Origin of the sequence: Frankia sp. EI5c (genome assembly GCF_001636565.1) — a bacterium.
Taxonomy (GTDB): domain Bacteria; phylum Actinomycetota; class Actinomycetes; order Frankiales; family Frankiaceae; genus Parafrankia.
Map to the genome: position 1 here is coordinate 57,672 of NZ_LRTK01000003.1, position 54,943 is coordinate 112,614.

Here is a 54,943-nt window from a genome sequence, read left to right on the forward strand (position 1 = left end):
ACGAACTGCTGGCCGCCGTCGGCCGGAGCGGGAGCGACGAGGCGCCCGCCGGCGTAGGTGCCGGCGGCGGTGTCCACCCGCGCCACGCCCGGCACCTCCGACAGCCGCGCCGCGTAGCCGCCGAGCTGGGTGACGACGCCGGGCTCCCGGGCGTCGACGCCGGGCACCACGACCGGGATCTGGCAGGGCAGGCAGACGGTGAAATCGTCGCGCATCGCGTCGTTCACCACATGCGAGTCGGCGGTTTTCGGCAGCACGGTGTCGTCGGCGAGCGCGACCCGCAGGCCGCCCAGCGGCAGCGCCATCACCACCATCAGCGCGACGGCGGCCCCGCCGAAGAGGACGGGGTGGGCCATGACCCGGCGGGCGAGTGACTGCCACACCGTTCCCGGCCGGCGCCGGGGGCGGCCCGAGCCGCCCCCGGCGGCCGCCCTGCCGGCAGCGGGGCGCCGGCGGCCGCGCTCGACCCGCTCACCCAGCAGCATGATCGCCGCCGGTAGCACCAGCAGCGCCGCCAGCTCCGAGGTGACGACGACCGCGATGCCGGCGTAGGCGTAGGACTTCAGGTAGGGCAGCGGGAACAGCAGCGCGCCGGTCAGCGACAGCGCCACCGTCAGGCCGGAGAAGAGCACGGTGCGCCCGGCGGTGCGCAGGCTGGTGTGCAGCGCGACCGGCCGGTCCACCCCGTTCTCCCGCTCCTCGCGGAAACGCCGGAGGATGAAAAGGCAGTAGTCGACGGCGAGCGCGAAACCCAGTGCCGTGGTCAGGTTGAGTGAGAAGACCGAGATGTGGGTCAGCTCGGAAAGCAGCCGCAGCAGCGCGAGGCTGGCGATGACCGCGCTGCCCCCGACCACCACGGGCAGCAGCGCCGCGACGGTGCCGCCGAAGGCGTAGAACAGCACCGCGAGCACCAGCGGGGCGGTGACCAGCTCGGCCCGCTCAAGATCGTCCCGGCTCTGCTCGGTGACGTCGCGCATGACCGCCGGTGCCCCGCCGAAGCGCACCACGACGCCCGGCCCGTCGTGGGCGTACCGGGCGTGCAGATCCTCCAGGTGCCGCGCGATGGCGTCCTCGGAGCCGGTGAGCCGGAACAGGAGCAGGCCGCTGTGCCCGTCCTGGGAGCGGAGCAGGGCTGTCTGCGGCTCCCGCGACCAGTAGGAGACGACGCCGCTGACCCCCGGCTCGCGCCGGAGCTGGTTGGTGAGGTGCTCACCCAGCCGGGTCGCGGTGGGACCGTCGATGGTTCCCGGCGCGGTGACCATGACGGCGACGTTCGGCGGCGCGCCCGGGAACTCCGCGTCCAGCAGCGCCTCGGCGCGGGTGGCGGAGTCGCCGGTGGCGTAGAAGCCGCCGGTGTCCAGCCGGTCGAACACTCCACCGGCCCACGGCAGCAGGGCCACGACGATCAGTGCGGTGGCCGCCAGCACCCGTCCCGGGCGGGTGACCGCCATCCGGGCGAGCAGCGCGAACAGCCCGCCGCGGCCGCCGGTCGGCGCGCTGGGAGGACCGCCGTGGCCGCCGGGACCGCCGTGCCGGCCGGAGTTCCCCGAGCTGCCGGTGTTCCCGGCATCGCCCGCGTTTCCCGCGTTTCCTGAATTCCCCGCGTTGCCGGTGCTGCCGGCACCCGCGTTGCCGGATCCGCCGGCGTGGCTGCCGGAGCTGCCCGGCTGGGCCGGGACCCGTCCGGCGTGTTCGGGAATGCGTTCCACCCGGGTCGGGTCTCGGCGGGCGTCGCCGGCCGGTGGGCGGTGCCTGGACAGCGTGCGCGGTCCACGGGCCGCCGGCGCCGGCACGGCGACCGGTGGCGACAGCGTGACCGGTGGCGACAGCGTGACCGGTGGCGAGAGTGCGACCGGTGGCGAGAGTGCGACCGGTGGCGAGAGTGCGACCGGTGGTGAGAGTGCGACCGGTGGCGGCAGCGCGCGCGGAGTCAGCGGCGGCGGTGACGTCGCCGCCGCCCCGCCCACGGCTCCCGCCCGAGCGGGTGACCGGTGGCTGTCGGGGCGCCCCGTCGAGCCCCTGAACCGCCGCGTGACATCGACGGGAATTGGCATGTGTTCAACGTAGAAGTGGAAAAGATCGGGTGATACCCCCATAGAGGGGTACCAAAGCCGCGAATACCTCTTTAATGTTCACGCCGATGACGCCAGTACCGCGATGACGTCGTCCGTCACACCAGTCGGTATCCGGAGGAGGGGGAGTTCGTCGTGGGAGACAAGTTCGAACGGCACAACAACGGCGGATCGCCGTCCCAGCAGGGGAGGTGTCCCCGACCGCGGTACGGGGCGCGTCCGCACGGGAGTGCTCCGGGCGCGCCGGAGGGCCGTCCGGAGGGGTCCGAGGGGGGCAAGCGGCCTCAGGGAGGCGACGCCACGGCCGGGCACGGTGGTGGCGAGCCGCGGCGCGGCCCGGGAACAGCGCCGCCACCAGGGCAGGAGCAGGTCGGCGGGGCCGACTCGGGCGGTGCGCCCAGCCCGGCGGCAACCGGCCCGCTGGCGCTGCCGGCACCGGGCACGGCGGCGACGAGCCCCGGGCGGGCTCCCGGCGGGCGGGCGTTCTGCCCGCGCCCCACGCATCCTCGGCCGACCCGCGGCCGGTGAGTTTCGTCCCGGCGCGCGCCCGACCTGGGGCCCGCGCATCAGGGGCGGCGGCAACCGTTTGTTTCCGGCGGGTGCGGGCGGAAGGTTCGCCCGCACCCGCCCGTTTTTTTCACCGGCCGGGCTGATTTCCGGGCTGGCCAGGAATAGGCGCCGCCGACGTCGCCGGACCAGGCCGTCGCCGGTCCGGCGACGTCGGTCACGGCAGCAGGCTGGAACGGCGTGCGACGTTCACCGCCGCGGTGCGGTTGTGCACACCGAGCTTGTTCATGATGCTGCGCAGATAGGCCTTCACCGTCTCGGGGCTGACCGCGAGGCGCCGGGCCGTCTCCGCGTTCGACATGCCTTCCGCGACGAGGCGCAGGACGTCGAGCTCGCGGGGGGACAGGCCGAAGGGCTGGGCCCGCGTCGGTGGCGCGGTGTCGGGGAACAGGTCCTCCAGCAGGTCCCGCACGGCGATGAGCCGTTCCCGCAGCGCGGTGTCACTGGTCTGGTAGGTCAGCTCCTCCAGCTCGGAGTCCACCCGGCACAGCACCCGCAGCCGGGAGGCAGCCGGCGTGGGTGCGCCCGCCTCCGCCCGGGAGGCCAGCGTGCGCTCGGCCAGCAGGGCCTCGAAGCGCCGAGCGACGCCGAGCGCCGTCTCCACCGCCGCCGGCGGGACGGGGTTGTCAGCCCGCACGCCGCAGTACAGCACCGCGTGCACGACGCCGCTGGCCCGTACGGGTACGGCGACGACCGAGGAGATGTCCTCACCGAGGACGGCCCAGTCCCGCTGATCCTCGGTGTATCGCGGCCGGGTGGCCGCGTCGATCACGACGGGCCGGCCGAGGGCCACCACCCGTCCGCCCACGCCGTGGCCCGGCGGCAGGGACATTCCGCGCAACGCGTTGGTGCGGTTCCCGTCCAACGCGCTGATGGTCAGGTAGCGCGAGCGGGGATCGACCGATCCGCCGTAGGCCAGATCGGCGCCGGTACGGGCGCGCAGCCGGGTGACGGCCCGAGGCAGCATCGCCTCGACCGAGCAGCCATCGGTAGTGCCCGATGTCATCGTCTTCCTCTCGTCCGGGGGTCTCGCGGACTAAGAACGAAACAAAGCGAAAAAACGGCGAAAGGACGGTGCCCGGTCCGCCTCTTTTCCTCGCCGGAGCCGGCGGGGGACAAGACGGGCCGGGAAACCGCTGCCAGGCCGTGGGGGAGTCCGCGCAGCCGGGTCGGCGCGGCCCTTTACAGCAGACAAAATCTCCTTGCCGGGAATTGAGACTAGCAAGAGGATCTTCAGACCGGCAATCCGCGCATTGTGCACCGTGGTGCCGAACGCGGGCAGTGAGGGTTCTGATCGGGCAGAGGTGTATGGGGGTGGCCCAGTCGCGCGGGACGCCCACCCGGACGGCTCACCGCCGCGCCCCGGGGGTCCGGCCGGGCCCCCGGGGCGGCCGGCTCGGCCGTCGCCGCCGGCCCGCGGCCCGCGCCGCATTCCGAGTGGATCTATGGTGCGGCGTTCGTCGTCTGTTGACGTGGATCCACGCAGGCCGTCGACCAGCACCGCTTGCTGTGCATTTCACCCGGCTTGTTGGGTATCTGGTGATGTTTCGGTGGGAATGTCCGCCGGGCGGGTTGGGTAAATACCAGCCCGCGGCCGGGTCTGTGGGCCCGGGCCGCCGTCGCCGCCGTCACCCCTGGTCGTGGGTGAACGCCGGTGGGCGATGGTCGTCACGGCCGCGGGCGGGTGTTCGGGCACGCGTACCGCGGCCGCCCGGCCCGCTCCCGTCTCCGTTCGGTTACCAGGCCGTGCCGGACCGCGTCCGAGGTTGCGCCACAACCTACGCGGGAGGGCTGGGCCCAAAGTGCCGGTTGCATACGGGCCCGAACGGGGGCGAACACCTCGGTGCTATGCCCGTTTTGCCATTGCCACCCGTCGCACCTCGCCACCCGTCGCACCTCGCCACCGGTGGCGCCTTGCTACCCGTCGCTCCTCGCCATGCGGGCGCGCGATCGCCATTCGGTCGCTTTTGCCCGCTGGCCGCCCTGCCCGCCGATCGTTTTCCCCTTGGTCGCCGCAGAGCTGCCGGCCGGCCGGTCGGAGCCGGCTGGTCGGAGCCGGCTGGTCAGAGCTGGTCGACGGCGGTCACCCGGACGACCGCCGTTCCCGCCTCGTCGGAGGCGGCGAGATCCACCTCGGCGCTGAATCCCCAGTCGTGGTCGCCGGCCGGGTCGTCGAAGATCTGCCGCACCGTCCAGCGGTCGGCGGCGACATTGACGATCAACAGGCCCGGGCCGCGGGCGTCCGGCCCCGTCCGGATCTCGCCGTGCAGCGCGAAATAGGGCTCCAGCGCCTCCTGCCAGGCCACCGCGTCGAACCCGGCCTCGGCGTCGAGCGCACCGAGCAGGTCGTAGCGGCGCAGCGCGGCCAGCTCCACCCGGCGGAACAGCGCGTTGCGCACCAGTACTCGGAACGCGCGGGTGTTGGCGGTGACCGCCGTGGTGCGTTCCACCAGCGCCCCCGCGGTGGCCGAGCTGTCCGCCGCGCTCGCCGGGTCGCGCAGCGCCTCCCATTCGTCGAGCAGGCTGGAGTCGACCTGGCGCACCAGCTCACCGAGCCATTCGGTGAGGTCGGTGAGCTCCTCGGTGCGCGCGTCCTCCGGCACCGTCTGGCGCAGCGCCTTGAAGGCGTCCGCCAGGTAGCGCAGCAGCAACCCCTCCGAGCGGGCCAGCCCGTAGAAGTCGACGTACTCGGCGAAGGTCATCGCCCGTTCGAAGATGTCGCGGGCGACCGACTTGGGCGACAGCTCGTAGTCGTCGACCCACGGGTGGCCGCGCCGGTAGGTGGCCAGCGCGGCGTGCAGCAGCTCGTCGAGCGGCTTGGGCCAGGTCACCTCCTCCAGCAGCTCCATCCGCCGGTCGTACTCGATGCCCTCGGCCTTCATCGCCGCCACCGCCTCGCCGCGGGCCCGGAACTGCTGCGCCGAGAGCACCTGGCGGGGGTTGTCCAGTGTCGCCTCCAGCAGGCTCAGGACGTCCAGCGCGTAGCTGGGGGAGTCCCGGTCGAGCAGGTCGATGGCGGCCAGCGCGAACGGGGACAGCGGCTGGTTGAGCGCGAAGTCGAGCTGCAGGTCGACGGTCAGGCGCACCGAGCGGCCGGTCTCGTCCGGGGTGTCGAGCTTCTCGACCACCCCGGCGGCCAGCAGCGCGCGGTAGATCCCGATCGCCCGGTGGATGTGCCGGCGCTGCGCCGCGCGCGGCTCGTGGTTGTCGGTGAGCAGATGGCGCATGGCGGTGAACGCGTCACCGGGCCGGTTGATGACGTTGAGCAGCATCGAGTGGCTGACGGCGAACTGGGAGACCAGCGGCTCCGGCTCGGCGGCCACGAGCCGCTCGAAGGTGGGCACACCCCAGGAGACGAAGCCCTCCGGTGGTTTGCGGCGCACCACCTTGCGCCGCTTCTTCGGGTCGTCGCCGGCCTTCGCCAGCGCCTTCTCGTTCTCCACCACATGCTCGGGCGCCTGCACGACGACGTTGCCCACCGTGTCGAAGCCGGCCCGCCCGGCCCGCCCGGCGATCTGGTGGAACTCCCGGGCGGTCAGGATCCGGGTGCGGGTCCCGTCGTACTTCGACAGCGCGGTGAACACCACGGTGCGGATCGGCACGTTGATGCCGACACCGAGCGTGTCGGTACCGCAGATGACCTTGAGCAGGCCGGCCTGCGCGAGCAGCTCGACCAGCCGGCGGTACTTCGGCAGCATGCCGGCGTGGTGCACCCCGATCCCGTGCCGGACGAGGCGCGACAGCGTCCGGCCGAAGCCGGAGGCGAACCGGAAGCCGCCGATCATCTGCGCGATCGCGTCCTTCTCGGCGCGGGTGGACACGTTGATGCTCATCAGCGACTGCGCGCGCTCCAGCGCGGACGCCTGGGTGAAGTGCACGACGTACACCGGGGCCTGCCGGGTCTCCAGCAGCTCCTCGATGGTCTCGTGCAGCGGGGTGACGACATAGCGGTGGAACAGCGGGACGGGACGCTCCGCCGAGCGCACGACCGCCGTGGGCCGGCCGGTACGCCGGGTCAGGTCCTCCTCGAAGCGGGTGACGTCGCCCAGCGTCGCCGACATGAGCAGGAACTGGGTGTGCGGCAGCTCGATGAGCGGCACCTGCCACGCCCAGCCGCGGTCGGCGTCGGCGTAGTAGTGGAACTCGTCCATGACGACCTGGCCCACATCCGCCGCGGCACCGTCACGCAGCGCGATGTTCGCCAGGATCTCGGCCGTGCAGCAGATGATCGGCGCGGTCTCGTTGACGGAGGCGTCGCCGGTCATCATCCCGACGTTGGCGGGGCCGAACACCGCGCACAGCGCGAAGAACTTCTCCGACACCAGCGCCTTGATCGGCGCGGTGTAGAAGGTGCGCCGGCCCCAGCCCAGCGCCGCGAAGTGCGCCCCGGTGGCGACCAGGCTCTTCCCGCTGCCGGTCGGCGTCGCCAGGATGACGTTCGACCCGCTGACCACCTCGATGAGCGCCTCGGCCTGCGCCGGGTAGAGCGTGAGGCCCTGGTCGGTCACCCAGCCGCCGAATGCGTCGAACAGCGTGTCCGCGTCCGCGTCGTCGGAGCCCGCGGGCAGCCGCGCGGTCAGTGTCGGCCCGCCGGCCGCGGCTGGTGTGCCGGCGGGCGGCGCGGCACCGCCCGGGCTGGCGCCGGGGCTGGCGCTGGTCGAGTCGCCGGGCAGGGCGCTGGTCGGCTGGGCGTCGCTGGTCGGCTGGATGCGGGACGGGGGGCTGGGCTGCGTCATGGTGTGGTCGATCGTGCCCCACGGACGCGGGCGGTGCGGCGCGGGGGCGCACCTCGCGGGTCGGGGAGGGTGGCGTGACGGAGTCGTCACGGCCGTCACAGTCCGCTTCGGCTGCCACCGGTGAGCAGGAGAGATGTGGCTGTGTGTGCCGTGTGTTGATCCTCTGGTGATGCACTCGCCNCACCTACCGGTGTCCGGCGACGGCCCGTGATGTCCGGTCTGCGGCTAGCGTCGGCGAGGTGGATGAGCTCCCTCTGCTCGTCGGGTCGGGTGACATCGCCCGGGCGTTGGGCGTGACCCGGCAGGCTGTTGATCACCGACTGCGCAGTGATCCGGCGGCACCCGCGGCCGCGGGGGTCGTGAACCGGACGTCCGCCTGGAACGGGACCCGGATCTGGTGGCGGGAGGATGTCGACCGGTGGCTGAACCTGGAGCCTGACCGGTGGCATCGGCTGCTCGCCTCGACCGTGCGGGGCGGGTGATCGGCGGTGAGCTGACCGTCCGCCAGCCGGCCCGGCTTCCCGGCACAAGATAGTCAACGCCGTTGACGCCCACCCGTGACGCCAGATGATCTTGAATTCTCCCCTCCGTCCCGGGACGCGACGCCACCGCCGCGTCCCGGGACGGACCAACCCAGCGGGCGGACCGGCCCGAGAGACCCCAGCCGACGGACCGGCCGCGCAGGCGGCTAGCGCTCTGGCCCCACCGGGCCGCGCGGGCGCAGCCGGGTGAGCATCACCGGGAGCGCCGCGACGTGCACCACCCCGAGCTGGTTCGTCGGCCGGGTGAGCGCCACATACAGGTCCCCGGCGCCGCGCGGGGACTCGGCCAGGATGCGCTCGGGCTCCACCACGATGACGGCGTCGAACTCCAGCCCCTTGGCCTCCCGCACCGTCAGGACCACCACCGGCTCGTCCGGACCGCCGGCCGCTGGCCCCGCCACCGCCGCCAGCCGTTCCCGCCGCGAGGTCGGCACGATCACCGCCAGGCGCCCACCGCCGCAGGCGGCGCGTTCCTCGACCACCAGCCGGGCCAGCCGGGTCTCCAGCTCGCTGTCGGTGACCATGAGTCGCCAGGGGGTGTGCCCCGACCTGCGGACCGACCGCGGCGCGCGCAGCCCCCGCCCCTGCACGGCCAGCACGTCCCCGGCGACCGCCATGATCTCCGCGGCCGTGCGGTAGTTCACGGTCAGCCGTTCCAGCGCGAAGCGCCGCCCGACGTACGGGGCGAGCACCTGTTCCCAGGACGACGTCCCGGACGCGTCACCGGTCTGTGCCACGTCACCGACGATCGTCATCGAGCGGCTCGGGCAGCGGCGCATCACCATCCGCCAGGCCATGGGGGACAGCTCCTGCGCCTCGTCCACGATGACATGGCCGAACGTCCAGCCGCGGTCGGCGGCGGCCCGCTCGGCGGTGCTGCGGGTGTCGACCTCGGCGTGGCGCTCGCCGAACCGGTCGGCGTCCAGCAGGTCCGAGGCCATCAGCACCTCGCCGTCGGGGTCCTCGGTGTCACCCCGGGAGAGGATGTCGAGCACGCCACCGGCGTACTCGACGCGCTGCCGCCGCTCCAGGTGCGCGGACACGGCGGCGTCGATCGCCAGCCGGGGATCGTCCCCGAGCAGTTCGGCGGCCTCGTCGAGCAGCGGGGCGTCCGCCGGGGTCCAGCCGCCCGGTGACTCGCGGTGCAGGGCGGCGCGTTCGGTGTCGGTCAGTCCCGGCGCGGCGCGCCGCAGCGCGTCGGGGTCGGCGAACAGGTCCGTCAGCAGACCCTGCGGGGTGAGCAGTGGCCACAGCCCGTTGATCGCCTCGGCCAGCCGGGGATCCTCGCTCAGGTCGCGGCGCAGGTCCGCGAGGTCGGCGGCGTCGAGCACCGGCCGGTCCGCCGCCGCGGCCGCCGCCGTGAGGGCCGCGTTCGCCCAGTCGGCGCCGGTGGCCTCGCTGTCGTCCAGGTGGTCGCGGGCTGCGTCGGTGTCCGGCCAGAGCATGAAGTCGTCGACGAAGTCCGGGATGTCGACCTCGTCGATCGACGTCTCGTAGCGGTCGGCGATCTGACGGGTCAGTGCCGCGATGACCTCCCGGACGAACACCGGCCGGGCCAGGTTGTGCGGGCGCCCTGTGAGCCGGGCGGCGGCCCGGGCGGGGACGACGATCGTCTCGTCGAGCCGGGCCACCCCGTCCGCGACGGTGATCTCCAGCGGGGTCTCGGGGAGCCGCTGCCGGTCCCGCACGGCCACCGCCAGGATGTCCGCCATCCCAGCCCGGCCCTTGACCTCCGCCGCGAGCGTGCTCTCGGCGCGCCGGCCGAGCACCCCGGGGAACAGGTCGCCGATCGTCGACAGCAGCACCCCGGTCTCGCCGAGGGACGGCAGCACATGCTCGATGTAGCGCAGGAACGCCGGGTTCGGCCCGAGGATCAGCACGCCGCGGCGGGCGAGCTGCTCCCGGCGGGAGTACAGCAGGTAGGCCGCACGGTGCAGCGCGACCGTGGTCTTGCCGGTTCCCGGCCCACCGTCGACGACCAGGACCCCGTCCTGCTCGGAGCGGATGATGCGGTCCTGCTCGGACTGGATGGTCGCCACGATGTCACGCATCCGGCTGGTGCGCTGCGCGCCGAGGGCGGCGCGCAGCGCCACCGCACCCACCAGGGTGCCGTCGGAGTCCTCCAGCGCCGGCTCGCCGAGTCCATCGAGGGTGAGCAGGCCCAGAATCCCGTCGCCGAGCGTTCCGGTGTCGAGGATCTCGTCGTCGAGGTGGGTGACCCGGCGCCCGACGGTGCGGATGTGCCGCCGGCGGGCGACCCCCAGCGGGCTGACGCCGGTGGCGAGGTAGAACGGCCGCGCGGCCGGCGCGCGCCAGTCGATCAGCAGCGGCTGGTAGTCGGCGTCATGGTCGAGCAGACCCAGCCGGCCGATGTAGCGCCGCTCGCCGTCGGCCATCTCGAGGCAGCCGAACAGCAGGCGGTCCCGGACGGCGTCGAAGCGGGCGACCTGGTCGGCGTGGCGGGCGGCGACGGCGTCCCGGTCCGCGCGGGCCCCGGGCTCCGGGTCGTCCCGCAGAAGGGCCTCCGCCAGCCCGGCCGCGGCGGCGGCCCGCAGCCCGTCGAGCCGCTCGTGCAGCATGGTCAGGTACCGCTGCTCCCGGGCCCGCTCGTCGTCGACCGGTTGGCCCTCCATGGGCTCGGGGCCCACCGGCTCGTTTCCGGCCGACTGGTCTTCCCGGGGCCGCTCCTGGTGGGGGCCGCGCGCATCCGCCGCTGCGGTGGGCACCGCTTCCTTTGACAAACCCGGCCCTCTCCCGTTACAATCCAGCGTGGCGCCTGCTGCCTTCACGCGCGCCATCAATGCGGGTCTCAGCTTAGCTCAGCGGCGTTCGACAGCTCCGCGTCGTTCTTCGTAGCTCGTGTCTCTGGGCGCGACCGATCCTTGAGCGCGCCGCCTGCGGGGACGACGCCAGCAGGCCCTGGGCGACCGACAGCCAGGTCATCGCCGGGATGAACAACAACAGAACCGCCGCCGCCAGCCACCGCCCCACCGACGTGGTGGGGCGGCCCCCGGTGGCCAGGGCGACCCCCACCACCAGCGTGGTCGAGACGCAGTTGCGCGCGACGCCGGCCCCCACGGCTCAGTGGACGAGGTGACGTAGCGCAGCCCGGGCCACGGGAACGTAGCCGCGGACCACCGGGGCGGGTGCGGTGATCCGCAACCAGGCCGAGGTGCCGCCGTCCAGGCAGGCATCCACGCCGTGGTCGAGGTCGAGGCACAGCGGCCCGAGGCCCACCCGCCAGCTCCAGGTGCGCTCCGTCTCGTCCACCGCGGTGACGACGAACCGGGCGGCCGGCGGGAGGAGGGTGCGCAGCCGCCCGCGCAGCCCGGGAGCGATCCGAACCGGGCCCGCCACCGCCGTCGCCGCGGCCACGCCACCGCGGGTCGGCCGGCGGCGCGCCCCGGCGGCCTCCTCAGACCAGGCCGGAGCGCCCGGCCACATCGGGGCGTCGAGCTCGACCGCCCGGATCTGCGGCGCCCAGCTGGGCCAGTTCGCCGGCACGGCGTACCGCTCCCAGCAGACCTGCGGCGGCGCCGGGCCGGAGGCGTCCAGGAACACCACGCTCACATCGACCAACGGTAGGCCGGGTGCGGCGAAACTTCATCCGCAGCCGAAGGCGATCGCGGTCACGATCAGCCCGCGCCCGACCGCCCACCGCCCGGTGAAACCGGTCAGCTCCCCGGCCGGCAGCCGCGGCCCGGGGACCAGCAGACGCGCCTGGAACGCCCCCCGCGCGACCAGCGCGGCCCCGTGCCCGGTGACCCCGTGCCCGGCGGTGGCCCCGGTGGTGTCCTCGTCGACCGTGAGGGTGAGCCGGGCGTCGTCGAAACCCAGCCACCGGCGGGCCAACGGGAACCACGCCTTGTAGACCGACTCCTTGGCGCTGAACAGCAGGCGGTCCCAGCTGACCTCGGGATGCGCCCGTGCCAGCTCGGTGAGCAGCTCCCGCTCCTCGGGCAGCGAGATCTCCCGCAGCACCCCGCCCGGCGTGGCCTCGTTCGGTTCCGCGTCGATGCCCACGCTCACCGGCCGGCCCGCGGTGACCCGCGCCACCGCCGCCGCGCGATAGCCCGCGGTGTGGGTGATGCTGCCGACCACACCGGCCGGCCAGCGTGGCTCACGGTGCTCCCCGGGCAGGATGGGTATCGCCGGCACTCCCAGTGCCTCCAGCGCCCGATGCGCGCAGATCCGGCCGGTGGTGAACTCGCGGCGCCGCTTGTCGACCGCCCGGGTCAGCACGGCCGCCTCCGCCGGGAACAGCCGCGCGTCCGGTTCCCCGGTGAAGTCGTCGTCGAACTTCTCCACCGCGGCCAGCGCCGTACCGCCCGGCGCCGCACCGGACGTGCCCGAGGCACCGGGGACAGGGCGCGCCGCGGGCAGGACCGCGCCCAGCAGCACGGCGCCGCCGGCGACGGCCCCCGCCGCGGCACCGTGTTCGGGCCGCGGTACCGGACTCGACATCAGGACAGGACTCCTCCCGGGCCACGCACCGCCGGCGCGGGGCGCACCGGCGGCACCGTGTGCCACCCACGGCGTCCCCCCACCGGGTTCCGTCCGGCACGGGTGTCCCACCGTGTGCATCCCATCTTCGACGGTGCCGCCCCACCGTGGGATCATCCTCTCCCCGTGTGGCCCTTCCGACATGTGCGGGCGCTGCCCCACCCCCGTCGGGGCAGGGTGGGAGGGTGAGCGCTCCGCCGGCCGAAGCCGCCGGCTTCCGCGGCCAACGTCGAACCTGCCGCCGAACCTGCCGGGCGGGCCAGCCCGGCCCGGGCGCCTCCCGCCGCACCCAGACCGGGAGGTCCTGATGGACGGTGGCGATCTCGTCGCGCGTGACCGCGCGGTCGTCTGGCACCCCTACGGCTCCGTGCGGGACTCCGCCCCGCTGTTCGCGGTCGCCGCCGCCAGCGGGGTTCGGCTGACACTCACCGACGGCCGTGAGCTGCTCGACGGGATGTCGTCCTGGTGGGCGGCGATCCACGGCTACCGCCACCCCGTCCTGGACGGCGCGGTGCGCGACCAGTTGGACCGGATGGCCCACGTGATGTTCGGCGGGCTGACCCACGAGCCCGCGGTCGCCCTCGCCGAGCTGCTCACCCGGATCACCCCACCGGGCCTGGACCGTGTCTTCTTCTGCGACTCCGGCTCGGTCGCCGTCGAGGTGGCGATCAAGATGGCGCTGCAGTACCAGGCCGGCCGGGGGCGCCCCGAACGGACCCGGCTGCTCACCATCCGGCGCGGTTACCACGGCGACACGTCCGGAGCGATGTCGGTGTGCGACCCGGACACCGGCATGCACCACCTGTTCACCGGCCTGCTGGCCCGGCATCTGTTCGCCGCCGCACCGACCAGCGGCTTCGACGAGCCGGTGGCCGAACGCGACCTCGCCGACGTCGAGCGGCTGCTCGCCACCCACCACGGCGAGGTCGCCGCGGTCATCTGCGAGCCGGTCGTGCAGGGCGCCGGGGCGATGCGCTTCTACAGCCCCGGCTGGCTCACCCGGGTGCGTGAGCTGTGCGACCGCCACCAGATCCTGCTGATCGCCGACGAGATCGCCACCGGCTTCGGGCGCACCGGGGAGCTGTTCGGCTGTGACCACGCCGGCATCACCCCCGACATCATGTGTGTGGGCAAGGCGATGACCGGCGGCTACCTGACCATGGGGGCCACCCTGTGCACGGACGAGGTCGCCGACGGGGTGTGCTCCTCGGCGGCGGGTGCGTTCATGCACGGCCCGACGTTCATGGCCAACCCGCTGGCCGCGGCGGTCTCCCGGGCGAGTGTCGAGCTGCTGCTGTCCTCGCCGTGGCGGGCGCGGGTGAGCGCCCTGCGCGACGCGCTGGCCGCCGGGCTCGCGCCGGCCGCCGACCTGCCCGGGGTGGCCGAGGTGCGCACCCTCGGCGCGATCGGTGTGATCGAGACCCGCCAGCCCGTCGACATGGCCGTCATCCAGCCGCTGCTGGTCGACCTGGGGGTCTGGGTGCGCCCGTTCGGACGTCTGGTCTACGCGATGCCGCCGTTCGTGATGACCCCCGCCGAGGCGACCACCCTGACGGCGGCGATGGTCGAGGCGGTCGCGGCCACCACCGGGTGACCACGCGGAGGGTCACGTAACCCGGAGGCGCGGAACGCACCGATGACGCGGCCCGCACCCATCCGGAAGCGCCGGGCTCCCCGGTGACGCGGAGTCCACCGGGGAGCCCGGCCAGCGCTGTGCGCCCGCGTCCCCCGGCGGCCCGCCGTGACCGTGCGAGTCCGCCTTCTGACCCGTTCCACCGGCCCGTCCGGGCCGGCGAAGCCGGGCCGGGTGTGGTCTTCCTGTGCACGGTCCGGGGCTCGCCGCCGGCCGGTCGCACCACCGCGCCCGGTCTCGACTGCCCGACGACAGCGCAGGTCAGAACGGTCGGATCGGCGACGGCGGGCCAGCGGCCGACGGTGCCGGACGCGCGTCCCGCCCAGCCCACTGCATGTCCGACATCCGAGAACTAGTTGCGGATGCCCGAAGGGCCTTCATACCCTTCGTTCACACGGATTCACTGTGTGTAGCGAATGGTGCGTAGGTTCCGGGCGGGTGCGCCGAGGGCGGTGAACGGGAAGGGCCAGGTGCGGATGCCTTTACGACAGATGTCATGGCTCCTGTCATGGCGACCTGGGCGCGCGGACGTCCCGGCGGTTCCGGAGACGGCTCCAGGGCCGGGGGCCGGGATGCCGCTGGACGCCACGGTGCCCTTCGAACCCACGGTGCCCTTCGAACCCACCACCGCCTTCGGATCCGCCGCAGCCCGTGAACCCGCCGCGGCCGGGCGACCGGTCCGCCACACCCCGTGGCCCTCCGGCCGGGTGGCGCTCGGCACCGCGACCCGCCACCCCGTCCCCGCCGGCCATGCGGGGCCGGAGGCCGTCGCGCCCCCGGCGGGCCGCCTCGGCGACCCGGGGCTGGGAGCCTCGCTGTTCCTGCGCGACGAACCGCCCGGCGCGCCGCCCGCCGCTCGGGCACGCCCGGGCACGCGCCCACCGCCACCCCGCCCGCGGCGCGGTCGGGCCCCCCGCCACCAGGCCGCGGGAGGCTCCCGGCGGACCCGCCCGCCGGCGCTGCTGCAGACACTGCTGGTCGGGGTCCTGTTCCTACTCACCGCCGGACTGCTCGTCGCCGACGCCGTGGCCCACCCGGCGCCACCGGAGGTCAGCGAGCTCACGGCGTTCGCCGCCTTCACCGGTCTGGCCGTGCTGACCAGCCTGACCGGCACGGCCAGCTGGGCCGGCGGCCCGCGCGACGACGACGGGCGCGACGACGACGGGCACGGCAGCCGCCAGGACGACTATCCGGCGATGACCGCGACCTGCACACTGCCGGTGGCCCTGCTGCTGCCCCCGCTGTATGCGCTGCTCGCGCATCTGCCGCTCTGGCTGGCCACGCTGCCCCGGCAGATCCGGTCAGGCCGGGCCGGCGGCACCGGGCCCGGCCGCGGCCGCTTCCACGACGCCGCGGCGCTCGGGGTCGCCGGCGCGGCCGCGGCCACGGCGCACCACATCCTCGCGCCCGCAGTCGGCCACGGTTCCGCCGACCGGCTCGCCGGCTCCGCCCGCGGTGTCACCGCCCTGATCACATCCGCCGTCGTCTACCTGGTGGTGGACCGCCTGCTGCGCCCCCGGCGCTGGCCGGCCGGGCGGGAACACACCGCGACGGTCGCGGTGGAGACCTGCGCCGCTCTCGTCCTGGCGGTGGTGTGGGCGGCGAGCCCCGTCGTCGCGTTCCTCGCGGTGCCGCTGGTGCTGCTGCTGCGCCGCGGTCTCGCCCACGCCGAACTGCTGACCGCCGCACGCACGGACGCCAAGACCCGCCTCGCGACGATGGGCTACTGGCGGCAGGTGGCACTGCGGGAGACGGCCCGCACCCGCGGCCTGGGCCGGCCGCTGTCGGTGCTGCTGGTCGACATCGACCACTTCAAACAGGTCAACGACCGTCACGGTCACCTCAACGGCGACGTGGTGCTGCTGGCCGTCGCCGACGCGTTGCGGCACGCGACCCGCCCGCAGGATCTCGTCGGCCGCTTCGGCGGGGAGGAGTTCGTCGTCCTGCTCGTCGACGCCGACCTGGCGACGGCGACCGCCGTCGCCGAACGGATCCGCCGCACGGTGGCCGCGACCCGTATCCACCTCGCCTGTGCCGATCTGAACGTCACGGTGTCCGTGGGCGTGTCCAGCACCGCGCCGGCGCCGCGGGCCAGCCCGCCTTCAACCCCCCGGCCGGTGGCGCTGGCCGCCGCCGTACCGGCGCACCCCGGTGCCGGCCGCCTGGCGGAGACCGGAACCGCCGGCCACGATGACCGGGCCGTCGTCACCGACCTGCTCGAACGCGCCGACACGGCGCTCTACCGGGCCAAGCGGGAAGGCCGGAACCGGGTGTGCGTCATCGAGACGCCCACCATGCCCGCTGCGCTGCACACCCCCTGACCCGACTCCCACCTCGGCCCCGTGGTCAGGGCCGGGGGCCGCTCAGGCGCCGGCGGCGCGGACGGTGTTGCGCAGCAGCAGCATCGTCGTGACCGGTCCGACGCCGCCGGGCACCGGGGTCAGCGCACCGGCGACCGACGCCACCGCGTCCGCGTCGACGTCGCCCGTCAGGCCGGCGTCCGTCCAGTTCGTGCCGACGTCGACGACCACCGCCCCGGGGCGGACAAATCCGGCGCCCACCATCTTCGGCCGGCCGACCGCGGCGACCACGACGTCCGACTCGTGGGCGACCGTCGCCAGATCCTTCGTCCGGGAGTGGCAGACGGTGACGGTGGCGTCCTCGGCGAGCAGCAGCAGCGCCGCCGGCTTGCCGACCACCGAGCTGCGCCCGATCACGCACACCCGCGCCCCGGCCAGCGGCACCTCGGCGCGGGTCAGGATCTCCAGTACGGCCGCCGCGGTCGCCGGCGCGAAGGCGGGCAGCCCCAGCGCGAGCCGGCCCAGGCTCAGCGGGTTCATCCCGTCGACGTCCTTGCCGACCGGAATCCGCGCGCCCACGTCGGCCGCCGTCAGCCCGGCCGGCANGGGAGTCTGCACGATCAGCCCGTGCACATCCGGATCAGCGGCAAGCTCGTCGACGGTCTCGGTCAGCTCACCGGGGTCACCGGACAGCTCGTGGACGGCACAGCTCACCCCGAGCTTGGCGGCACCGCGCTCGATCACCCGCACGTAGGAGCGTGCCGCCTCGTCGACCGTCGGCAGCACGACCGCCAGTGTCGGGGTGACACCGGCGGCGACCAGCCTCTCGACGTCGTCGACAACCGCCCGGCCGATGTCGGCGGCCATCGACCGCCCATCCAGCAACCTCATGACCCGATCCGTTCTCCCACGGCGCGCACCACGCTGTCCGCGCCAGTCAGTGACGACAGGTACTTGTCCAGCTCAGCCGCAGTCGCGTCGCGGGTGGCCGCGTCCGTCATCGACGCCAGATTGATCCGGACGTTGATCGCGGCCGAGTCGAGCGCCGCGCGGGCGCTCGCGGCCGCCACGGCGACGTCCGACAGGACGTTCACGTTCGCGCCGTCGAGGATCCGCTGGCACAGCCCGACCACCTCCGCGGCCGCGGCAGCCGTGCGCAGGGGTACCTCCGCCGCGCCGACCAGCGCCCGCTGGATCGCGGCAGTGCGGGCGTCCTTCTCCTGCGCGGTGTCCTTCGGCAACCGGTAGGCGTCGGTCACGGCGGTGAACGCCACCGCGTCGGCGTCCGCCAGGCCGAGGGCGTCCAGCCGCAGGCGGTTCGCCTGGTCCCGGGCGGCGGTCATCGTGGCTTCGTGCTCGGCGTAGCGCGGCTTGCCGATGGTCAGGTTGGCGACCATGCTCAGCAGCGACGCGCCGAGCGCGACCTGGACCGCCGCCGCGGCGCCACCACCGGGCGCCGGGGCCGCCGAGGCGAGCGCCTCGAGGAATCCGTCGAGCGTCTCGTTCGCCATCGTGTCCGACTCCCGCCTCGATCCGTGTCCGTCCGTGCCGGCCAGGCGGCAGCTCACCCGCCTGCCTGTCGCCCGCCCCGCGCGGCGGCGGAGCGGCACCGTCGTGACGCCGGCCCGGGCCGCTGGCCGAGGTCGGGCGGCCACCGCGTGCCCGGAACCACCCGCGTCGCGCACGCCTCGCCGCCGCCCGAGGTCCATCCCCCACCCGCACCCAGGCCTGACGATCCGCCACAACGGGGTGACGGACACGACGCCGGCCGGAGTGCACCGTAGCAAGTGGATCGGGGCGCCGGGTGGGAGACCACCGCCGCACGCCGGCCCGGGCCGCTTTTGTGAGGTTCGCCGCGTTCGCGGCGGGCCCGTCGGGCCGAGGCCTGCGCACCGCCGGCGCACCGGCCCACCGGCGGCCACAGGACTGTCATGCCGGCAGCGACCGCATGATCAGCTCCAGGCCGTCGTCGAACTGGGCGAGGGTGTCTGCGCGCAGGAACGGCACGGCCGCCGCGAGATCCGGCAGCTCGTGCGCCGGGGGATTGAAGGTGGCCGTCGGGGTGACGGGCCGCTGGTCCCGGGCTACGGCGGCGGCCGTGGCCCGGGCCTCGGACAGGGCGTGACCCAGGCAGTAGAACAACAGTGTCTGGTAGGCCGAGGTGGCGTCCTGGGGGCTCAGCCCCATCCCGCGCAGCAGCCCGACCGCGTGGTTCGCGCGTGCCCAGTAGGCCCGCCCGCCAGGCGGGCGGCGCAGCACCACGGCGGCCATCGTCGGGTACCGCAGCAGCGAACGGCGCAGCTGATGCAGGCTGGCGCGCAGATCGGCGCGCGCGTCACCGGTTGTGGGCAGCGGTTCGTCGCCCGCGATCAGAATGTCGGCGAGGGCGTCGAGCAGCTCGTTCTTGGTCCGGAAGTGCCGGTAGAAGGCCGTCGGGTCCACCTCGAGCCGGGCGCCGAGCGCTCGCATGCTGAACGCGTCCGCGCCGCCGATCCGCACGATCTCCATCGCCGCGTCGAGGAGCACCTCGCGGGACAGTGTGCCCCGGGGGGTGCGGNGGGGGGGAACGGGCGCGCCGGTCCGGGGGGCGTCCTCGTTCTCGTCTGGAGCGATCACCCGACCGATCTTAGTGAAACCAACATCGTGGTCAACAACGTTGACCTCCAGGGTCTCAACTTGTTGATCTTTAGAGGTTGGTGTGGGGGACGTCCTTGGGTACCCCCATGCCGCCGTCGAAGCGGCATGGGGGAGTGGTGTGCGGGGGAGGGGAGGGTGCGCGGCGGGATGGTGGCCGTGGCGCCGGGCGCGCTCACCGCCCGTCCCGCCGTGTCTCCGGCGGGGCAAAAACGCTATCCCGACGTTCAGCCGGTCAAGATAGTCAACAGCGTTGACGCGCACGCCCGTGACAATTTGATCTTGAGGTCAAACGGAAAAACAAACAAAACAAAACGGAAGACCCCTCATCGCCAAAGACGGAACCTCGTGATTGGCAGCCCGAATCGCCCGCCGGAACCGTTCATGGTGGGGCCACGAACCCGCCGCCCATCGCGGCGGCCTGCGCCGACCGCACGACTCTCCGCCCGGTTCACGCCGGCTCCGGGGGTCGCCGTGGTCGCGGCAGCCGCGGCGGCCGGGAGACCCGCCGCCGCGGCTGCCCGGGAATGTGCCAGACCCGGCCGGGACGGGTGCCGCGGCCCGCCGGTGGCACCGTGGCGAGTGGCTGGGCGACGCCTTTCACCCAGGGCGGCTCCCCCGGCAGGCTGCCCGCGTGATCGGCCCAGACCGCCTGGAATGCGGGTACCGCGGGGCCGTCCGGATCCCGGTAGAGCTCGTTCGCGCCGAGCAGCAGTTGGTCGCTGGCCAGCGGGGTGATCGCCCGGAGCTGGACGGTCAGGCTGGGGGCGAGGGTGAGGCGCTGGCCTTCGTGCAGCCGCTGGCGGTCGCGGACCCGCTCCCCGATCAGGTTGAGGATCTCGGCGGAGGGCTCGGGCGGCAGGCCGCTGACGAGCAGTTCGGGGTGGGCGTCGAAGGAGTGCAGCCCGATGGTGTAGGCGTAGGGCGGATCGCCGGGCCCGTCGTCGAGCACGGCCTGCACGGCCCAGCCATGCGTGTGGATGGTGTTCGCGAGCCAGGCATGGTGGGCGGCGATGAAGGACGCGAGGGTTTCGGGGTCCTCGTCCGGGAAATCCTCGAAGTCGTCTTCCNGGAAATCGCCGAAACCGTCGGGATCCCCGAGTGGAAGGTGGCCGGGAGTCATGGGTTCACCTCGTCTGGCGTGGGTGGGTGAACCGTATGCGGGGGCTGGGCGTGCCCCGCCGCCGTCGACCGGATCCGTGACTGTGGATCTTGTTGGGATCACGGTGGTTGACGGGTCGGCGCCGTCTCGCCGGCCGGCGCCGCCGCCGCTGTGTCGTGGGTCAGACCGGACCGGCGGACTCGTCGAGGGTCAGCGCGAGGCTGTTCATGCAGTAGCGCTGGCCGGTGGGGGCGGGTCCGTCGTCGAAGACGTGACCGAGGTGGGAGTCGCAGCGCGCGCAGCGGACCTCGGTGCGGGTCATGCCGTGGCTGCGGTCCTCGATCGTGGTGAGGGCGTCCGGTGAGACGGGCTGGTAGAAGCTGGGCCAGCCGGAGCCGGAGTCGTACTTGGTGTCGGAGGTGAACAGGGGGGCTTCACAGGCGCCGCACTGGTAGACGCCGTCGGACTTGTTGTAGGTGTAGGCGCCGGTGAAGGGGGCCTCGGTGGCCGCCTGGCGCAGGATGGCGTAACGCTCGGGGCCCAGCAGCTCACGCCATTCGCTGTCGGAGCGGATGACTTTGCCGGTGGTCGGGGTGTCGCTCACGTCGTGGTCCTTTCGCGTTTCGGCCGGCATCTCGCCGGTGGGCCGGTGGGCCGGTGGGCCTGTCGTGGTCAACGCGGCGGGTTGGCCGTTTGTTCTACCCCGCTGGACGGGTGGGTGGCGGTGAGGGTGCGCACGGCCAGCGCGGCCCCGCCGCCGGCGGCGGCGATCATCGCCGTGCCGTAGCCGACCGGCAGCTGTCCGTTCGCGGTGGCGTGGGCGAGGACGGCGGTGTCCGCGGTGTCGCTGCACAGGCCGGCGACGAGCCACGTCCGGGTTGGGCCGCCGGTGGCGTGGGCGTGCAGCAGGCCGATGCCGAGGACCAGGTCACGGATGCCGGTGAGGCGGGCGATCCACGCAGTTTTCTCAGCTGTGACACGGTCGACCCCGGCGAGGCGGATGATCGGTGTGGGTCTGGTGAGCGCGGTGAGTCCGACGGCGGAGCGTGCGAGGCCGTTCAGCAGGATCTGGGCCTGGTTCGTCACCCGCCGTGTATCCTTTGCAGTCGAGGGAACACGTAGTGTGATCACGATCTCGTTACCTGGCCTTCCGGGGTGGGAACGACTTCGCTTGTTCGTACGTTGGACTCGGTTGAGGTCAACATGCCACGACGCTCTGAGGAGTCATATGGGCGAGCGCATCCTGCGGGGCAGCCGTCTCGGTGCAGTGTCCTACGAGACTGACCGCAGCACGGAGCTTGCCCCACGGCAGACAGCGTCGTACGACTGCCCGAACGGGCATCAGTTCACCATGCCGTTCGCGGCCGAGGCCGAGGTGCCGTCGGTCTGGGAGTGCCGGGTCTGCGGGTCGGCCTCGGTGATCGTGGACGGTGAGCGGCCCGAGCCGAAGAAGAGCAAGCCGCCGCGGACGCACTGGGACATGTTGATGGAGCGTCGTACGACGGACGATCTGGAAGAGGTGCTGGCCGAACGGCTGGCGGTGCTGAGGGGCACCGGTGAGGACCGGCGGTCCGCCTGACGGCCTGGCGTGTCTGCTGGCCGGGAACGGCGTGGTAGCTGAGGGCAGCTCCAGCATGTGAAGAGGGGTGGCAGCGTACGCTGCCACCCCTCTTCACATGCTCAGGGGCGTCCGGCGGGTGCGCTGGTGGGCGGCTGGCCGGTGTCGACGCCGGCGTCAGCCGGGTCGGGTGTGGCGGGTGCCGGAATGCTCGAGGTGGCCGGTGCCGGATTGCGGGTGGTCGCGGTGGGGGTGGCGGGGCTGGCTGTGGCCGCCCGGCGGGGGCCGCGCCGGCCGGAGGTGAGCGCCCACCAGCCGACCCGCCAGAAGCCTTCGGCGACGATCGTGCGGCTCATTTTGGAGGCGCCGCGTTCGCGTTCGACGAAGTCGATGGGGACTTCGACGACCCGGAAGCCGGCCTGCCAGGCGCGCCAGGCGAGGTCGACCTGGAAGCAGTAGCCCTGGGAGGCGACCAGGTCGAGGTCGCGGGCGCGCAGGACGTCGGCGCGGTAGGCGCGGAATCCGGCGGTGGCGTCGCGCAGGGGTACGCCGAGGGCGGCGCGGACGTAGGCGTTGGCGCCGCGGGAGAGGATCAGCCGGCGGCGCGGCCAGTTGTGGACGGTTCCGCCGGGTATCCACCGGGATCCGATGCTGATGTCGGCGCCGGCGAGGGCGTCGAGCAGGCGCGGTAGCTGTTCGGGCTGGTGGGAGCCGTCGGCGTCCATTTCGACGATGACGTCGTAGCCGTGTTGCAGGGCCCAGGTGAAGCCGGCGATGTAGGCGGATCCGAGGCCGGACTTGCCGGCGCGGTGCAGGACGTGGATGTGGCTGTCGTCCGCGGCGAGCCGGTCGGCGATCTCTCCGGTGCCGTCGGGGCTGGCGTCGTCGATGACGAGCAGGTCGACCGCGGGGTTCGCCGTGCGGAGCCGGCGTGCGGTGTCCGGCAGGTTGTCCCGTTCGTTGTAGGTCGGGACGCAGACGACGACGCGGGTGGCTTCCACGCCTCTCCTCTTGTGGTCGGTGTCGGTGGCGGGCTGGGATGCCCGGGCGGGGTGTGGCTGGTCGCCGCCGGTGCTGCCGGTGCTGCCGGTGTCGGCCGGGCGGCTCGCGGTGTCGCCGCCCGCGGTTGTGCCCGCGGGGGCGTCGGGGGTGCCGCCGAGCGCGGAGCCGGGGGTGCTGGCCGCGGAGGTGACTGCGGTGGCGGTGCGCCGGCTGGTTGCCAGCGCGGCGAGCATCGCGAGTGCGCCGAGAGCGGTGAGCACCATCTCCGGGACGATACCCAGCCGGGTGGCGAGGGTGTGGGTGGTGCGTAGCGGTAGCTGCGCGGTCAGTACACCCGCTTCGTACAGGCCTGTCTGGTCGAGGATGGTGCCGTCGGGCGCGATGAGGGCGCTTTGGCCGCTGGTGGAGACCTGGACGGTGGCACGGCCGTGTTCGACGGCGCGCAGCCGGCTCATGGCGAGCTGCTGTTGGCTTTCGCCCTTGCGGCCGAAGGACGCGTTGTTCGTCTGGATGACGAGGAGTTCGGCGCCCCGGTCGACGTTGTCGCGGACGAGTCCGTCGTAGGCGACCTCGAAGCAGATGACGTCCCCGATGGTGGTGCCGGCGACGGCGATGGCGCCGTGGCCGGTGCCGGCGAGGAAGTCGTTCGGCATCTCCTGGGCGAAGCGGCTGATCAGTTTTTCGAGCAGGGCCCGACCGGGGAGGTACTCGGCGAACGGGACCGGGTGGCGTTTGACGTACATGTCGCCGGTGGGGCCGTCGGCGGTCCAGACCAGCCCCGCGTTGCGGACGTGCCGGTCGCCGGGGCCGTCGAGGACGGCGCCGACGAGCAGTGGCGCCCCGGCGACGGTGGCTGCGCGGGTGAGGGCCGCGTGGGCGGTGGGGTTGGTGAGCGGGTCGATGTCGGAGGAGTTCTCCGGCCACAGGACGAGGTCGGGCTGGGGGGTGCGGCCGGCGCGGACGTCGGCGGCGAGTTTCTCGGTGCCGGCGACGTGGTTGGCGGTGACCTGGAAGGCCTCGCCGAGGGCGTCGTAGCCGCCGGCTTCGGGGACGTTTCCCTGGATGGCGGCGAGGCGCAGGGTGCCGTGCTGGGGCGTGGTGGGCAGGGGGACGGCGAGTCCGGCGAGGGTGAGCGCGAGGGCGGTGGCGGCGGTAGCCGCGGCGGGGAGGGCGACCCGGCGGTGTGCTGCCGGGCGCGGGGTCCCGTCGGGGGTGCCGTCCTGCCCGGTGCCGCCCGTGCCCTGCCGACTACTGCCCGGAGGGGCTGTTCTGAGGTGCAGGAAGGTGGTGGCGAGCAGCGTCGCGGTGGTGGCGACGGCGAAGGTGACCAGGGGGGCGCCGCCGAGCGCGGCGAGGGGGGTGTAGGGGCCCTCGGGCTGGCTGAAGGCGAGCCGGCCCCAGGGGAAGCCGCCGAAGGGGGCGCGGCCGCGGAGGGCTTCCTGGCCGACCCAGGCGGCGCCGGCCCACAGCCAGGGGGCGGGGAGCCGGTAGGCGAGGGTGGTGGCGGGGGCGACGACGGCGAGGATGGCGGCTTCGGCGGTGGCCAGGACGATCCAGCCGTCGGCGCCGACGAAGGACACGAAGCGCAGCAGTGGCAGCAGGAAGGCGAGGGAGAACAGCAGGCCCAGCCCGTAGGAGGCGCGTAGCCGGCGGCCGCGGACGGTGAGGGTGAGGACGGCGACGGCGAGGGGGGCCAGCGGCCACATGCCCACGGGGGGGAAGGCGAGGTAGAGCAGCAGGCCGGCGAGGACGGCGAGGGCGGGGCGGGCCAGGCGCCGGTGTGGGGCGCGGCGGCGTGCCGGGGGTGGTTCGGGGGTGGATGTGGGGGGTGCGCCCGCCGCGGCCGGGTCGGGTTGCGGCGGTGTGGCGGGCGCGTGGGTCACCGGTCCAGTGTCCGGTACGCGGCCGGCGCCGGGCACCCCGGGCCGGGTGCGGCCGGGTGGTCGTCGGGTTGTTGGCGGGGGTTGTTGGCGGGGGGTGCCGGGTGTGCCGCGGACGGTGCCGCTGGGCCGGTCCGGCCGGGACGGGACCACGTCGGGACTACCTGGAGGTTTTCGGGTCGGGGTGGGGCGCTTCCGCGGGGGTGGTGAGTGTGGTCGAATCACCCGGTGCCCGCCGGGCGGGCACCGGGGGCCGGGCCGCGATCCCCCATCGGTGTGCGTCTCGGGTGTGCCGGTGGTGCGGTGGGCCGGGTCGAGGGGTTCCGAACCGTCCGTTAGACAACGGCGCTGCCGCGGGTCGAGGTGCCGTCCGCGTGCGGTGCCGGTCCGAAGGACGGTTCGGATCCCGTCGGCCCACGTTCACAGCTGGTCGTGTAGGAGCTGACCGCGCAGCACCGTGCGCAGGCATCGTGGGCGGCGGCGGGTGGCGGCGCCGAGCAGGCCGGATGGCGCGTCTGGGTCACCGTCGGCGGCTTCGGGGGCGGCCGGGAGGTCCCAGATCGCGAAGGTGGCGGGTGCGCCGACGGCGAGCCGGCCTGAGCCGTCGGCGTCGGCGCGGGCGGCCTGCCAGCCGCCGCGGGTGGCCGCGGTGAACGCCGTGTCGACGCTGATCCGTGCGCCGGGGGTGTGGTGGTGGGCGGCGGCGTGCACGGCGCCCCACNGGTCCAGCGGCGTGACGGGGCTGTCGGAGGACAGTGCCAGGGTGATCCCGGCGGCGGTGTAGGCGGCGAAGGGGTTCATCAGCGCGGCGCGGGTGGCGCCGAGGCGGGTGCTGTAGAGGCCGCCGGGGCCGCCGTAGCGGGCGTCGAAGGCGGGTTGGACGCTGGCGACGAGTCCGAGGCGGGCCATGGTGGCGATCTGCTCGGGGTGGGCGAGCTCGGCGTGTTCGACGCGGTGGCGGGCGGCGGCGACGGTGGCGGTGCCGATCCGGGTCGCGGCGGCGCGCAGGCCGGCGAGGACGGTGTCGAGGGCGGCGTCGCCGATGGCGTGGAAGCCGGTCTGCAGGCCGGCGGCGTGGGCGTCGCAGACGATGTCGCGGATGTCGTCGGCGTCGCGGTGGCGCTGCCCGGTGTGCGTGGGCTGGTCGTGGTACGGGCTGCGCAGTGCGGCGGTGTGGGAGCCCAGGGAGCCGTCGACGAACAGGTCGCCGCCGTAGCCGACGGGGCCGAGGCCGGGTTCGTGGGCGAGAGCGAGGGCGGTGGCCAGGTCGCCGGCCCAGTAGCCGCTGACCGTGGGGCCGGGTTCGTCGCGGGCGAGGGTGAGCAGGTCGGCGAGGTCCTCGGCGCTGGACACCTCTGGTCCGGCCATCTCGTGCAGGGCGGCGATGCCGAGGGCGGCGGCGTGGGCGCGGACGCGGCGCGCGGCGTCGAGGCGGCGGGCGCGGGGCAGGTCGTGGTAGGCGGTGGTGCGGGCGCGGTGGTGGGCGTCGTCGCGGCACAGGCCGTCGCCGAGCCAGCCGGCTGCGTGGTGGGCGCCGGAGCGGACGGCGAGGCTCATGGAGACCACGGCGGTGTGGCCGTCGGCGCGGGCGAGGTAGACGTCGGCGGTGCCGGCGGCGCGGGCGAGTTCGGCGGCGGTGGGTGGGCGGCCTTCGGGCCAGCGGGTCTCGTCCCAGCCGGTGCCGAGCAGGGGTTGGCCGGGGCGGCGGCGGGCGGCGCGGGTGAGCTGGTCGAGGGCGTCGGTGAGGGTGGGGGTGTCGGTGAGGTCGACGCCGTCGAGGGCGAGGCCGGTGGCGGTGGTGTGCACGTGGGCGTCGACGAAGGCGGGGGTGAGGGTGGCGCCGTGCAGGTCGACGGTGGTGTCGATGTCCCCGGGTGGGGTGTCGTGGGGGCCGCCGATCCAGGCGATGGTGTCGCCGTGGACGAGCAGGGCGCTGGCGGGGGTGCGCGTCGCCGGGCCGGCGCCGGGGCTGTGCGGGCTGTGGATGTGGCCGTGCTGGTAGAGCACGCGCAGGTGCCCGCGGGGNGCGGCCCGGCTGGGGTGGGCGGGGGCCTGCTGGCCGCGGGCGGGCGCGGCGGCGGGTGTGGGTGTGGGGGCGGGTGTGGTCATGGTGCTCAGGGTGCCGAACCGGCAGGTCACAGGTTCGGGGGGCGTCCTTCGTAGGGGGTGGAGAGCACGACCATCGTGCGGGTGGAGACGTTGGCGGCGGCGCGGATCTCCTGCAGGAGTGCTTCGAGGGCGGCGGGGTCGGCGACGCGGACCTTGAGCAGGTAGCTTTCCTCCCCCGCGACGCTGTAGCAGGCCTCGATGGCGGGCAGGTGGGTGAGCCGGTCGGGGGCGTCGTCGGGCTGGCTGGGGTCGATCTCCTTGATGGAGACGAACGCGGTGAGGGCCAGGCCGACCTGGGAGGGGTCGACGAGGGCGACGTAGGACGTGATGACCCCGCGCTGCTCCAACCGACGGACCCGCTGGTGGACGGCGGACACCGACAGGCCGGTGGAGCGACCGAGGTCGGTGANGCTCATCCGGCCGTCGCGGCACAGCAGCTGCACGATCTGACGGTCTAGATCCTCCAACACGTTCCGGAGGTTATGCACAGATCGGCCGGTCGTGCCGGGCGGGTCTGGTCCCGGCGGGACTTTGTGCGACGGCTCGGGGTGCCGATCGGCGCAGCGTGGTGACGGATGGTGGATGGCTGTTCGCGGTGGGTGGTGACGGTGGGGGTGGTGGCGGGGGTCGGGGGTGGGGTGGGGTGGGTGTCTGGTGCTGCTGGGTGGGGTGCCGGTGGGGGCAGCCCGGTTCTGGTTGGTGGGGGTGGTGACGGACCGTCGACAGGGCATGCCAGTCTGACAAGATGACCATCGTGGATGAGCGGGCGGGTGGCGGGGGTGAGCGGCTGATGCTCGCCGACACCCCGTCGTTGTATTTCCGGGCGTTTCACGGGGTGCCGCGGTCGGTGCGGGCGCCGGACGGGATGCCGGTGAACGCGGTGCGGGGGCTGGTGGACGTGTTGGCACGTCAGATCGGCGAGTTGCGGCCGCGGCGGCTGGTGTGCTGTTTCGACGCGGACTGGCGGCCGGCGTTCCGGGTGGCGCTGATCCCGTCGTACAAGGCGCATCGGGTGGCGGCGGCTGGGGATGCCGGCGGCGAGGCGGGTGCGGTGGCGGAGGAGGTGCCGGACGAGCTGGAGGAGCAGCTGCCGGTGATCGACGCGGTGCTGGACGCGTTCGGGATCGCGCGGGCGGAGGCGGCGGGGTTCGAGGCCGATGATGTGATCGCCACGCTGGCGGCCCGGCACAGCGACGCCGGGGCGGGTCCGGTGGACATCCTGACCGGGGATCGGGATCTGTTCCAGTTGGTCTGCGACTCCACCGGGGTGGTGGTGCGGTACGCGGTGGAGAAGTTCGCGGTGGTGGACGAGGCGTCGGTCACGGCCCGCTACGGGATTCCGGGCCGGCGGTACGCCGACTTCGCGGTGCTGCGCGGTGATCCCAGTGACGGGCTGCCGGGGGTGGCGGGGATCGGGGCTAAGACGGCGGCGGCGCTGCTGGGCCGGTTCGGGTCGCTGGCCGGGGCGCTGGCGGCACTGGACGCGGGGGCGGTGGACGGTTTCCCGGCGGGGGCACGGGCCCGGCTGCTGGCCGCGCGGGAGTATCTGACGGCGGCGGTCACGGTGGTGGAGGTGGTGCGGGATGCTCCGGTGGAGCCGGTGACGGGGGTGCTGCCGGCGGCCCCGGTGGATGCGGAGGCGGTGCGGGAGCTGGCGGAGCGTTATGGGCTGTCCGGCTCGGTGGGGCGGCTGAAGGCGGCGTTGGCCGCCGCCGCCGCGGCCGGGGCCTAGCCGGGCCGGGGCCGGCGGGCTGGCGGCCGGAAGGGGGTTGCCGCGGACGGTCACGGTGGCTGCGAACGGTCACCGTGGCGGGTGTGCGGGCGGGTCGACGCGGGCCGGCGGCGCGGCGGAACCGGCCGTGACGGTAGGTTGCCCCTCATCTGGCAGCGTGCGTGTACACGCAGGTGACCGACGGGTTCGTTCGTGGACGGTCCGAGGTCGCCTACTGTTGCGCACNGGACGTCCGTCGGGGGCGTCGGTTGGGGCTGCGGTGAGGGTGGAGGTGACCTGGTGGGGCTGCGCGAGCGGCTCGCTGGCAAGCGGGTGTTCGTGACCGGGGTGACCGGGTTCGTCGGTGAGGCGCTGTTGGAGCGGCTGCTGGCGGAGTTCCCGGACACCCGGATCGTGGCGCTGGTGCGCCCCCGGGGCAGCCATTCGGGCATGGCCCGGCTGGAGCGGATGATCCGTAAGCCGGCGTTCTCGGAGCTGCGCAAGCAGCTGGGCCGGGAGGGTCTGGCGGCGCTGCTGGCGGAGCGGGTGCAGGTCATCGAGGGTGATCTGGCGGAGATGGGCAGTCTGCCGTCCGATCTGGACGTGGTGATCCACTGCGCCGGGGAGGTGTCGTTCGACCCGCCGATCGACGAGGGGTTCGCCACCAACGTCGGTGGGGTGCAGGCGCTGCTGCGGGCGGTGCGTGCCAGCGGTGCCCGGCCGCATGTGGTGCACGTGTCCACGGCGTATGTGGCCGGGTTGCGGTCGGGGCACATCGCCGAGGGCCGGCTGGTGCACGACGTGGACTGGCGGGTCGAGCAGGCGTCGGCGGAGCGGGCGCGGCAGGCGGCGGAGGACGCGTCGCGGGCGCCGGAGACCTCGGCGCGGTTCCGTCAGGACGCGACGGCCAGGCATGCGCGGGCCGGTGCGCAGACGGTGTCCGCGGAGGCGGAGGCGGCGCGGCGGGCATGGGTGGCGCGGCGGATGGTGGCCGCCGGGGCGGAGCGGGCGCAGGTGTTGGGGTGGACGGACGCGTACACGTTCACCAAGGCGCTGGCGGAGCGGTATCTGGAGGAGTCGCACGGCGATCTGCCGTTGACGATCGTGCGTCCGTCGATCATCGAGAGCGCGCTGGCGAAGCCGTTCCCGGGGTGGATCGAGGGTTTCAAGATGGCCGAGCCGCTGATTCTGGCGTTCGGTCGCGGGGAGCTGCCGGACTTCCCGGCGTCACCGGACGCGGTGGTGGACATCATCCCGGTGGATCTGGTGGTTAACGCGCTGCTGGCGGCGGCCGGGTCACCTCCGCCGCCGGTGGACGTCCCGGCCTACTACACGGTGTGTTCGGGGTTCCGTAACCCGCTGCTGTTCCGGGATCTGTACGAGTACGTGCGGGGGTACTTCCTGGAGCATCCGCTGCCGAGCCGGGGGCGGGGGGCCACAGCGGTGCCGGAGTGGCCGTTCGCCGGGTCGGTGGCGGTGGAGGCGAAGCTGCGCCGCGGTGAGAAGGCGGTGGAGTGGGCGAGCCGGGCGCTGGAGGCGTTGCCGCGGTCGGAGCGGGTGCGCCGGCTGGCGTTGGACCTGGAGCGGTCCGAGAGCCGGGTGGCGTTCCTGCGCCGCTATTCGGATGTGTACCGGGCGTACACGAGCGCGGAGCTGGTCTACGTCGACGATGCGACGGCGGCGTTGCAGGCGGCGATGGAGCCCGCCGACCAGGAGCAGTTCGGGTTCGACCCGGCCTGCTACGACTGGCGGCACTATCTGCAGGAGGTGCACTGCCCGGCGGTGACGGCGGTGCTGCGCCGGCCGCGGGACGCGGCGCCGGCGCGGCGGGGGCTGGTGAACCTGACCGCCGGTGAGGGGGTGCTGGCGGTGTTCGATCTGGATGGCACGCTGGTGTCCTCGACGGTGGTCGAGTCGTATCTGTGGCTGCGGCTGGCGGATGCGGGGCCGGCGGAGCGGGCGCGGGAGCTGGCGTCGCTGGCGGCGGCGCTGCCGGGGTATCTGCGGGCGGAGCGGCGTGACCGGGGGCATCTGATCCGGTCGGTGTACGGCCGGTACGCGGGGGTGGATCCGGCGGAGCTGGCGGCGGTGGTGGCGCAGGTGGGTGCCGATGTGGTGCTGCGGCGGGTGAAACCGGCGGCGGTGCGGCGGGTGCGGGAGCATCGCGCGGCGGGGCATCGCACGGTGCTGCTGACGGGGGCGGTGGCGGCGTTGACCGCGCCGCTGGCGCCGCTGTTCGACGAGATCGTGGCCACCGAGCTGGAGGTCGGCGCGGACGGGCTGTACACGGGCCGGTTGGATGCGTCGCCGCTGGTCGGGGATTCCCGGGCGGCGTTTCTGGATCATTATGCGCGGGGGCGGGGGGCGGATCTGGCGGCGTCGTGGGCGTATGCGGACAGCCTGTCGGATCTGCCGATGTTGCGGGCGGTGGGTAATCCGGTGGTGGTCAATCCGGACGTGGGGTTGCATCGGGTTGCCCGGGCGGCGGGCTGGCCGATCGAGGAGTGGCCGTCGACGCCCGGTGAGCCGCGGCTGCTGGTCGGTAGCCGGGTGGAGCGGGGGCTGTTCGCGGTGGCGGCGGCGGCGCAGGGCCGGGGTCGTTCCGGCCGGTCGCGGTCCGCGGGCGCGGGTGGCTCGCCCGGTGCCGGCGGTGACGGGGTGGTCCGGGTGGGAGTGGGTGAGGGTCGGTGACGCGGGGTCTGGAGCTGTACCGGTCGTTGCCGCGGTATGCGGCGGCGCGGGTGGTGTCGGGGCGGTTGCCGCGGCTGGCGGGGGCGGCGGCGACGACCGCGGCACCGTTGCGGCTGGTGGACCGCGGGGACCCGGCGTTGCCGGGGCCGGGATGGGTGACGGTGCGGCCGCGGCTGGCGGGGATCTGCGGTTCGGATCTGGCGACGGTGACGGGGCAGAGCTCGTTCTACTTCTCGCCGCTGGTGTCGATGCCGTTCACCCCGGGCCATGAGATCGTCGGTGATCTGCAGGAGGCGGTGACGCTGGCGGACGGCCGGCGGTTGGAGGCGGGCAGCCGGGNGGTGATCGACCCGGTGCTGGGCTGCGCGGCGCGGGGGCTGGAGGCGTGCCCGGCGTGTGCGGCGGGGCGGACGTCGCGGTGCGACCGGATCACGGTGGGGCATCTGTCTCCGGGGTTGCAGACCGGGTACTGCGCGGACACCGGCGGTGGGTGGAGCCGGGCGCTGGTGGCGCATCACAGCCAGCTGCATCCGGTGCCCGACGGGCTGTCGGATGAGCGGGCGGTGCTGGTGGAGCCGTTGGCGACGGCGGTGCACACGGCGGGCCGGGCGCGGGTGGCGGCCGGGGACCGGGTGCTGATCATCGGTGCGGGGGCGGTGGGCCTGCTGACGCTGCTGGCGGTGCGGGCGTTCACCAAGGCCGAGCATGTGACGATGGTGGCCAAGCATCGCCGGCAGGTGGAGCTGGCGCACCGGTTCGGCGCGGACGAGGTGCTGGCACCCGACGACGCGGTCGGCGGGGTGCGGCGGGCGAACCGGGCGTTGCGGCTGTCTCCGCAGCTGGGTGGGGATTTCCTGCTCGGTGGGGTGGATGTGACGATCGACTGTGCGGGGGGTGCGTCGTCGTTGTCGACGGCGCTGCGGGTCACCCGGGCCGGGGGGCGGGTGGTGCTGTCGGGGGTGCCGGCGGGGTCGGTGGATCTGACGCCGCTGTGGTACCGGGAGCTGGAGCTGGTGGGGACGTACGCGTCGTCGGGGGGTGCCGGGGCGGACGTCTCGGACGGTGCCGGTCCGGACGGCGGGTCGGATTTCGGGCGGGCGTTGGCGCTGGCGGCCACCGCCCCGTTGGACGGGGTGGTGTCGGCGGTGTATCCGCTGGCCCGGTGGCGGGAGGCGTTGGACCATGCGCTGTCGGCGGGGCGGCTGGGCGCGGTGAAGATCGTGTTCGATCCGGCGGCGTCGGCGTGAGGGCCGTGCCGGGCCGTCGGGTCGGGCGGGGCCGTGGAGGTGGGTGTGCGGGTGCCGCGGAGCGCGGCATGACCGGCGTATCGGAGATTGTCATCCCGGGTGGCGGTTCTGGCCGCGGGTTGGACGGGTGCGGGGGCACCGCGCCTGGCCGGGTTGACTCACAGACGAGGGGAACGTGCAGGTGAGACCGGGGTTCGTGCTCGAGGTCGACGAGCGCACACCTCCGCTGCTGGTGCACCAGGGTGAGGGGCTGACGCTGGAGCGGTTCCCGCTGGGCACCCGGGTGGTGTATCCGCCGGAGTCGCTTCCGGGCGTGGGGGATGTGGACGCGGCGATCGCGGACGCGCTGGAGAATCCGTACAACTGTGAGCCGCTGCGTGTGCTGCTGCGGCCGGGGATGCGGCTGACGATCGCGTTCGACGACCTGTCGATTCCGCTGCCGCGGATGCGCCGGCCGGATGTGCGGCAGCGGATCATCGAACAGGTGCTGACGCTGGCGGCCGAGGCCGGTGTGGACGACGTGCAGCTGATCGCGGCGAACGCGTTGCACCGTCGGATGACGGCGGCGGAGATCGAGCACATCGTCGGGGAGCGGGTGTTCCGGTCGTTCTGGCCGGACAACCTGTACAACCACGACGCCGAGGACCGGGACAATCTCCTGCATGTCGGGGTGACCGACCACGGTGAGGATGTGGAGATCAACCGGCGGGCCGCGGAAAGCGACCTGCTGGTGTATGTGAACGTGAACCTGGTGGCGATGGACGGCGGGCACAAGTCGGTGCCGATCGGGCTGGCGTCGTACAACAGCCTGCGTCACCATCACAACTCGCACACGATGGTGCGGTCCCGGTCGTTCATGGACCACACCCGGTCGGAGATGCATTCCTCGGCGTGGCGGATGGGTCGGCTGCTGGCGAACCATCTGAAGATCTTCCATGTCGAGACGACGCTGAACAACGCCTGTTTCCCGGACCGCTACGCCTTCCTCACCAAGNGGGAGTGGGAGTGGTCGGTGAAGGACCAGGCGATGGCGTACGGGATGAGCCGGGGCCTGGCGGCGATGCCGTCCCGGCCCCGCCGGAAGATCTTCCATGATCTGCTCGCCGACTACCAGGTGACGGGGGTGTTCGCCGGGGAGACGGAAGCCACCCACGACCGGACGATCGCCAGTGTGCACCGCCAGCAGCTGGTCGAGGTGAACGGCCAGTCGGACGTCCTGGTGGTGGGGCTGCCGTATGTGGGCCCGTACAACGTGAACTCGGTGATGAACCCGATCCTGGCGACGTGCGTGGGGCTGGGCTATTTCTTCAACATGTACCGGAACAAGCCGCTGGTGCGTCACCAGGGGGCGATGATTCTCTACCATCCGGTGACCCCGGAGTTCTCCCAGCTGCACCATCCGTCGTATGTGGACTTCTTCACCGAGGTGCTGGCGGAGTCGACGGACCCGGCGACGATCGAGGCGAAGTTCGAGAAGCAGTACGCGACCGACCCGTGGTACATCCACCTGTACCGCACGTCGCACGCATACCACGGCGTCCACCCGTTCTACATGTGGTACTGGGCGGCGCACGGCATGGACCATCTGGGTGATGTGGTGTGGGTCGGCGGTGACCGGGCGGCGTGTGCGCGGATGGGTTTCCGGGCGGCGTCGACGTTCGCGGACGCGTTGGAGATGGTGTCGGGGACGGTGGGTCGTGNCCCGTCCATCACCTATCTGCATTCCCCGCCGCATGCGCTGGCGGACGTGCGATGAGCGGGCCGGGCCGGTTCGGGGGGCCGCCGCGGCCGGGGCTCGGGGCGCGGGAGGTGGTGCGCGGGTTCCGCTGGGGTGGGCGGGCGCTGGTGCCGGCGTCGGCGCAGGCGCACCGGCCGCCGCTGGTGGCCCGGGAGTTCCCCACCGCCTGGGCGCGGAGGGCGCCGGCGCGGGTGGCGCGCACGGTGTTCCTGGAGGCGGCGATGTCGCCGCTGCTGCATGCGGCGCTGACGCCGACGGTCGCCGGGGCGGAGGTGTTCGACGAGGTCGGTGACGGCCCGGTGATCGTGGTGTCGAACCATTCCAGCCATCTGGACGCCCCGTTGCTGCTGTGTGCGCTGCCGCGGGCGGTGCGGGAACGTACGGCGGTGACGGCGGCGGCGGACTACTTCTTCGAGAGCACGTGGCGTGGGCTGTCCACGGCGCTGGCGTTCGGGACGGTGCCGATCGAGCGTCGGGGTGGGGCGCCGTCGACGACGCCGCTGGATCTGCTGCGGGACGGCTGGAACCTGGTGGTGTTCCCGGAGGGAACCCGGTCGCCGGACGGGGCGCGGGGCCGGTTCCGGTTGGGGGCGGGGTTTCTGGCGGTGACGGCCGGGGTGGCGGTGGTGCCGGCGGCGGTGCGTGGCGCCTATGCGGCGATGCCGCGGGGCCGCGGCTGGCCGACGGCGGGGCGGCCGCGGGTGTCGGTGCGGTTCGGTCGGCCGTTGCGGGCCGAGGCGTCGGAGGATGCGCGGGCGTTCACCGCCCGGCTGGCGGCGGAGGTGGACCGGCTCGGGGTGGAGGACACGTCGAGCTGGTGGGCGTCGTTGCGCGGGTCGGAGACCGCGGCGACGGCGGGTCCTGCCGGGCAGGGTGGTGTGGCCGGAGCAGGCCGGGCGGAGCAGGCGGGCCGGGCATCGGTGACGGCGGGGCGGCCCGGGGCGCCGGCGGCGCGGTGGCGGCGGGTGTGGGAGGCCACGGAGCCGACGGAATCGGTGCGGCCGCGGTCACCGTGGACGCGGTGACCACCCCCCCGCTGATGTGAGCTTCATCACATAAAGATCGTCTTGTGGATAACCCTGTTCACAGGGCGGTGGGTAGCCGGGGTCGGCCTGGGGATGACCTGTGGGGGACGCCCGGGTCAGCCCGGGGCGAGGAAGTCAAGGCGTTGCATCACGCAGTGTCACAGGTATGACTGGAGTCATGGCTCTGCTGCACCGGTCCCACCGCTCCTCTGACAGCCCGTCCAGCCCGTCCGACCTGCGACCCGCCGGGCGGCCCACGCCCACCGGGCGGGGACCGGTACGGGCGGCGGCGGGTGCCCGCCCGGTCCGCCTCGCCGCACCGCCGGTGGGCGGGCCGTCGCTGCCACCGAGCGTGGCGCGGGTCGCCGCCCGCACCCGGCTGTCCGCGGAGCTGCTGGCCGCGATCCTGGAGGTGGAGTGCCGCCACCGGGCGACGTTGGACGACATGGAACGGGCCGACGCGCTGGCCGATCGGCTGCTGGCCCGCCGCCGTGACCGGCTCGCCGCGGCCGACCCGGCCCGCCGCCTGACCGCCTGACCGCCTGACCGGCGTTCAGGCGGAGGTCTCGGCCTCACCCGGGTGGGGCATCAGCGGCAGCAGGCCGGGGCCGACGGAGACGATCTCGTTGACGCGGCGGCTGAGCATCCGCGAGGGGTGCACGTCGAGGATCGTGACGATGTCGCCGAGCAGCACGGCGGCCGCGGGCGGGTCGTCCGGGGCCAGCGCACCGGCGAGGCAGGCCAGCGCCCAGCCACGTTCGACCGTGCCGGAGCTGGTCATGTCCACCGCGATGCGGCTCAGATCGACGGCGCCGTCACCACCCATGCGGGACACGACGTCGGCGACGGCGACGGCTTCGCGGACCTCGTCGAACGCCGGCCAGCCCGGATGGCGCAAACCCTGCACGTTCGGCCGGTGGGCGAGCCGTTCCAGGGCGGCCAGCGCCGCGTCGCTGTCACCGAGGGTGGCCGCGGCGGCGGCTTCGATCGCCGCCGCCCAGCCGCACAGGTAGGGATGGCCGGCGGCGCCGGCGCGCCGGGCCGCGCCACCGGCGGCGTCGTACCGGCCGGTGACGAACGCGACGAGGGCGTCGAGGGTCGCGGCGGTGCCGGTCAGCAGCGGATCGTCGAGCTGGGCGGCGAACTGGTCGGTGAGGGTGGCGAACCGCCGCGCCGACGGGTCGTCGCCGGCTTCGACGGCGAGGACCCCCAGGTAGAAGGACAGGAAACCGGCGATGCCGGTGAGCTCGCGGTGCACCCCCGGGGACAGCCGCCGGCCGAGCGCCGCCTGTGCCCGGCGCCAGTCGGAGATGACCGGGCGTAGCAGCAGGGCGTGCGGGGTGGTCAGCAGGGTGGTGGCGTAGCGGTGCAGCCGGTCGTCGAACTCGGCCATGGTGAGCGGGTCGGGGTCGGCGTAGGCGATCTCACGGGAAAGCATGGCGGCGGCTCGGGAGGCCGCGGCCAACCCGAGCCGGTCGGGACCGGTGGGCTCGGGCAGCTCCACGCGGCTCATCCCTGTCCTCCCCGCCCCGGGCCGCCGTGGGGCGGTGGGGCCGCTGTCCTCCCGGCGGTGCCGGGGACGCGCCGGTGGTGCCGACGCGGGCCGCGCCCGGCACCCACCGGGCCGGGTGCCGCCGGGTCGCCCCCGTCGGTGTTCCGGTGCCGGTGGGTCACCGTTGCGGTCACGTTGGTGACCATCGCACGCTACCGTGTTACAGGCCACGGTGGGCTGTTGATGTGTGATGTCATGGTGGCCTGGCACTGTGGCGCTGTTGCCGCCGGGCCGGCCGCCCCCCGTGCGTTGATTGTTGTCCACGTCCTGGTACCGAGTACAGGTTTCGGCGGGATTGTGGGGTGTTACGGCTGGTCGGCCCGGTGTCCCACTCCCGGCCCGTGGCTGTGGCTGTGCGGCGGCGAGGTCGGGTCGTCGGGATGGTCATGCGGAGTCTGCGGGGCTCCGACCCGGTGCGCATGCCCCGGCAGCGCCGTCCGGTACAGGCNGGTGTCACAGTTCATCCGGATGTCGCCGCCGAGAGCCTCCCGGTAGCGTTCCAACACCAGATCCACCAGCGCCGCGCCGTCACCGAGCAGCCCCGCGCAGTCCAGTGACACCCGCGGGTGCCGCGCCGCCCACTCCCGCGCCTGCGCGACGGTGCGCCGCGGCAGCACCCCGGTGAACAGGAAGTAGGGCACGACCACCACCCGGTCGGCGCCCAGCCGGCGGACCCGTTCCAGCCCGGCGGGTACCGACGGCTGCGCCAGGCTGATGAACGCCACCTCCACCCCGGCGAACCCGCGGCCCTCCCACAGCAGCCGCGCCACCTTCGCCACCTCGGCGTTGGCATCCGGGTCGGTGGACCCCCGGCCCACCAGCAGCACCGTCGTCGCCGCCCGCTCCTCGGCCGGGCACACCGCGTCGACCCGCTCCTCCACCAGCCGCAGGATCGTCGGATGGGGACCCAGCGGACGTCCATAGACGTAGGTCAGGCCCGGATGCCGGGCCTGCTCCCGCGCCATCGACCCGGGGATGTCACCCTTGGCGTGCCCGGCGGCGACGAGGGTGAGCGGGACAACCCCGAGCCGGCGGTGCCCGGCGGCGACGAGGCGGCTCACCGCGTCGGCGACCGGTGGGGCGGACAGTTCGATGAACCCGCCGTCCACGGCCAGCCCCCCCGCCCGCGCCCGCACCCGGCCGACGAACCGGCGGAACTGCTCGGCGCCGTCGACGTCCCGGGTGCCGTGGCCGACGATCAGCAGCGCCGGCGCCGCGGCGCCGGCGCCGGCGCCGCGGACACCCACCTCGATGTCGCCCACCTCGATGTCGCCCACCTCGATGTCGCCCACTGTGACGTTCACTGCGACGGCCCTCCTGTGGCACGGCCCGTGACGGTCAGCTCCACCTGTAGTCCCGAGGGGTGACGACGAGACCGGCGCGCAGCCGGGTCCGGCTGGACCCGACCACGACGGTCGTGGTCATCCCGACGCTGTCGAGCAGCCGCTCGGCCTCCCGCGGCCCGCCCGGGCCACCGCCCGTCAACGCCCCCAACGTGGTGACAACGACCCGCTGCCCGCCGCGGAACGCGTCGGTGACCAGCCCCACCGGGACCGTGGCGGGGCGATGCTCGGCGAGCGCGCCGAGGGCGTCGGGCAGCTGATGGCGCCGGCTGCGGCTGCGCGGGTTGTAGAAGGCGACGACCAGGTCGGCGGCGGCCACCGCCCGCACCCGCCCGAGGATCCGCTCCCAGGCGGTGTGCAGGTCGGACAGGCTGATCAGCGCATGGTCGTGGCCGAGGGGGGCACCCAGCAGCGCGGCGGCGGCCAGCGCGGCGGTCACCCCGGGAACGGCGACGACGTCGAACGAGCCGTCGGCGAGATCCAGCGCCGGGCTTCCCATCGCGTACACCCCGGCGTCACCGCTGCCCAGCAGCGCCACCGCATGCCCGGCGCGGGCCCGCTCCACCGCCGCCCGCGCCCGGGCCTGCTCGTCCCCGAGCCCGCTGGCGAGCACCCGCACCCCGGTGGGCAGCAGGTCGGCCACCGACGCCACATACTGGTCCAGGCCGACGACGGTCCCGGCGCGGCGCAGCTCCGCGCGTGCCCACGCCGTCAGCAGCGACCGGTCCCCCGGGCCCAGGCCGACCACGGCGAGCCGGCCGCGGGGCCGGTGGCGGGCCACCGCGACGGTGGCGTGCGCGCTTACCTGCTTACCGACGACGAGCCGGGCCCCCGGCGCGGCCCCGGTCCCGGCGGCGGCCTCATGCTGGGCGGGTGGTCCGCTGAGCCGGTGCGCCGGCGGCGCCGGCCGGGACAGCAGGCTGGCCGCCTCGGCGACGCTCGGCGTGCCGACGGCGGCCGCGACCACCGGTGAGGGATGCGGCACCGCCACGGCGGCCAGTTCCCGCGGCGGGTGCACGACCAGCGGCCAGCCGCGGCGGGCGGCGACCGCCAGCAGCCCGGGCTCGTCCGCCTTCACCGTCACCGACGCCAGATGGCTCACCGCGGCGGGGGACAGGCCGGCACCGGCCAGCGCGGCGTCGATGAGGGCGTCGATCTCCTCCGCGGGTGCCCCCCGGCTCGCCCCGACCCCGACGACCAGGCTCGGTGGCCGGTACACCACCCGCGGCACCTCCCCGGCGGCGGGAGCGGGCAGCAGCCGGTCGGTGATGTGGATCCGCGCGGCCACCGCGTCATCCACGGCCACCGCGTCATCCACGGCGGGCAGCGGCGGCTGGGGTCGCACGGACGGTGGCAGCGCCGGCAGGGGCCACACCGCGTCGGCGTGCAGGTCCACCGGCCGCCCGGACAGCAGTGCCGCCCCGACCGCGGCCAGCTGCGAGTCACCGTCGACGGTGAACCCCAGGTCGGCACCGAAACCGTCCAACGCCGCCGTCCCCGCCGCCTCACTGGCCGTGGTGATCACCGGAGTGGCGCCGAGGACGTCGGCGACCTGCTCGGCGAGCCGGTTGGCGCCGCCGCCGTGCCCGCCGCACAGAGCCACGGCGAACCGCCGCCCCTCATCCACGCAGACCACGCCGGGGTCACGGTCCTTGCCGCGCAGCAGCCCGTCGAGCAGCCGCACCGTCGCCCCCGTCGCCAGGAAACACACCACGCCCGCGACCCCGTCGGCGACCGCGGCGGCCAGCGCCTCACCCGCCCGGCCCGGGTAGAGCCGCGCCGCCGGCCAGCGCCGCGCCAGCTCACCGGCCGCGGCCCGCCCGGCGGTGGTCACCGCCACCAGCGCCAGCACCCCGCCGACCTCGCCGCCGACCTCGCCGACCTCGCCGCCGCGACCCGCCGGACTGGGTGCCCGGGTGGGCGGGCCGGGAGCCGCCTGGGTGCCGCCGGCGGCGGCCAGGGCCCGGTCGGCGTTCCGCAGCGCCGTGCGGGACACCGCCTCCGCCCGCCGGAAGGTGTGGAAATGCCCCGGATGGTAAAGGTGGGAACGCCGGCCGCCGGCCGCCAGCGCCGGGCCGACGAGGATCAGCGTGTGCTTCCACAACCGATGCTCGCGGACGCTGTCCGCCAACGTGTCCACCGTGGCGTGCACGATCAGCTCGTCCGGCCAGCTCACCTGGTAGGCGATCACGCACGGCGTGGCCGGCGGGTAGCCGCCGGCCAGCAGCTCCTCGCGCAGCTGCCCGGAGCGGGCCGCGGAGAGGAACAGCGCCATCGTCGTGCCGTGCCGGGCCAGGTCCCGCACCTGCTCACCGGGCGGCATCGGGGTCTTCCCCCCACCGAGCCGGGTCAGGATCACCGACTGGGCGATCTCCGGGACGGTCAGCTCCCGCCCGATCGCCGCCGCCAGCGCGGTGAAACTGCTGACCCCGGGCACGATGTCGTAGTCGACCCCGAGCCGGTCGCAGATCTCCATCTGCTCCTGCACCGCACCCCACAGCGCCGGATCCCCCGAGTGCACGCGGGCGACCCGCAGCCCACCCTCGGCAGCCCGGCGGTAAACCGCCGCCACCCCCTCCAACGGCAACGCCGCGGAGTCGATGACCTCCGCCGCGGGCCGGGCATAGTCCAGCACGCCGGGCTGTACCAGCGACGACGCCCAGATCACGATGTCGGCGGCGCCGATCACCGCCGCCCCGCGCACAGTGATCAGATCCACCGCACCCGGCCCGGCCCCGACGAAACTGACCCGGCCGCGACCCCGGCCAGGCTGGGACGCCACCTGCCCGCCGGCCGGTCCGCCGCCGTTCACCGCGGCCACCGCGACCGCCGCGTCGCCAGCACGGTGGACAGGTAGGGGCCGGTCTCCCGCTCGGCCAGCTGCCCACCGGGGCGGATGTCCTGCCCGGGCAGGCCCAGCGCCGCCCCGTAGACGGCATGCCCGGCCGGCCCGTCGAGGCGGCCGGCGGCGGCCAGCGCCGCCCGCAGCTGCGGAAGCGCCCGCCCGCCCTTGTAGGCGACGACCGTGTCGAAGCCGTCCACCGCCGCCCGGTAGGCCGCGACCCCGGCGGTCAGCGGCAGCAGCGCCACCGTCTCGGCGCCGTGCGCGAGCACCGTGCCGGAGCGGGCCGCCAGGTCCTGCATCGCGGTGATGCCGGGCACCGTCTCCACCGCCACCGCCGGCAGCCGCCGGCGGACGGCGGCGGCCAGCGCGGTGAACGTCGAGTACAGGTTCGGGTCCCCGATGGTCGCGAACGCCACCGTCACCGCCGCATCCCCACCACAGCCGCTCCCGCCGGGGCCGCCGCCGAGCGCGGCGGCGACGGCCCGCGCCGGCGCGGTGTAGTCGGCGTCGCCGGTCATCCGGAACGGCAGCCGCACGATCCGGTCATGGTCGACGTGGGCACGTACCGTAATCTCGGCCCGGCCGGGCACCTCCCCACCGGGCACCTCCCCAGCCGGGGCGGCGGGCCCGTACGGGCCGTGGCCGTCGCTGACCGGAACGAACACCACGTCGGCGTACCGCAGCACCCGCACCGCCCGGTAGGTGACCAGATCCGGGTCCCCCGGGCCCACTCCCACCCCGACCAGGCGGGGACTCAAACCGCTCACCGTGCCGACACCTCCCGTTCGTCGTCCTCGCCGCACCGCACCGCCCGGCCGGGCCGGGCCGCCGCCGCGGCGGCGACCAGCCGCGGCACCAGCCCCGGCACACCCGCCCAGTGCAGGTGCAGGTAGGAGGCGTGCACCCCGCCGTGGACAAACCCCTCCGCCACCGTCCCCGCCGCCCGCGAGGGCCGGGAGGGCCGGGACCGGCGGGCGGGCGCACCCGGAAGGTCCACCTGCCAGGCCACCGCCCCGGGCAGCGCCGCCCGCGGCACGGTCAGCCCGGTGCGGTGGAACTCGTGGGCGTGCACCACCGTGCCCGCCGCCATCAGCACACTGCCGGTGGCCGCAACCGCCCGCCGATAGCCCAACGTCAACCGCGGTCCCATCGCCGCGTCGCAGCCCAGCACCCCGCACATCGCCGCCCCGTCCAACGACCGGCCCAGATACAGCAACCCGGCGCATTCGGCGACCAGCGGCGCACCGCGGCGGCCCAGCGCCGCGACCTCGCCGCGCAGCCGATGGTTGGCCGCCAGCGCCCCGACATGCTCCTCGGGGAACCCGCCACCGATCACCAGCGCGTCGGTGCCCGCCGGCAGCGTCTCCTCGCAGGTCGGATCGACGGTGAGCACCTGCGCGCCGGCGGCGGTGAGCAGCTCGGTGTGCTCGGCGTAGCCGAAGGTGAACGCCGGCCCGCCGGCCACCACCACCCGCACCGGCCGCCCCCACCCCACCCCGACTCCCGGCACCGGCTGATCCACCACAGCCGCCGCCGGATCCCACGCCCGCACCCGCAGCGGCGGCGCCGAACCCGCCAACCGCAGCAGCCCGTCCAGATCCACCGACGCGGCGAGCAGCCCGCCGAGCCGCTCCACCGCCACACCCGCCGCGCCGGCCCGTTCCGCCGCCGGCACCAGCCCCAGATGCCGCGACGGGGTGTGCACGGCGGCGTCGCGGGGCACCGCCCCGAACACCGGCACCCCGACCGCGCCCAACGCCTCGGTGAGCAGATCACGGTGCCGCACCGACCCCACCCGGTTGAGGATCACCCCCGCCAGGCGCACCCGCCGGTCGAACCCGGCGAACCCGGCGACCAGCGCCGCCACCGACCGGCCCACCCCGGACGCGTCGACGACCAGCACCACCGGCGCGTCCAGCAGCCGGGCCACCTGCGCCGTCGAAGCATGATCAGGTTCCTGGTCGGCGCCGGGCGCGGCCACACCGTCGAACAGGCCCATCGCCCCTTCGATGACCGCGACCTGCGCGCCGGCGGCCCCGTGGGCGAACAGCGGGCCGATGCGCCCCGCCCCGCACAGCATCACGTCCAGGTTGCGGCCCGGCCGGCCGGTGGCCAGCGCATGGTAGGTCGGGTCGATGTAGTCGGGGCCCACCTTGTGCCCGGACACCCGCAGCCCCCGGCCGGCCAGCGCCGCCATCAGCCCGGTCGCCACCGTGGTCTTACCCGCCCCGCTGCCCGGCGCGGCGATCACCAGCCGGGGGATCACCAGCGGGCTCACCATTCGATGCCCCGCTGGCCCTTCTGCCCCGCGTCCATCGGATGTTTCACCTTCGTCATCTCGGTGACGAGGTCCGCGGCGTCGACCAGCGCAGCCGGCGCCTCCCGGCCGGTGATCACCACATGCTGGTGGCCGGGCCGGGCGGCCAGCNCGGCCAGCACCTCGTCCAGATCGAGCCACCCCCAGCGCAGCGGATAGGTCAGCTCGTCGAGCACATACAGCCGGTAGGTGCCGGCGGCCAGGTCGCGGGCGATCTGCGCCCACCCCTCCACCGCCGCGGCCGCCGGATCCGCCGCCGGGTCGGTGCGGGCCTGCACCCAGCTCCACCCCGACCCCATCCGATGCCAGCTGACCGACCCGCCCTGCCCGGTCTCCGACAGCGCCCGCAGCGCCTTCTCCTCACCGATACGCCACTTCGCCGACTTGACGAACTGGAACACCCCCACCGGCCAGCCCTGCGCCCAGCCCCGCAACGCCAACCCGAACGCCGCCGTCGACTTACCCTTCCCCGCCCCGGTGTGCACGATCAGCAGCGGACGGTCCCGACGCTGGCGGGTCGTCAGCCCGTCGTCGGGAACCATCGACGGCTGCCCCTGCGGCGCCATCAGGCGACCCGCCCGAACCCGCCGCCGGCCAGCGGCGTGGACGGCAGCGCGTCCAGGCCGACCAGCGTCGCACCCAGCGCATCGGCGAGCCGCGCCGCCAACCCCAGCCGCACCGGGCCGGTCTCACAGTCGACGACCACACTGGACAACCCGCCCCGGCCCACCGTGCCACCGGCCGCCCGCCGCAGCGCCCGGGCCGCCTCCCACGGATCCGGCCCGGCGGTGGCCCGCCCGTCGGTGACGAGGACCAGCAGCGGGCGCCGGGCCGGTTCGCGGCGCGCCTCGGTGGCCAGCACCGTCGACGCACACACCAAACCGGCCGCGATCGGGGTCCGCCCGCCGGTCGGCAGACCCGCCAGCCGGGCCGCCCCCACCTCCACACTGGACGTCGGTGCCAGCACCAGCCGCGCCCCCACCCCCCGGAACGTGATCAGGCCGACGCGGTCGCGGCGCTGGTAGGCGTCCACCAGCAGTGACAGCACCGCGGTCGCCACCCGCGACAGCCGCTCGCGGGCCGCCATCGACCCGCTGGCGTCGACGACGAACAGCACCAGGTTGCCCTCACGGCCCCGGCGCAGCGCGCCGCGCCGGTCCGCCGGCTCTAGTACCAGCCCCGGGCCGCGCCGCCCCCGGGCCCGCTGGTGCGCGGCGGCGGCGCGCAACGTGGCCGGCAGGTGCAGCCCGGGGAGGTCCGCGCCGGAACCGACGACCGCCCCCCGCACCCCGTGGGACACCGACCGGCGGCCCGCCGCCCCCGCCCCGACCCCGGCGGCGGTGAACAGGCGGGGCCGAAACGGCGCACCCGCCGCCCCGACCAGACCGGTGCCCGGGCCGTCACCGGCCGCCGGGCCGGCGCCGGGCGGGCCCGCGGCGGATGGGGGAGAACCCGCCGGGCTGCGCGCCGTCCACGTCCCCGGCGCCCCCGCCCCGACCCCCGGGGACGTGGACGGCGAGGACAACCGGCCGGACGGCGAGGACAAGGCCGCCCCGTCTCCGTTCGACGACCCCGGCGCACCCCCACCGCCCCCGCCACCAGGGTCCGGGTCGAGGTCGAGGTCAGGATCGCCATCGCCATCGCCACCGGAGCCGGAAGCCGAAGCGGGGCCGTCACGCCACCGCGTGGCCCCCGCCCCGGACCACCCACCACCACCGTCACCGTCCGGCGGTCCGGCGGTCCGGTCCCGCAGGACCTCCTCCACCGTCTCCGCCAGACCGGTGTCATCCCCACCGGGGGCGTCGAACGGGCCGCGGCGACGCCGATGCGGCAACACGAACCGGGCGGCGGCCCGGATGTCCTGCGGGCCGACCTCCTCCCGGCCCTCCCACGCGGCCACCGCCATCGCCGTCCTCGCCAACACCACGTCCGCGCGCATCCCGTCGACGTCGCAGGCCGCGCACACCGCCGCCACCGCGTCCACCGCCGCATCCGACAGCACCACCGAAACCAGCCGCTGCCGCGCGGCGACGATCCGCGCCGCCAACGCCGCCTCCCGGCCCGCCCACACCGCGGCGAACCCGGCCGGGTCGGCGTCGAACGCCAACCGGCGGCGCACCACCTGCGCACGCACCGCCGGATCCCGGCTCGCCGCCACCGTCACCGTCAACCCGAACCGGTCCACCAGCTGCGGCCGCAGCTCACCTTCCTCCGGGTTCATCGTGCCCACCAGCCAGAACCGGGCCGGATGCCGCACCGACACCCCGTCCCGTTCCACCTGCGCCACCCCCAGCGCGGCGGCGTCCAGCAGCACGTCCACCAGATGGTCGGCGAGCAGGTTCACCTCGTCGACGTACAGCACCCCCCGGTGGGCCGCCGCCAGCAAACCCGGCCGCAGCGCCGTCACCCCTTCGGTGAGCGCCCGGTCCAGATCCAGCGCGCCGGTCACCCGATCCTCCGAGGCGCCGACCGGCAGCTCCACCAGCCGCGCCGGGCGGACCAGCGCCGCCTGCCCGGCCGGATGCGGCCCGTCCGGGCAGTCCACCGCCGGTGCCTGCGGGTCGCAGGCGAACCGGCAGCCCGCCACCACCGCCACCGGCGGCAGCAACGCGGCCAGCGCCCGCACCGCCGTCGACTTCGCCGTCCCCTTCTCACCCCGGACCAGCACCCCACCGACCGCCGGGGACACCGCGTTGAGCAGCAACGCCAGCCGCAGATCCGCCGACCCCACCAGCGCGCTGAACGGGAAGGTCACCACCGCCCCGGCCGCCCACCGCGGCCACCGGCCGCCCACCCGGATCCGATCGTCGTCGTCACGGCAGCTACCCGGCCGTGGCCGGGCATGGCAGTACTGGGCATCGCGGAAGTCCTCCCCGGGGTGTCCTCGCCCTCGAAGCAGCCACGGACGGCGGCAGTATCCTGGCTACCCGGATCGGCATCGAACCTCGGCCTTCCAGCGGCCTACGGCCGCCGTGACCTTCCGCTGAGGTCGACTCCCCGGTAACAGTGGCGGGACCGCGCCGGATTCACACCGGCTTCCTGCCTGACCGTCCGGCGCTCAGCATGGCACACCGAACACGGCCGCGGGGGGCACCCGGCGACACACACCCCGATCCCGGTGGACATCGGGACGTCGCCCGCCCAACACCCACACCCCGGCCGCAGGGTTACAGACCGACGCGACCCGACGGGTTGTCCGCGTCGAACAGCCGCCCAGCCCGCACATACGACTCCAACGACGCCGCCGACCGCCACCGGCCCTGCCGCATGATCGACCGGTCCGTCACCCCGGCCCGCGCCGCCGCGGTCGCGAACCCCGACCGCAGCGAATGACCAGCGAAATCCGCCGGGTCCAACCCGGCCGCCGCCACCCGCCGCTGCACGATCCGCGCCACCGACCCCGCATACAGCCGCCCCGCCCCGACCTGCCCATGCCGGTTGATCCCCCGGAACGCCGGCCCGCCGGCCAGCGGCATCCCCGCCGCCGCCGCGGCCGCCACCCAGCCCCGCCACGCCCGCACCGGGCACGTCGGCCGGTACGACCCGTACGCCAACCCCACCTGTGCCCCGGCCGCCTCCTGGTCGGTCTTCGACCGGCGCACCGTCAGCACCAGCCCGTCGTCGGTCTCCACCACGTCGGCGGTGTCCAACCCGACCAGCTCACTGCGGCGCAGACAGCCGGCGAACCCCACCAGCAGCAGCGCCCGGTCCCGCACATCGGCCAGCACCGCGTCGTCCAACCCGGCCACCACCCGCGACAGCAGCGACGTGTCCAACGCCGCCTTCCGGGACGGCCGCACACCCCGGGAACGGCGGATCCCGTTCCACACCGCCGACACCTCCGCCGACCCGGTCGGATTGTCCACCTGGGCCAGCTGGTGGGCCACCGAGATCGCCGCCAGCCGACGGCGGATCGTGGACGGGGCGTACCCGGCGTCGGCGAGCGCGGCGATGTACCCGGCGACCGTCGCCGCCGACGCCGGCACGGCGACCAGCGCCAGCGGCTGCCCGGCACACCAGGAACGGAAATGGCGCAGGTCGGCGTCGTAGGCGCGCCACGTCGCCGCCGACCGGGAAGCCCGCGCGTAATCCCCGACCCGCCCGGCGAGCTCCTCGCCCAGCACCCCCAGCCCACCGCCACCCGCCGCCGGCAGAACCACCACCTCCGCGGCGGTGACCCTCTCCACCGTCTCCACGGACCCGGCCTCCACGGTCTCGGGAACGGTGGGTGCGGGAACCGTGGGCGTCCCAGCCGGCCCCGTGGGTGCCTGCGCGCCGGTGGGGGAGCCGACCTCCACCGGCCCGTCACCGTCCGCACGCCGCCCGTTCACCACCGGCCGCATCCCACCCTCCACCCGGATTCGAACCCCGCGGATGATCGTAAACGCCGACGCGCCCGGGTGACGCCCGCCGGCCGGCCCGACCGCACCGGCGTGCCGACACCTCCAGCACACCCGGCGGTCAGGTGACGTGTCATGCGTCGACGTCGCGCGGGTCACCCGCGACCGGCAGTCCCGCGTCGGACGCCGCCGAGAAGTCGTCGTCGACATGCACCACCCGCCGGCCGGCCCGCGCCAGCAGACTGGCCGCCACCGCGGCGCGATACCCCGAACCGCAGTGCACCCACACCACCCCGGCCGGCACCTCGCCGACCCGGCCCACCAGCTCCGGCAACGGCAGATGCACCGCCCCGGCGACATGACCGGCCCGCCACTCACCCGCCAGCCGCACATCCAACAGCACCCCCGCGGCGGGCAGCCCCGCCGGGGAGGCACCCGCCCGGGCCGCGGCGAGATCCGCGAACGTCGCCACCGGCAACGTCCCGAGCCGCCCCGCCTCCCCACCCGCCCACACCTGCGGCCCACCGGTGGCCGCCGCGGCCGGCCGGTCGACACCGATCCGGGCCAGCTCACGCTGCGCGTCGGCGATCTGCGCCGCACCGTCGGCGAGCAACGTCACCGGCGCCCCCCACGGCACCAGCCAGCCCAGCCACGTCGACATCGGACCATCCAGCCCCACACTGACCGTGCCGAGAAGATGCCGGCACGCGAACGCCCGGCGGCTACGCAGATCCACCACCCACTGCCCGGCCTCGATCCGCCCGGCCAGCTCGGCGGCGTCCACCCGGCGAACCGGCGTCAGATCGACCAGCTCGGCACCGGCGCTGTTACGCGCACCCATATGGGCGTAGTAGACGGGGTACGCGTCCAGCCCGGCGAGGGTCTCGGCGACGAACGCGTCACCCTCCAGCCGCAGCGCCGGGTTCACCGTCCGTTCCCGGCCGATCGTCGACGCCGGCGCGTCCGCCTGCGACGCCGAACAGAAACTGCCGAACCCGTGCGTCGGCCACACCCGCGCCCCGTCCGGCAGCAGATCCGCCAGCCGCCGCACCGAGGCATGCTGCCGTTCGGCCAGCAGCCGCGCATGCGCGGCGCCCAGCAGATCGGTGCGCCCCGTCGTACCGAACAGCAGCGAACCACCGGTGAACACCCCCACCGGCCCGCCGCCGTCAGCCAGGACGAACGACAGATGGTGAAACGTGTGCCCGGGGGTGGCCACCACCCGCAGCCCCATCGCCGGCGACACCACCACCTCGTCCCCGTCAGCCACCGCAACCCGCTCGAAAGCCACCGTGTCCGCGGCCGCGACCAGATAGTCCGCCCCGGTCACCCGGGCCAGCGCCAACCCCCCGGAGACGTAGTCGTTGTGCAGATGGGTCTCCGCCACCTGACTGATCCGCNCCCCGAGCCGGCCCGCCAGCGCCAGCATCCGGTCGATGTCCCGCTGCGGGTCGACCACCACCGCCACCCGGCCGTCATGCGCCAGATAGCTGCGGTCACCCAACGCCGAGGTCTCCACGACCTCCACCTGCACCGTCGTCATCCCCACTCCCACCCGCCGCGCGCACCCGGTATGCAGCTGCCCCCCGACATCCCCCCAGCACACACCACCGGTCTAAACCCGGCCGGCCGAAACCGCCCGACCACCCCACCCNGGCGCCCCACCCCCGCCGCCCCCGCAGCGGGGCAACCCGGATCCGGGGCCGGTCACGGACCCGCGCACCCCGGCCCGACCACGGGAACAACCCCCTGCCCGGCGACCACCGGTGAGCGGCCTCACCACCCGGCGGGCACCGGCACCCCACGACCGGGCCCGGCACCCGGCGCGAGTGCCCGCGTGAAGGCGACGCGAGACAGCGCCGGCCCGTCGTAGTCGCGGTGGACGGCGACACCGTCGATCGTGGTGTCGCCGGGTTCGACCTGGAAACCGAGGCCGGTGTGGAACGCCAGCGAGGCCGTGTTCCCCGGGCTGGTGACACACCGCACCCGGCGGCAGCCCCGGGCGGCCACCAGGCGGAAGAACCGCCGGTAGAGAAACGCGCCCACACCGCGGCGGTGCAGCGAGGGATCGACCCCGACGAAGTGGATGTAGGCGACCTCGGGCTGGGACTGCGACACGAACCCGATGAGGAACGCCACCAGCCGGCCGTCGGCGCGTTCCACCAGGAAGCTGCTGTCGGTGAAGTGCTGGAAGAACAGCCGTGGGAGCAGCAGGCTGCGCTGCAACGACCCGGCGTCGCCGGCGAAACCCGCCCACCAGACATCCATGACCGCCAGGACACGCCGCTGATCGTCCGGGGTGGGATGACGCAGCACCAGACCGTCGGGAAGTTCGTCGACCACCGGCCGACCCTGACAGCTGCGTACGCATCGCCGCCAACCCTTTTCCGGCGGCCCGGCCGGGCGTCGATCCGTGGGTTCTGGTCCGTGCGCCACCGTCGTGATCAGCGTCTGCAGTATCAGCGTCTGCGGTCGTCCGTGACGCCGCCCGGTGTCGACGGCGGCTCACACACCCACCGACCGGCATTACGTTTCATCATTACGTCGCCGAAAGACGATTCACGAAACGGAACGAATCGCTCGATCGCCACGGGTAACCGCCACTCCCCTGATTTCTAACGCCCGAGAAGGGAGGCTTATCGGGCGTCAGCCGTNGGAGGGTTCCGGGGGAGTGCCAGGCGGCCGGGGCGGGACCTCGGCGCGACGGGTGCACCCGGATACGTTCCGTTTCGCGTTTCGTCTCGTGACGAAACGCGTTGGCGTGGCCGGTTTGGGGGTGCCATTAACGAACGTGTCATCAGCCCCAAACGGGAAGGATCTTGGATTGCGTGGCGGATCTTGGCGGGACGCTCACGCCCCTGCTGCGTTGGGCCAGGGGATCCGAGACCGGGCCGTTGCTGGTGACGGGCGGTCCAGGCCCGGGACTCGGGGCTGTGTCACCGGCCGCCAAGTAGCTCTCCGTGATTGCAGGCCAGTCGCTGGTCGATTGTGGGTTGCTGCTGACCCTTGTCCCGGGACAACCTCCTTGCATGGTCGAGTTGGAGGTACTGACAGCGGACGACTGGCCCAGGTGGCGCGAGCTGAGGCTGGCCGCGCTTGCCGCGGCGCCCTACGCCTTCGGGGCCAGGCTCGCGGACTGGCAGGGTGATGGCGACAGGGAGGAGAGATGGCGTGCCCGGCTGAGCATTTCTGGCTCGTGCAACCTTCTCGCCGCACTTGACGGAACGCCGGCCGGGATGGTCAGCGGTATCCCGGGCCCACGGAACGGCGTCGTAGAGCTGATCTCCCTGTGGGTCAGCAAGGCCGCATGGGGGCAGGGCGTGGGGGATCACCTGGTTCATGCGGTGGAGCAGTGGGCTGTCCAGGAACGGGCGGAGGTCTTGCAGCTCGCAGTCGCGGCCGGCCAACGAGCACGCGACCGCGCTGTACCGGCGCCATGGCTTTGAGGACACCGGGCACGTCGGTGGTGTGCTGCCCGATGGGCAGAGAGAACACATCATGGCGAAGAGACTCCCCTGACTTGAACTACGTCGTTCACGCTTGAGAGCTACTTGGCGGCCGGTGACACAGACCCACCAGGTCGTCGCCGACCTAGGCCGCTCCGTCGGCATCACTGACCTGAGCCCGCACGTCCTGCGGCACACCTTCGCCACCGCCATGCTCCGCCGCGGCGCCGACCTCGTCCTCGTCGCCGAGCTCCTCGGCCACGCCCGGACCGACACCACCCGCGTCTACACCAAGCCCACCAAGACCGACCGCCTCCGCGCCGTCGAACTCCTCCCCGGCGACTCGTAAGACGCGACCGTAGCCAGGGCGCCGAACCCTGCGCAGCCCTCGCCCTCACAGGCCGCCACCTACGCGCCGGAAACCGGCCAGCGGCTGTCATGGAATCTTCGATTGGTGGCGACTCAACTACCGAAAGCTACTTTGCCNCTGGTGGCATGAACCCGAGTGCCGGGTCGTCATCTCCTACACCGCGTGGTGGTTCGGGGCAGCAGGCCGGGTGACCAACCCGGAGCCGGGGTGACAGACCTGTCTGATCAGACGGGAAACCCGGGTGGCGAGCCGGGTCGCGAGGGCCGGTGAGTGACAGTCCCGGGCCGGTATCGGGACAGCACCGCCCGACCCTTTCCGATGTCCGGCACCCCGCCCGCGGGCACCTTGGCCAGCGCCGCCCGGCCGAGGCACGGCGATCGAGCCACCGGCACCGGGCGGGAGCCCGCCGTAACGCCGCTACCAGGGCTTTCAGGGGGAGCAGAGGCCGCGCCACAGCCATCGCCCACCCCCGCGCCGCCCGTCCGCGGGTGTTCGCCACCGGCGACTGAAGGACTCGTTGTGTCTCCGCTCCCGGCGGGGTTGCGCCGCCTCCGCCGCCGGGGTTGTCAACACCTCTCCCGAGGAGACACACAGAGCTCTTCAGCCGCAGCATCGTCACTGCCGCGCCGCCGCCCGAAACGCTGACCGCCATCGTCAGATCACCCATCCACCCACCCACCTGCGCCCGTGCGCGCCGTGCCGGCGGTCGCCGTGCCGGGTGCGTTGTCGGGGTGCTCGCCACCGGCGACACGGCGCATCTCGGCGTGCCGGAGACGTTCTGATGGTGCTGTTCATCCACCGCGAGCTGATCCACCACTTGGCCGAGGTCTACCTGCCGGAAACCTCCCGGGAGGTGTCCGTGCCGGAGGTGGTGGGCCCGGTGGGGAACACGCCACGCACCCAGGTGCCGGTGGCGGTCCAGACGGGGCCCACCAGCAGCCAGCCCGCGCACAGCACGCCGAGCTGGGTGAACAAGCCGCCGCCCGCCCACAGCGCGCGGGTGCGTTCGGGGTCACCGCCGGCGAGGATGATCAGTCCCAGGGTGGCGGCGGCGAGCAGGCACGCGGTCAGGCAGCGCCGCCATTCCCGCCAGTGCCGGGCCAGCCGCGCATCCGGAGCCTCGGCCTCGGTCGGAGCCTCGGCCAGGGCCACCCCACCCGCCCCGCCGGCCGCGGAAGCCGGGCTGTCCGCGGCCTCCGGGCCGGCCGGAGCGATGGAGGTGGACAGCACGGCTGGGTGGGGTGGGCGGCGGCGGGCGAACCAGCGGTCGACGCCGGCGACCAGCGGGGGGCCGAACACGACGCTGAACCCCAGGTAGACGGCGGACAGGCCGTGCGTCCAGTCAGCGGTACGCGCACCCCAGCGCAGGTCGGCGACGGTGACGGTGAGCAGGACCACGTCGACCAGCGGCACACAGGCCAGCAGTACCGCGGACCGTCGCCGCCAGCCCAGGCCGTAGCGGGTGGCGACCCCGGCCAGGAGCAGAACCCAGAACACCACCTCGCAGGCGACGATCGCGACGGCGACCATGACCACCCCGTTTCCATACGAACGTATTCCATACGGCTGTATGGGAGGATAGCGCGATGCCACGCCCCGCGACGACGTCCGCCGACGCTCTCCTCGACGCCCTCGTCGACGTCGTCGTCGACCGGGGCCTGGACGCGGTGAGCGTGCGCACCGTCGCCACCGCCGCCGGAGTGTCGATCGGTGCCGTGCAGTACCACTTCGCGACGAAGGACGAACTGCTGCTCGCCGCCTACCGGCGCACCATCGACCAGTTCACCGCCCGGGCGCTCACCCTCGCCGACCACGCCCCCACCCCCGGCGCCTACATCCGCGCCCTGCTCGCCGAACTGCTCCCCCTCGACGACGCCCGCGACGCCGAACTACGCGTCGCGCTCGCGTTCACCGCCCGCTCCCCCCACAGCCCCCGCCTCGCCGGCCTCTACACCGCCGGCTACCAGGCCCTCGTCAGCGCCGTCGCCCACGCCCTCGACCAGGCCGTCCGCAGCGGGGATGCCGCCGCGGACGTCGACCCCCACCGCGACGCGATCACCGCCGTCGCGGTCACCGACGGCCTGGCCTGGCATGCGCTGTGCGCCCCGGACGCCCTCACCCGCGACGACACCCTCACCGCCCTGCACGCCCACCTCGACCGGCTCCTCCCCAACCGGGGAGACAGCAACACCACCGACGGCCACTGACGGCCACTGACGGCCCGGACCGCTCCCGCGCCCCGCCTCGGGATCATCCTGGCCTGATCGACGGCAGGGCCGGGCCCCGCGGGCCGATGTCATGATCCGGACTGGTGTGCGCAGCCGAGCCGAACGGTGGCGATTCGTGGCAGGCTGGATAGCTATGAGTACGCGGGCTGCAGCACACCGGCGGGAAATCACCCGAGCCGATGCTCGTTGATCGGGAACGGGTAGCGAGGGCGCTGCCCGGCTACACACTGGGCGTCGAGCTCGGCGCGGGGTCGTTCGGGCTGGTCCTGGCCGGGGAGCACCGGCGGATGGGACGCCCGGTCGCGGTCAAGGTGATGCGCGCCGACGGCCCCGAGGGGCGCGCGGTGGCCTTCGCGGCCGAAGCGCGCACCCTGGCCGGGCTGGATCACCCCCACATCGTCCGGGTCTACGACTACCTCGACGTCGACGGCCTGTGCCTGGTCGTCATGGAGCTGCTGCCCGGCGGCACTCTGACGCACCGGCGCGCCGATCTCACCCCGCCCCAGGCCTGCGCGGCCGGCCTGGCGGTGGCCGCCGCGTTGGACCACGCCCACAGCCACGGGGTGCTGCACCGCGACATCAAGACCGACAACATCCTGTTCGCTGCCGACGGCACGGTGAAAGTCACCGACTTCGGCCTCGCGAAGATCTTCGAAGGGTCCGCCGCCACCGCCAGCGGCCTGGCCGGCACCCCCCTGTACATGGCCCCCGAACAGATCGACGGTGGCCGCCTCGGGTTCACCACCGACCTGTACGCCCTCGGGATCGTCCTCTACCAGCTCCTCGCCGGGCGGCCCCCGTTCGACCCCCGCCAGCCCGTCCAGGTCCTGTGGCGCCAGCACCTGACCGAACCCCCACCGCCTCTGACCGGCGTCCCCGAGCGCCTCGCACGGGTTGTACTGCGCGCTCTGGAGAAGAACCCGGCCGACCGGCACCCCGACGCCGCCACGTTCGCGGCCGATCTCGCCCACGCCGCCACCGGCATCTACGGCCCAGGCTGGGCCAGCACCACCGGCCTGCCTCTCCACCTGACCGACCAGCTCCGCCCCAGCCTCCAAACACCCCAACCCGCGGACGCGTCTCCCCGAAAGCCCGACCCCAGACCCATGAGCGCGCCGCCCACCCGCCGACGATTCCTCACCGCCGGTGCCGCCTTCGCGCTCGCCGCAGCCGCAACCCTCACCGCGGTGGTCACCACTACCCGTGACGGCGCCTCCCCGTCCACCCTCACACCCACACCCACACCCACCGCGAACCCCGGCCCGACGCCGACGCCGAGGCCAGCCGTCGTGGACTGGTCCCATCCCAGCGCCCTCGGCCCGCCGCTGACCGCCCACACGAACCAGGTGTGGTCGGTGGCGTTCTCCCCCGACGGGCGTACCCTCGCCACCGGCGCCGCCGACAAGACGGTGCGGCTGTGGAGAGTCACCGACCCGGCCCGCCCGACCCCCC

At 74.2% G+C, this 54,943-nt stretch carries 38 protein-coding genes, 11 pseudogenes and 1 riboswitch (1 of these 50 running past the window's edge); of the genes and pseudogenes, 17 read left to right on the forward strand and 32 right to left on the reverse strand.

From position 1 onward, the window contains the following. The 3 genes from UG55_RS01210 to UG55_RS01220 all read right to left on the reverse strand — a co-directional run. Positions 1-1,709, reverse strand: partial view of an MMPL family transporter gene (locus UG55_RS01210; protein ID WP_304440373.1) — the 5' portion only. It extends 1,381 nt beyond the left edge of the window; 1,709 of the gene's 3,090 nt are visible here — the first part of the coding sequence; its start codon is at positions 1,707-1,709; the stop codon falls past the left edge of the window. Positions 1,710-2,796: 1,087 nt separating this feature from the next. Beyond that, entirely contained in the window at positions 2,797-3,645 is an 849-nt protein-coding gene (locus UG55_RS01215; protein ID WP_066061545.1) for a LuxR C-terminal-related transcriptional regulator, read from the reverse strand. A gap of 1,057 nt (positions 3,646-4,702) precedes the next feature. Next, positions 4,703-7,375 (reverse strand): RNA helicase, encoded by a 2,673-nt coding sequence (locus UG55_RS01220; RefSeq protein ID WP_242423562.1) that lies wholly within the window; start codon positions 7,373-7,375, stop codon positions 4,703-4,705. A gap of 239 nt (positions 7,376-7,614) precedes the next feature. Here UG55_RS01220 and UG55_RS01225 point away from each other — a divergent pair, with 239 nt between their 5' ends. After that, positions 7,615-7,857, forward strand: a complete 243-nt coding sequence (locus tag UG55_RS01225) for a hypothetical protein (protein ID WP_054570141.1) — start codon at positions 7,615-7,617, stop codon at positions 7,855-7,857. A gap of 206 nt (positions 7,858-8,063) precedes the next feature. Here the strand turns inward: UG55_RS01225 and UG55_RS01230 are convergent, their stop codons facing one another. Then, the gene (locus UG55_RS01230) at positions 8,064-10,550 is read right to left on the reverse strand and encodes an ATP-binding domain-containing protein (RefSeq protein ID WP_066061642.1); all 2,487 of its coding nucleotides are present in this window, start codon (positions 10,548-10,550) and stop codon (positions 8,064-8,066) included. 317 nt (positions 10,551-10,867) lie between these two features. On the opposite strand from UG55_RS01230, the gene UG55_RS29030 reads away from it, so the two are divergent. Then, positions 10,868-11,014 carry a hypothetical protein gene (locus UG55_RS29030; RefSeq protein ID WP_157901480.1) on the forward strand — a complete coding sequence of 49 codons (147 nt, stop codon included), beginning with the start codon at positions 10,868-10,870 and terminating at the stop codon, positions 11,012-11,014. On the opposite strand, the gene UG55_RS01240 is transcribed toward UG55_RS29030, so the two are convergent. Both UG55_RS01240 and UG55_RS01245 read right to left on the reverse strand, forming a co-directional pair. Beyond that, positions 10,999-11,487, reverse strand: coding sequence for a polyketide cyclase / dehydrase and lipid transport (locus tag UG55_RS01240; RefSeq protein ID WP_066061645.1), 489 nt, complete (start codon positions 11,485-11,487; stop codon positions 10,999-11,001). The genes UG55_RS29030 and UG55_RS01240 overlap by 16 nt on opposite strands. A 33-nt stretch (positions 11,488-11,520) precedes the next feature. After that, positions 11,521-12,381: a 4'-phosphopantetheinyl transferase gene (locus tag UG55_RS01245; RefSeq protein WP_083986276.1), complete on the reverse strand. Its 861-nt coding sequence runs from the start codon at positions 12,379-12,381 to the stop codon at positions 11,521-11,523. Positions 12,382-12,727: 346 nt separating this feature from the next. On the opposite strand from UG55_RS01245, the gene bioA reads away from it, so the two are divergent. Both bioA and UG55_RS45895 read left to right on the forward strand, forming a co-directional pair. Then, positions 12,728-14,014 (forward strand): adenosylmethionine--8-amino-7-oxononanoate transaminase, encoded by a 1,287-nt coding sequence (bioA, locus tag UG55_RS01250; protein ID WP_066061551.1) that lies wholly within the window; start codon positions 12,728-12,730, stop codon positions 14,012-14,014. A 629-nt stretch (positions 14,015-14,643) separates the two neighbouring features. Further along, positions 14,644-16,374 (forward strand): diguanylate cyclase, encoded by a 1,731-nt coding sequence (locus tag UG55_RS45895; RefSeq protein WP_304440374.1) that lies wholly within the window; start codon positions 14,644-14,646, stop codon positions 16,372-16,374. 42 nt (positions 16,375-16,416) lie between these two features. Here the strand turns inward: UG55_RS45895 and UG55_RS01260 are convergent. From UG55_RS01260 to UG55_RS01285, 7 genes and pseudogenes are all read right to left on the reverse strand, one after another. After that, positions 16,417-16,958 (reverse strand): annotated as a pseudogene (locus tag UG55_RS01260) (bifunctional 5,10-methylene-tetrahydrofolate dehydrogenase/5,10-methylene-tetrahydrofolate cyclohydrolase); the annotation flags it as partial. Between the two features lies 1 nt (position 16,959). Beyond that, a pseudogene (locus UG55_RS30995) lies at positions 16,960-17,244 on the reverse strand (tetrahydrofolate dehydrogenase/cyclohydrolase catalytic domain-containing protein); the annotation flags it as partial. Beyond that, entirely contained in the window at positions 17,241-17,864 is a 624-nt protein-coding gene (locus UG55_RS01265) for a cyclodeaminase/cyclohydrolase family protein (RefSeq protein WP_066061650.1), read from the reverse strand. The pseudogene UG55_RS30995 and the gene UG55_RS01265, both read right to left, overlap by 4 nt. Before the next feature lie 418 nt (positions 17,865-18,282). Next, positions 18,283-18,861, reverse strand: coding sequence for a TetR/AcrR family transcriptional regulator (locus tag UG55_RS01270; RefSeq protein WP_313954569.1), 579 nt, complete (start codon positions 18,859-18,861; stop codon positions 18,283-18,285). A gap of 577 nt (positions 18,862-19,438) precedes the next feature. Then, complete coding sequence (locus tag UG55_RS01275) at positions 19,439-20,002, reverse strand: DUF4262 domain-containing protein (protein WP_128422808.1); 564 nt, start codon at positions 20,000-20,002, stop codon at positions 19,439-19,441. A gap of 268 nt (positions 20,003-20,270) precedes the next feature. Beyond that, positions 20,271-20,693 (reverse strand): peptide-methionine (R)-S-oxide reductase MsrB, encoded by a 423-nt coding sequence (msrB, locus tag UG55_RS01280; protein ID WP_066061559.1) that lies wholly within the window; start codon positions 20,691-20,693, stop codon positions 20,271-20,273. 68 nt (positions 20,694-20,761) lie between these two features. Beyond that, on the reverse strand, positions 20,762-21,175 hold the full coding sequence (locus tag UG55_RS01285; RefSeq protein ID WP_066061561.1) for a hypothetical protein: 414 nt from the start codon (positions 21,173-21,175) through the stop codon (positions 20,762-20,764). Positions 21,176-21,317: 142 nt separating this feature from the next. Here UG55_RS01285 and UG55_RS01290 point away from each other — a divergent pair, with 142 nt between their 5' ends. Beyond that, positions 21,318-21,668 (forward strand): RNA polymerase-binding protein RbpA, encoded by a 351-nt coding sequence (locus UG55_RS01290; protein ID WP_066061564.1) that lies wholly within the window; start codon positions 21,318-21,320, stop codon positions 21,666-21,668. Positions 21,669-21,769: 101 nt separating this feature from the next. Here UG55_RS01290 and lnt read toward each other — a convergent pair whose 3' ends face one another. The 5 genes and pseudogenes from lnt to UG55_RS45900 all read right to left on the reverse strand — a co-directional run. Further along, positions 21,770-24,355, reverse strand: coding sequence for an apolipoprotein N-acyltransferase (gene lnt, locus UG55_RS01295; protein WP_396230771.1), 2,586 nt, complete (start codon positions 24,353-24,355; stop codon positions 21,770-21,772). A gap of 594 nt (positions 24,356-24,949) precedes the next feature. Then, positions 24,950-25,250 (reverse strand): annotated as a pseudogene (locus tag UG55_RS31000) (amidohydrolase); the annotation flags it as partial. Position 25,251: 1 nt separating this feature from the next. Further along, positions 25,252-26,536 (reverse strand): annotated as a pseudogene (locus UG55_RS01300) (amidohydrolase); the annotation flags it as partial. Between the two features lie 128 nt (positions 26,537-26,664). Then, positions 26,665-27,047 (reverse strand): Lrp/AsnC family transcriptional regulator (locus tag UG55_RS01305; RefSeq protein ID WP_242423566.1); only part of this gene is annotated, 383 nt, incomplete at its 5' end. A gap of 1 nt (position 27,048) precedes the next feature. Beyond that, a pseudogene (locus tag UG55_RS45900) lies at positions 27,049-27,105 on the reverse strand (AsnC family transcriptional regulator); the annotation flags it as partial. A 278-nt stretch (positions 27,106-27,383) separates the two neighbouring features. Here UG55_RS45900 and UG55_RS01310 point away from each other — a divergent pair. From UG55_RS01310 to UG55_RS31020, 8 genes and pseudogenes are all read left to right on the forward strand, one after another. Then, positions 27,384-28,370 carry a 5'-3' exonuclease gene (locus UG55_RS01310; protein WP_066061574.1) on the forward strand — a complete coding sequence of 329 codons (987 nt, stop codon included), beginning with the start codon at positions 27,384-27,386 and terminating at the stop codon, positions 28,368-28,370. 279 nt (positions 28,371-28,649) lie between these two features. Further along, positions 28,650-31,040, forward strand: coding sequence for an HAD-IB family hydrolase (locus UG55_RS01315; protein WP_066061577.1), 2,391 nt, complete (start codon positions 28,650-28,652; stop codon positions 31,038-31,040). Continuing rightward, a partial coding sequence (locus UG55_RS31005; protein WP_242423567.1) for an alcohol dehydrogenase catalytic domain-containing protein occupies positions 31,037-31,379 on the forward strand: 343 nt, incomplete at its 3' end. The genes UG55_RS01315 and UG55_RS31005, both read left to right, overlap by 4 nt. Position 31,380: 1 nt before the next feature. Beyond that, positions 31,381-32,287, forward strand: a pseudogene (locus tag UG55_RS01320) (zinc-binding dehydrogenase); the annotation flags it as partial. Positions 32,288-32,462: 175 nt separating this feature from the next. Then, positions 32,463-33,281, forward strand: an 819-nt coding sequence (locus UG55_RS31010; RefSeq protein ID WP_242423568.1) for a lactate racemase domain-containing protein, incomplete at its 3' end; no start/stop codon positions are given. A gap of 1 nt (position 33,282) precedes the next feature. Continuing rightward, a pseudogene (locus UG55_RS31015) lies at positions 33,283-33,987 on the forward strand (transcriptional regulator); the annotation flags it as partial. Positions 33,988-34,039: 52 nt separating this feature from the next. Beyond that, entirely contained in the window at positions 34,040-35,050 is a 1,011-nt protein-coding gene (locus UG55_RS01330) for a lysophospholipid acyltransferase family protein (protein ID WP_066061586.1), read from the forward strand. Between the two features lie 178 nt (positions 35,051-35,228). Further along, complete coding sequence (locus tag UG55_RS31020) at positions 35,229-35,588, forward strand: hypothetical protein (RefSeq protein WP_242423569.1); 360 nt, start codon at positions 35,229-35,231, stop codon at positions 35,586-35,588. Between the two features lie 15 nt (positions 35,589-35,603). Here the strand turns inward: UG55_RS31020 and UG55_RS01340 are convergent, their stop codons facing one another. The 13 genes and pseudogenes from UG55_RS01340 to UG55_RS01385 all read right to left on the reverse strand — a co-directional run bounded on the left by UG55_RS01340 (position 35,604) and on the right by UG55_RS01385 (position 49,790). After that, the gene (locus UG55_RS01340) at positions 35,604-36,563 is read right to left on the reverse strand and encodes a hypothetical protein (protein WP_066061589.1); all 960 of its coding nucleotides are present in this window, start codon (positions 36,561-36,563) and stop codon (positions 35,604-35,606) included. Positions 36,564-36,937: 374 nt separating this feature from the next. Next, positions 36,938-37,050, reverse strand: a pseudogene (locus tag UG55_RS46525) (sirohydrochlorin chelatase); the annotation flags it as partial. A gap of 1 nt (position 37,051) precedes the next feature. Next, positions 37,052-37,849: pseudogene (locus tag UG55_RS01345) on the reverse strand (sirohydrochlorin chelatase); the annotation flags it as partial. A 91-nt stretch (positions 37,850-37,940) separates the two neighbouring features. After that, positions 37,941-40,757: a precorrin-4 C(11)-methyltransferase gene (gene cobM / locus UG55_RS01350; RefSeq protein WP_083986285.1), complete on the reverse strand. Its 2,817-nt coding sequence runs from the start codon at positions 40,755-40,757 to the stop codon at positions 37,941-37,943. Beyond that, complete coding sequence (gene cobI, locus UG55_RS01355) at positions 40,754-41,548, reverse strand: precorrin-2 C(20)-methyltransferase (protein WP_066061666.1); 795 nt, start codon at positions 41,546-41,548, stop codon at positions 40,754-40,756. Before cobI ends, cobM begins: the two co-directional genes overlap by 4 nt. A 5-nt stretch (positions 41,549-41,553) precedes the next feature. Further along, positions 41,554-43,071, reverse strand: a complete 1,518-nt coding sequence (locus UG55_RS01360; protein ID WP_066061591.1) for a cobyrinate a,c-diamide synthase — start codon at positions 43,069-43,071, stop codon at positions 41,554-41,556. Then, the coding region (locus UG55_RS31025; RefSeq protein ID WP_242423575.1) for a cob(I)yrinic acid a,c-diamide adenosyltransferase at positions 43,065-43,218 on the reverse strand (154 nt) is incomplete at its 5' end. The genes UG55_RS01360 and UG55_RS31025, both read right to left, overlap by 7 nt. A 1-nt stretch (position 43,219) precedes the next feature. Then, positions 43,220-43,673, reverse strand: a pseudogene (locus UG55_RS01365) (cob(I)yrinic acid a,c-diamide adenosyltransferase); the annotation flags it as partial. After that, positions 43,673-45,865 (reverse strand): VWA domain-containing protein, encoded by a 2,193-nt coding sequence (locus UG55_RS01370; RefSeq protein WP_066061669.1) that lies wholly within the window; start codon positions 45,863-45,865, stop codon positions 43,673-43,675. The pseudogene UG55_RS01365 and the gene UG55_RS01370, both read right to left, overlap by 1 nt. Before the next feature lie 133 nt (positions 45,866-45,998). Then, a riboswitch (cobalamin riboswitch) is annotated at positions 45,999-46,184 on the reverse strand. A gap of 90 nt (positions 46,185-46,274) precedes the next feature. Beyond that, on the reverse strand, positions 46,275-47,450 hold the full coding sequence (locus UG55_RS01375; protein WP_242423571.1) for a site-specific integrase: 1,176 nt from the start codon (positions 47,448-47,450) through the stop codon (positions 46,275-46,277). A gap of 130 nt (positions 47,451-47,580) precedes the next feature. Beyond that, positions 47,581-48,847 (reverse strand): rhodanese-like domain-containing protein (locus UG55_RS01380; RefSeq protein WP_242423572.1); only part of this gene is annotated, 1,267 nt, incomplete at its 5' end. Between the two features lies 1 nt (position 48,848). Continuing rightward, a pseudogene (locus UG55_RS31030) lies at positions 48,849-48,990 on the reverse strand (MBL fold metallo-hydrolase); the annotation flags it as partial. Between the two features lie 233 nt (positions 48,991-49,223). After that, the gene (locus UG55_RS01385; protein ID WP_066061600.1) at positions 49,224-49,790 is read right to left on the reverse strand and encodes a GNAT family N-acetyltransferase; all 567 of its coding nucleotides are present in this window, start codon (positions 49,788-49,790) and stop codon (positions 49,224-49,226) included. A 686-nt stretch (positions 49,791-50,476) separates the two neighbouring features. Between UG55_RS01385 and UG55_RS01390 the strand changes: the two genes are divergently transcribed. Continuing rightward, entirely contained in the window at positions 50,477-50,893 is a 417-nt protein-coding gene (locus UG55_RS01390) for a GNAT family N-acetyltransferase (RefSeq protein WP_199864996.1), read from the forward strand. Positions 50,894-51,008: 115 nt separating this feature from the next. After that, positions 51,009-51,242 carry a tyrosine-type recombinase/integrase gene (locus UG55_RS01395; protein WP_066061603.1) on the forward strand — a complete coding sequence of 78 codons (234 nt, stop codon included), beginning with the start codon at positions 51,009-51,011 and terminating at the stop codon, positions 51,240-51,242. Positions 51,243-52,091: 849 nt separating this feature from the next. On the opposite strand, the gene UG55_RS01400 is transcribed toward UG55_RS01395, so the two are convergent. Then, a complete protein-coding gene (locus UG55_RS01400) occupies positions 52,092-52,799 on the reverse strand; it encodes a hypothetical protein (protein ID WP_066061606.1) in 708 nt (235 codons plus the stop codon). 50 nt (positions 52,800-52,849) lie between these two features. Between UG55_RS01400 and UG55_RS01405 the strand changes: the two genes are divergently transcribed. Together UG55_RS01405 and UG55_RS01410 are read left to right on the forward strand one after the other, a co-directional pair. Next, a complete protein-coding gene (locus UG55_RS01405) occupies positions 52,850-53,470 on the forward strand; it encodes a TetR/AcrR family transcriptional regulator (RefSeq protein WP_066061609.1) in 621 nt (206 codons plus the stop codon). A 200-nt stretch (positions 53,471-53,670) separates the two neighbouring features. Further along, the coding region (locus tag UG55_RS01410; protein ID WP_157901481.1) for a WD40 repeat domain-containing serine/threonine protein kinase at positions 53,671-54,943 on the forward strand (1,273 nt) is incomplete at its 3' end.

Excerpts from the sequence above, each read along its gene's own strand:
- UG55_RS01330 (WP_066061586.1), top strand. The coding sequence starts at position 34,040 with ATGAGCGGGCCGGGCCGGTTCGGGGGGCCGCCGCGGCCGGGGCTCGGG.
- UG55_RS01215 (WP_066061545.1), bottom strand. The coding sequence starts at position 3,645 with ATGACATCGGGCACTACCGATGGCTGCTCGGTCGAGGCGATGCTGCCT.
- UG55_RS01360 (WP_066061591.1), bottom strand. The coding sequence starts at position 43,071 with ATGGTGAGCCCGCTGGTGATCCCCCGGCTGGTGATCGCCGCGCCGGGC.
- UG55_RS01390 (WP_199864996.1), top strand. The coding sequence starts at position 50,477 with ATGGTCGAGTTGGAGGTACTGACAGCGGACGACTGGCCCAGGTGGCGC.
- UG55_RS01265 (WP_066061650.1), bottom strand. The coding sequence starts at position 17,864 with ATGGCGAACGAGACGCTCGACGGATTCCTCGAGGCGCTCGCCTCGGCG.
- bioA (WP_066061551.1), top strand. The coding sequence starts at position 12,728 with ATGGACGGTGGCGATCTCGTCGCGCGTGACCGCGCGGTCGTCTGGCAC.
- UG55_RS01375 (WP_242423571.1), bottom strand. The coding sequence starts at position 47,450 with ATGCGGCCGGTGGTGAACGGGCGGCGTGCGGACGGTGACGGGCCGGTG.
- UG55_RS29030 (WP_157901480.1), top strand. The coding sequence starts at position 10,868 with ATGAACAACAACAGAACCGCCGCCGCCAGCCACCGCCCCACCGACGTG.
- UG55_RS01405 (WP_066061609.1), top strand. The coding sequence starts at position 52,850 with ATGCCACGCCCCGCGACGACGTCCGCCGACGCTCTCCTCGACGCCCTC.
- UG55_RS01290 (WP_066061564.1), top strand. The coding sequence starts at position 21,318 with ATGGGCGAGCGCATCCTGCGGGGCAGCCGTCTCGGTGCAGTGTCCTAC.
- UG55_RS01230 (WP_066061642.1), bottom strand. The coding sequence starts at position 10,550 with ATGGAGGGCCAACCGGTCGACGACGAGCGGGCCCGGGAGCAGCGGTAC.
- UG55_RS01270 (WP_313954569.1), bottom strand. The coding sequence starts at position 18,861 with ATGGAGATCGTGCGGATCGGCGGCGCGGACGCGTTCAGCATGCGAGCG.
- UG55_RS01340 (WP_066061589.1), bottom strand. The coding sequence starts at position 36,563 with ATGAGCCGCGTGGAGCTGCCCGAGCCCACCGGTCCCGACCGGCTCGGG.
- UG55_RS01310 (WP_066061574.1), top strand. The coding sequence starts at position 27,384 with ATGACCATCGTGGATGAGCGGGCGGGTGGCGGGGGTGAGCGGCTGATG.
- lnt (WP_396230771.1), bottom strand. The coding sequence starts at position 24,355 with ATGTGGCCGCTGGCCCCCCTCGCCGTCGCCGTCCTCACCCTCACCGTC.
- UG55_RS01220 (WP_242423562.1), bottom strand. The coding sequence starts at position 7,375 with ATGACGCAGCCCAGCCCCCCGTCCCGCATCCAGCCGACCAGCGACGCC.
- UG55_RS01245 (WP_083986276.1), bottom strand. The coding sequence starts at position 12,381 with ATGTCGAGTCCGGTACCGCGGCCCGAACACGGTGCCGCGGCGGGGGCC.
- UG55_RS31020 (WP_242423569.1), top strand. The coding sequence starts at position 35,229 with ATGGCTCTGCTGCACCGGTCCCACCGCTCCTCTGACAGCCCGTCCAGC.